Origin of the sequence: Mycobacterium sp. E3251 (assembly GCF_001666835.1) — a bacterium.
Lineage (GTDB): Bacteria > Actinomycetota > Actinomycetes > Mycobacteriales > Mycobacteriaceae > Mycobacterium.
The window spans coordinates 1-56712 of sequence record NZ_LZJF01000051.1 but is presented as its reverse complement, the minus strand read 5'-3'; the positions used below and the strand labels follow the sequence as shown (position 1 = coordinate 56712).

The following is a 56712-nucleotide window of genomic DNA, read 5'->3' as shown; positions in this document are numbered from 1 at the left end:
GGCAAAACGGCTGAACTCCATACGCCGCCTCGCTTCGAGACCCTCACCAGGCGCCGCGAGGCAAGGGCGTTCGCCGTTGTCTTGAACGTGAAGTCCGTCCATCGACCGTCCGGGCAACCTTCTTTAATCCAACGCAGGACTTCCATTTGACGTTGATTGAGCGGAGTCGCGATGGTCATGTCGGAGATTGTCGGCGAGCCAGTCGATACTCGCGAGCGGGGAAGTTACTCCGTCGATCAGCCGTTCTCGAGCCACAGAGCGTCCCGGTGTCCGCCGTGTCGGGGAGTGGTGCCCATGGGTGCGGCAGCATCGCGGTGTGCTGACCTGCGTCGGAGGTGGCCGGCGGCGGCTCGGAGATGGTCGTCAGCGCGCGCTTCCACTGGCGACCGGCGCGCGGCGCGGGTGGTCGGAGGTCGCCCTTATTCACTCGTCAATTGCTTTGCAACGTGCCGCTTCCGCTTGGCGTTTGCGCTCGGCTTCGGCTGGGCCCCAGAGCAGGGAATCGAATTTGTGGGGTTCGGAGGCCCGTCGGGCTGCCTCGGTTGTGGCGCGTGCTTGCTCTTCTTGCGTTGGGCGACGGTATTTCGCCTTGAGCGCGGCGAGTTCGTCCTGGTATCGAGCTTCGCGGTTTTCGTCGTCGAGGTCGTAGACGTTGGGTTGTTGCGGTGTCGACCTGTCGAGGTGAATCGGTGTGCCGAAGCCGGCCATTCCGGTGACCGTTATTCCTCGCGGGCGGCTCCGCGGGTCGATGGGTTTACCCGCATTGGCGCCCGCCAGCGCTTCAACGTCGAGGTCGGGATCGAGCGGCCGGTTCACGTACTGCGTTACCAGCGGCTGCGACTTGATCTGGGGTGTCGCCCATTCGGGGAATGGGCTGCCGGGTGGGATCATGTGGACGTTGCCGTCCTTGTCGTGCACGTGCACCGTTCTATTGGTGAGGTTTTTGGTGGCGGCCATGTTGTTGGAATCTCCCTTACTGCTGGATGCGGTTGACGCCGTGGCGCTTGTGAAGGGCGGCGTGGCCGCCAGCGCCGAAGTCGACGGGGCTATGCCGACCGGGATTGTGTGGGCCTTCCGCCCCCACGCCGTGCCGCTTCTTGAGCGCGGCACGAGCTTCGTTTCCCGGCAGGCTGACGGGGCCGCCCAGTGCGCTTCCCTGGCCGTAATCCGGTGCCTGTCCGTTTGGCGGCTGGCCAGCGCCGAAGAACGCGTCGAGATAACTTTTGACCTTGCCCTCGTCAACATCGCCGTTAGCTCCGGCGAACTTGCGCGGGTCGGCGATCGCCATGAACGACTGAAGCTGAGATTCTGAAAGCATCTGTGATGCAACCGTTTTCAGTTGCTCGCTAGATGTCGGTGGCCGTACTCGCGCCGATAGTGAACGCCAGTCGTCGTCCGATAGATCCGCGAGCTGCTGCTCGACAGCCGGGTCAAGCTGTTCGGCCATTCCTTCGCCTCTCCGAGTAGTCGTCTATCGAGCGTTCCGGGATGAGCCAGTCGCGCCCATGCTTTTGGGCTTCGATGTCACCGTTACGCGCCAGTCGTCGCACGTGGGCATCGGTGACAGCCAACTTAGATGCCGCTTCGGCGGTGTTGTATGACGCCTCGGATTGTGCTCTGCCATCCTGAATTTCAGGTCCGTTAGCGGACATCTCCCAGCACAAGTCCACCTTTCGGCAGAACGACTCGATCAGCCGATTCACGGGCCGGCCGGCCGCTTTCATCGGGTCGACGAACCTGTGCGCGAGGAAGTAAGCGGCCTCGAGGTCATCCCCGTGAAGGTCCATCATCGGCTACTTGCTCCACGACGGTTTTGCGCAACGGCGTCAGCGAGCGCGGTACCGAGGTCAAGCGCTTCATCAGCAGTGCACTCGAAGGTAACGAGCCCGTAGCTGATCAGGATTCGCCTATCTGCGGCAACCTGGACCCGCGCGCGAAAATCTCGGCGCGTCAGCCTCATCCGCCAGACTCCTCATGTTCTTGCTCATTGAGTGCAGCTGTCAGCTCGGCGGTGACAAGCTCGTCTAGGGCGCAGGCCGACGGCCATCCTGACTCGGAGGACGAGGTTGCGGGCGAGAGCGGCTCGCAGCTTGTTGACTGCCTCCGGCCCGTCGTTGCGGGCCTCGGCAACAACGGATGCGAATAGCGCTCCGTCGTGCTCGAGGATGGAAGCAACGAGGCGCCATGCGCGGGACTGGTCGATAACCCAGTGGAAGGGCAGCTCGATTGGCTCGGGGTTGACGGTCATGCGCTGTCCTTCTGGGGTTGGTGGTTGCGATAGTCAAATGGGTGACTTGGCTCGGTGAAGTCCCGGGCGTCAGTTTCGGCCGATTCGGCGATGGTCCCGCCCGTGACGGCGCGTGCGACACATGGCACCTTGCGCACGCGGTCGTCAGGTGTCATGCACCACTCGTTGACCTCGGCATGGCATGTCGAGCACGGCCTTGCGAGTGCATTGGTGTCGAGATACGCGCGCAATATGATGTGGTTTTGCTGTTTCATCAGGCGACTCCTGTGTTGAGCTTTTGGTGTGCGCATCTCTCGGCGTTGTCGTTGTCGTCCAGCAGCCAGTGCGTACCGCGGCAGTCGGGGCATGCCTGGATCCGGGCGTACTCGGCTTCGCGTTGCTCTCTCTCGCGCTGAACCGCGTCGTTGATCCGGGCTTCGTTGGCGAGGCGGGCATCGCGGCAGTCTGGACATCGCGGGACGTCGGCGTCGTCGATGATGTGGGCGTGCCGTGCGCAGCGCGGCCGTTTGACGTTCGTAGATGGCGGAAATGGTGTGGAGATGGGATCGCCCGCCTGCCGATCCGGTGGCGTACCCGACGTAAGTGACACCCCCTCGGGATTTCTAGAGGGAATGAAGGGATGTGTTGCATCAGCGCAACGTGCACTGGCGTCAATCGCAACGTGCTCTGTCTGGAGTGCAACGTGCTCTCCTCGGTGGGCTTCAGTGCACGTTGCATCAGCGCAACGTGCACCACCGGGCAGCACTTCGTAGCGGGACGCCTGAAAGTGATTACCACGGCTAAGCTTTTCGATGTAGCGCAACCGCGCGAGTTTGTTGATGGCGCGCCACATTGAGGTACGCTCCTGGCCGCTTAGCTTCGCCAGTTCGGACATGCTTATCGACGCGTTGCGGGCCTCGCCCCGGCAGGTATCGGCCAGGATGAACAGCACGGCGAACTCTGTGAAATTGATGCCGGGAAGCCGGCCGCCCAGTCGTGCCTGGCGTATCTCGTTGGTCATCTGCCAACTCATGAGCCTGCGACGGTCACCGTGGGCGTTACGCCACACCGCGCGGGTCATCCGTGCGCTGCACTGTGTTCGCGTTCTCCCAAGCGATGACGTCCGCCAGCCGGTACCGCACGTGACGGCCGAACTTTGCGTACTTGGGCCCTTTGCCCTGAGAAGCCCACTGCGCCAAGGTGGCTTGCGGCAGTTTCTGGCGGCTCGACAGTTCGGGCCGCGTGAGCCAGACATCGTCTTCCATCAGCTCTCCTTGCGTGTATCTACGCAATATTTGTTGTTGCTGCGTAGTTATCGGCAGTGTAGCGGATGTCGCAGATATTCCCACAACTTCGCGGTATGCTGCGTGTCATGCCACAGAACTGGGAGCCGAGAGACTGGAGCGAAGAACAGGCGCACCGGGTCAGCGAGGAGGTGCGTCGGCTTCGCGGCACCCGGTCAGCGCAATGGCTCGCCAATCGCACCGCAGAGCTCGGTTATCACGTCAGTCGTTCGGTGATCGCGGACTTGGAGAATGGGCGCCGGCGGTACGTCACTACGGCTGAGCTTGTTATCTTGGCGCGCGCTCTGGACACGGCGCCGATTATGTTGCTGTACCCACCGCCTTATGACGAATTTATCGACGCGCGCCCAGAAGAGTCCAGGCCGAAACTTGTTGCGATACAGGGATTCTCGGGCGAAGTTGGCGACGACTACTCCACCGAATATCTGGACAATGTCGAGCCGCTACGCCGGGCCCGGCAGATCGACGAGTTGGAATGGCGGCGGCGGCGGCTACTCGGCGATCTCGACAGCAGCCCGGCCCGTAGTGATACGCAGTACGCCATGCAATTGCAAAGTCAGCTCGACTGGGTTACGAAGCAACTCTCGCAACTGAAGGGTGAAGATGGCGGGTAGGCCGCCGTTGCGGATCGGCGCGCACGGAAGAATCGCCCGCATATACCTAGGCGGGGGAGTCTGGTTGGCACGCACACGATTTCGTGACTCCGACGGCGTGACACGCATCGTCGAGCGTCGCGGTCCGTCCGATGAGCATGACGCGCACGGCAAGCTTGCCGAAGACGTTCTCGTCGAAGCGCTGGCGCAACGTCGGGCCGCCGGCCGCAGCGAAATTACCCTTGACACCCGGATCGCCGCGCTTGTCGATCAGCACATTGACCGCCTGGAAGAGGACGGCAGATCCATCCGGACTATCGACACTTACAGGTACTGCGCCAAGCTGCTCTCCAAAATCGTCGCCGGTGTACGTGTCGGGGAAGCGACTCCTGCGCGCCTGGATGCAGCCATTCGGTCGATGCGGCGGGCCCACGGCGACGTCTTGGCTGTGCAGTCAAAGACGATCCTGAAGGGCGGTCTGCATTTAGCGGTGATGGCCAACGTGATCGCTGCCAACCCGGTGCGCGACGTATCGCCGATGCGGTCGAAGTCCAGGCCGAAAGGCGCCAGCGCGCTAACAGCGGACGAACTACGCGGCCTGCTCGGTCAACTGCGCGCGTCGGAGGCATGCCAGCGGAATGACCTCGTCGACCCGATCACGCTTTTCATTGCCACCGGACTTCGGATCTCAGAGTTGCTCGGCCTGGAGTGGGGCAACTTCGACGAGGCAGCAGCCACGCTGACCATCACGGGCAAGGTCATCAGGGCCAAGGGTAAGGGGTTGATTCGGCTGGACGAGACCAAAACGGCCGCTGGGTACCGCACCTTACCGCTGCCCAGCTTCGCGGTAACGGTACTGTCCGCGCGCCGCACGCTTCCGTACCTCGGCCAGCAAGTGGTGGTGTTCCCGTCGACGGCCGGCACATGGCGCGATCCGGACAACTTCCGGGCCCGATGGCGAGCGGTGCGCCAGGAGCTCGGCGTGCCCGATGCCACGTCGCACAGTTTCCGGAAGTCGCTGGCGACGTTGATCGACGATGCGGGTCTATCGGCTCGGATCGGCGCCGACCATCTCGGCCATACCCGCATCTCTATGACTCAAGACCGCTACATGGCGCGCGGCCGTGTCCACACCGCAGTCGCAGACATGCTTGAGCGGACCATAAACGATGAATAAACGATGGATTCAGTTGCCCACTCGAAGAAACCTTGCCGTGACGTGCCCCCGGCAGGATTCGAACCTGCGACACCGGCTTTAGGAGAGCCGTGCTCTATCCCCTGAGCTACGAGGGCGGGCCGTCTGCGGACACCTGACCGCACCCGGGTCGCGTCCATGAAGGCGTTCAGAAGGTGCATCCAGCGTCCTGCGCCGTGAGTGTAGCCGGTCCACTCATGGCGACAATTGCCCTTCCATGCCTTCGCCCACGGTAGCGGTTGCTCAACGCGGTTGGGTTCCAGCCGGCAATGTCGTCGCCGAGGGTCCCGGTTCGGTCAGTCCTCGTCCTCGATGACGTGCATCGCGGCTTCCTCGGCGGACGCCGCGCCCCCGTCGAGCCCGACGTCCGAGGCGAGCAGTTCATCCTCGTAGTCCCCGCCGAATCCCTCGTCCGGCGCTACCAGGCGGCCGGCTCGGGCGCGGCCCACCTCGCGCCGCTCAGGGAATTCGCACTCGCGCTCGGATGCATCAGAGCGTTGTTGCTCGGCGTCGTCGAGCGGGACGTTGATGCGCGCTGCCGGATCCGGCTCTTCCTCCGCGAGGAGTTGATCCATCGTCTCGCCCGGGCCGAATGCGCCTCGCCCATAAGGCCGCTCGGGTGGTGAATACCCCTCGTCGAGGATGTCGTCCACACCGCGATCTATCAGGGTGTCCTCTGGCTGAAGCTGGTTGTCGTCCTCGCCGCTGTATTCGCCGGCAGCGGGGCCGGTCTCGAAGTGAAAAGTCACGATTCGCCTACCGTGTGTCGTCTGTCCGATTGATACCTATTGTGTTGCACCATAATTGGATCGCTCAAGGCTGCTCAGCCGAGCCGCTCGATCTCGTCGGCCGCGTCGGTCAACGCCGCGGCGAGTTCGCGCGCGGCTATCCCGTCCAGCGCGTCCAGGTGGCGGGCATGCACGGCGATCCACCGGCGCGTCGAGCCGTCGACCTGCTGTCGGCCATAGATCTGAACGCGCGCCCGCCCGCCCCGCCGTGTGGTCCCCTCAAAGTCGCGAAACCAGTTCCTGTCGAGCTGCCAGTCGAAGGTGCGAACCGCACCGTCGGGGGGCGCGATGGTGTCGAATGGCATCCCCGCGGACACGTTCTTGGCGGCCCATTGCCGCGCCATGTCCAGCAGCGTCTGCGGTTCGTCGCGTTCGAGGCGTTCGAGCTGAGCGATCTGCGCAGCGGTGAGCTGGTCGGCCACGTCGCGCCAGGTTTGGGCGGTGTCGTCAGATGTGGTCATGCTCTGCAGTCTGCGCGGCTGACCCATTGCCGGCGAGAGTCGAAAGTCATGTCTTAAGTTCACTTTTGTCGGGTGGGTTCGGCCTGGCAGTGGGCCGCCCTGTGTCAGATTGCGATTCCATGGCTTTACCCAACTCGCGAGGCCCTCTGGTCGGCGCGGGCGCCGGCAATGTCCGGAATAACACTACGCGGCAACCGATTTCGTCAAACACAGCCCAGGACTGCCGAAGGCGCGGAGAATGACGACCGGGATCGTGACTCCGGAAGGGAGCATGCAATGGCCGCAGACCCACAATGCGCCCGCTGCAAACAAACCATCGGACCGGGATGGCTCTACCTGACCGCGAATCGCCGCGGCCAGGCCGCGCCGGCCGATGACGACGCGGTACTGATCCACCTACCCGACGAGTGCCCGCGGGCCGGGGAGCACGTGCCGCCTAGCTAGACATCAAAGCCGTTGCTACGGATTCGCGGTGAGAGCTGCCGGGCTCAGGTGGTCGATGAACCAATCGCGGGCCAGCATCGCGGCTCGCTCGAGCGTCCCAGGTTCTTCGAAGAGGTGGGTGGCGCCCGGCACGACGGCGAGTTCGCACTTGCCGGGGATCGCGGCTCGCGCTTGCCGATTCAGCTCCAGCACCATTTCGTCGTTGCCGCCCACGATCAGCAGCGTCGGCGCGTGCACCCTGGCCAGGAACGGACCCGCGAGATCGGGCCGTCCGCCCCGGGACACCACCGCCGCGACGTTCACGCGCGGGTCGGTGGCGGCGACCAGGGCAGCGCCCGCGCCGGTGCTGGCGCCGAAGTAGCCGACCGGCAACGCGGCGGTGTCTTCCTGGCGGCTCAGCCAGCCGGTGACATCGACCAGTCGGCGCGCCAACAGCTCAATGTCGAACACATTGGCGCGATTTCGTTCCTCTTCCGGGGTGAGCAGGTCGAACAGCAGCGTCGCCAGGCCCGCGTCGTTCAACACGTCGGCCACGTAGCGATTGCGGGGGCTGTGCCGGCTGCTCCCACTGCCGTGCGCGAACAGCACCACGCCGACCGGATGTTCGGGAATCGTCAGATGTCCGGCCACCGACGCCGAACCGGCGCTCACCCTCACTTCCTCGTCGCGTAGGGGCGGGTCGGCCGCGGCGGCGTCGCCGACCGGCCCGCGAGAACCGTCGCGGGCGCGACCGAGGAGCGCGACCACCTCGTCGTCGGACGTCTGGGTGAAGTTGCGGTAGCCCTGCCCAACGGCGAAGAAGAACTCGGGCGTATGCAAACAAACCACGTCGTCGGCGTACCCGGCGAATCGTTCGAAGACATCGCGTCCGCCGATCGGAACGGCCAGCACAACCCTGCTTGCCCCCTGGGCGCGGGCCACCTCGCAGGCGGCTCTGGCCGTCGCGCCGGTCGCGACGCCGTCATCGACGATCACCGCGGTGCGTCCCGCCAACGGGATCCGGTCATGCCCGCTGCGGAACCGTTCCGAGCGACGAGCCAACTCGGCCCGCTGCTTCGCCTCGACGGCGGCAATCTCGTCCGCGGACAACCGGGCCTCCCGCACCACGGCGTCGTTGATCACCCGCACCCCGCCCTCGCCGATCGCCCCGAAGGCCAATTCGGGCTGGAACGGGACCCCGAGCTTGCGCACCACCAGTACATCGAGCGGGGCATGGAGGGCCTTGGCGACCTCGAAGGCCACCGGCACACCGCCGCGTGGGAGGCCCAGCACCACAACACCGTGACCGCGCAACGATTCCAGGCTTCTGCCCAGCGCTCGTCCGGCGTCAACACGATCGTCGAACAGTCTCGAATCGCCGCGCAGCGAAGCCAGCCGTTGCCCCAGCGGCCGCCCCCAATCGCTTTGAGTCATCTCCCGAGTGTGGTCGCCGTCTGCGGGCGCGCCGAAGGGCCCTAAGGCCACTTACGGGGGGACCAACGCCTCCTGACTGCTCCGGGTCACCGCGCGGCGGCCGCAGCCGACCAGTCAGCGCAGTTCCGCGATGACCTTTGCAAAGTTGTCGACGTGGTTGTCCTGGACGGTGATGAACGTGACTCCGTACTTCTCCCGGTACTCCAGCAGCGTGTCGGCCATCTCGCGGGGTGAGCCCGTCAGCACGGAGTGCATGGCCAGGATCTCCTCGTCGGACAACCCGGCCGCGTAGCGACGGGTCATCGTCAGGTCGGGCAGGCTCTCGCCCTCGACCGGGACCGCCGTGACTGCGAGGTTCAATTCGAGCGCGTCGAATCGGTCGCCGGCGGCGTTGCGGACGAACTCGACGCGTTCGGTCAGCGGGTCGTCGGCCTCTTTCACCCTCGAACCGGTCAGCCCGATGATGTCGGCGTGCTGGGCGGCGATGGTCAGCACCCGGTCGCCGTTGCCGGCGATGAGGATCGGTGTCGTCGGGTGATGCTCCTTCAGATACTTGGTCATGTGGTCGAGGTAGTCCACCCGGGCGCCGGCACTGGGGTAGGGGAGCTCTGCGGCGTCGAACTCCTCCTTGACATACCCGGTGCCGAGCCCGATTTCGAGGCGGCCGTTACTGAGCTTGTCCAGGTCGCCCAGGTCCCGGCTGAGCAGGGCGGGCTTGTAGAAGGCGGCGTTGAGCACATACATGCTCAGCTTGAGTTTGTCGGTGACCATGGCGGCCGCGGTCAGTGCCGGAATCGGGGCAACCGCGCCGAGATGGTCTGGCACGCAAAGCACATCGAATCCGATGTCTTCTGCCTGCTTAACCTTGTCGACGAAAGCTGCGCGCGACTTGATGAATCGCATGCTCATTCCGAAGCGAAATTCCTTGGCCACCAACAACTCCGTTCAACAGATGAGGACAATTACCAACAACGTGCCGCTTCCGCCAATGCTTCGATCAGCGCCGTCGTCACCGGCGACAGGCCGTCGTCGCCGGGCAGCGGGCTGCGCGGGCTCAGACCGCGCACGCGGGGAGACAGTTCCAGCTGCGTCCCGCCGTCGCGCACCCGGTTGACCGGGTTGCCCGGATGCAGACCGCGCAACTCCGGCGGGATGTCCTCGAGGTCGGTGATCACCCGGTAGCCGGTCAACTGAATGTGCCGGGCCAGGTGTGCGGCCAGCGCGCGGTTGCGGCCGCCGGCCAGCAATTGTGTGCTGCGCCCGATGCGGCCGTAGCCGTGCAGCGACACCGCAACGTCGACGTGGTCGAGGAATTCCGCGAGCCGGGGCGACTCGGCCGGGTCGAACAGGGCCGAGGGCAGGTGGTGCGGGTAGCGGTCGGGATGACGCAGCACGTACACCGAGGCGTGTGCGGCGTCGGCGGCACGTTCGGCGATCACGTCGGTCATTTCTTCCAGCCCGCCGCCGTGGATGGCCAGAAAGCCGAAACGCGAACGTAATTGGCTGTCCTCGCTGACGCCGGGCTCGCTCAGCAGCGCTGAAAGCGATTGCGGCGCAGCGCCCGACGCCGGCATCCGGCGAGGCCAGTGCGAGGGGTCCCAGCGCCGCAAGAAGTCGATCCAGCGCTGCGGCAACCCGTGCTGCACGGCGCCGTCGATGATCTTGGGCAGGTAGCCCGGTCGGGGCGGGCCCGGTGTCACGCGATGGTCGATGTACACCCAGGCCGGCGACGGCCCGCCGTCGGTGTGCACGGTCAGCCGGTCTCGCCGGTAGCGCACCGGCACACCCTCGGCGCTGTCCAGCGTCGCGAGGTCGCCATCGGAGATCTGCCAGACCACGCCATGTACCTGAGTGCCGGCGCACGGTTCGACCGTGGCCACGCCGCGCTGGTTGATCAGCCAGTCGTGATCGGACAGCACCGCCGGCCGCGGATCGGCGGCGTCCGGACACCGCAGCGCCATCTGCCTGGCGCACAGGTTCGACCCGTATGCGAAGTAGGCGTGCCGGCGGGCCGGCATTTAGCCGGTCACCGTCAGCCAGATGAGCATCACGTTAAGCAGACTAATCATTACGCCGACCGCCCAGCCAACAACCGTCGTGACGGGATGATTGGTGTCGCTGCCCATCAGATCGCGGTCGCTGGTCAGCTTCACCAGCGGAAGAACCGCAAACGGTATCCCGAACGACAGCACCACCTGGGACAGCACCAGCGCCCGGGTGGGGTCGAACCCGACCGCGAGGATCACCAGCGCCGGACATATGGTCACCACCCGGCGCACCAGCATCGGGATCCTGCGGTGCAGCAGCCCCTGCATGATCATGGCGCCGGCGTAGGCGCCCACCGACGACGACGCCAGCCCGGACGCCAGCAACCCGATCGCGAACAGCACCGCGATGGCCGCGCCGAGGGTGTGGTGAATCGCGGAGTAGGCGCCCTCGATGGACGCGTTGATGTCGCGGTGCTGCAGGTTGATCGCGGCGACCAGCAGCATCGCCGCGTTCACCGTTCCCGCGACGGCCATCGCCAGGACGACATCCAGCCGGGTGACCCGCAGCAGCAGGCGTCGCTCGGCGCCCTCAGCGGGATGCCCGTGTCGATCGAGGACCAGCCCGGAATGCATGTACACGGCGTGCGGCATCACGGTGGCGCCCAGGATGGCGGCTGCCAGCAGCACGCTTTCGGTGCCCTGGAATCTCGGCAACAGCCCGCCCAGCACGGCGTCCGGCGGAGGCGTCTTCACGAAGAAGCTGGCCGCGAAGCCGATGGCGATGACGAGCAGCAGTCCGGTGATGACGCGCTCGAAGATGATCTGCCCGCGCCGGTCCTGGATCGCCAGCAACAGCAGGGAGACCACCCCGGTGATGACGCCGCCGGCCAGCAGCGGCAAATCGAACAGGATCCGCAAAGCGATTGCCCCGCCGACGATTTCGGCCATATCGGTAGCGATCGCCACCAGCTCGGCCTGGACCCAGTAGACCAGCCGGACCGGACGACTCATTCGCTTGCCGATGGCCGCGGGTAACGACCGGCCGGTGACCAGGCCGAGCTTGGCGGACAGGTACTGCACCAGCCCGGCCAGCGCATTGGCCACCACGATGACCCACAGCAGCAGGTAACCGAACTTCGCGCCGGAGCTGACGTTGGCCGCGACGTTTCCCGGATCGACATAGGCGATCGCGGCGACGAAGGCAGGGCCGAGCAGATACCAACTGCTTTTCAGCGAGTCCTGGCTGCTCCGCGTCAAGTGTCGGCCCCTCGATTCACACGTCCGAATAAGAAAGTGAGGTTAGCCGAAGACTCCAGGCGGACCCGGAGGCCACCCACCATTCGGGCAGGAGCGGTTCGAAGGCGCGCTTCATGCCGCGCCGCCCGATCAGCCCGGCAGGTAAAGGCCCTTGCCGGTGATCAGGGGCAGGTCCAGCGTCGTCACGATCCCCGGCGGGGCGGCCACCACCGCGGGGATCGCGTTGACCACCCGCATCGCGGTGGCCACCAGCCCGGCGTGGTTGTGGTCACCCTTGCGGCTGCTCAGGCAGACATCCATCGCGTAGGAGGGTTCGCCGGTGATCTCGATGCGGTAGGACCCGCCGTGCTGGGCGGGCTGCGGCCAGTCCGGGCACAGATCCTCGCGCAGCCGGGTGACGTGTTCGAGGACGACGACGGGGTCGCCGTTGACCAGGCCGAACACCTCGAACCGCAGCGCCGCGGCGCTGCCTTTGGGGATGTGCCCGGACGCGATGTCGAAGTCCTCCGGCGCCGGCACGCGCACGTACTCCTGCGCGACCGAGTCGAGCGAAATCCCCAGGCCGGCCGCCAGCTGGCGAACCACCGATCCCCAGGCGAGGCTGAGCACGCCGGGCTGCAGCAGCATGGGGATGTCGTCCAGCGGCTTCCCGAAGCCCATCACGTCGAACATGACCGCGGCGCTGTCATAGGTGGCGTAGTCGACGATCTCCATGCAGCGAATCTGCTGGATGTTCTGACAGGTGCCGGCCAGCGCCAGCGGCAGCAGGTCGTTGGCGAAGCCGGGATCGATCCCGTTGACGTACACGCTCGAATTCCCTTCGCGCGCAGCGTCTTCGATGGGTTTGATCAGCTCCTCGGGAATCACCTGCCACGGATACTGCAAGAAGACCGGGCCGCTCCCCACGATGTTGATGCCGGCGGCCAGGACGCGCCGATAGTCCTCCAGCGCCTCGGGCAACCGGTTGTCTGCGAGCGCGTTGTAGACGGCGCACTGCGGTCCGGTGGCGAGCACAGCGTCCAGGTCGGTGCTGGCCAACACGCCGGTCGAATCGGGAAGCCCGGCAAGCTCCGCCGCGTCCTTGCCGGCCTTGGCGTCCGAGGACACCCAGACGCCCCTGAGCTCGAACTCGGGGTTGGTGATGAGCGCTCGCAGCGCGTGGACGCCGACATTGCCGGTGCCCAGTTGAACGACGGGGATTCCCATGGCGGGCTCCTTAGCGGTCGGGGGTCACAAATCCGGGACGGGGATGTCGAGGTTGGGGTAGGTGAGGCCGCCATCGACCTCCAGCGTCTTGCCGGTCAGGAAGCTACCCGCGTCAGACGCCAAATAGACTGCGGCAGCGGCGATGTCGACGGGATCACCGAGTCGGCGCATGGGCGTGGCCTTCTCCATCGGCGCGCGCAACTCGTCGTTGGACGCGACGACGTCCAGCGCGGAGGTGAGGATCGATCCCGGTGCGATCGCATTGACCCGGATGCGTGGGCACAGGTCCAGGGCGGTCAGCCGGGTGTAGTGGGACAGTGCGGCCTTGGCGGTGCCGTAGGCGGCGAAGCCGCGTCCGGCCAGCCTGCCCATGGTGGAGGTGATGTTGATGACGCTGCCGCCCCCGGAGTGCTCGAGCATGAGGGGTACCGCCGCGACGGTCAGCGCGTGGGCGGTGGCGACGTTGAAGGTGAACGCGTCCTTGAGGTCCTTCGTCGAGGTGGTCAGCAGCGTATTGGGCATGGTGCCGCCGACGTTGTTGACGACGATGTCTAGTTTCCCGAAGGCCTCGACTGCCTGGCCCGCCAGCTGGGCGGTCACCTCGGGGTGGGCCAGGTCGGCGGCGACGATGTGCGCCCGACGGCCGGCCGCGCGGACCTGTTCGGCGACGCCTTCTAGTTGCGATTCCGTTCGCGAGGCGATCAGGACGTCCGCGCCGGCCTCGGCGAAAGCCAGCGCGATAGCCGCCCCGAGGCCGCGACCGGCACCGGTGATGACGGCGACTTTGTCGTCGAGACGAAATCTGTCAAGGATCATTGCGGCCTCTCTTCGCCCAAGTTGTCAGCCGAAACGGTAGCAAGCCTCGCCGTCTCGGATGCGGCATTTCTGGAACAGGTTCTACTTTTGCATATCCACGGGACGATGTAACGCCCCGCGCTCGCTTCCGGGCCGTCGCAACGGGTGGGCCTCGCCGCGTCTCGCGTCCACTGCGAGAACCTACGGCCGGCGCTAGCCTTAGTGCTGACCGTTTGGTCGGCGTGGCTATTGAATGGTGGCGATCATGTTTGACCTTTTCCGACGAGGATCGTATTGGGGCTGAATCGATTTGGCGCCGCGCTAAGTGCCATGACAGCCGTCGCCCTGGCGTTGTCGGGCTGCGGAAGCAATGACAACGGCGCGGGGCCGGGCACGCCGCCCGGCAAGGTGAGCTGCGGCGGGAAGAAGACGCTGAAGGCCAGCGGGTCGACCGCCCAGGCCAACGCGATGACCCGCTTCATCAAGGCATTCGAGCAGGCCTGCCCCGGCCAGACGCTGAACTACACGCCCAACGGCTCCGGAGCGGGGATCGGCGAATTCACAGGAAATCAAACGGATTTCGCCGGGTCGGACTCGGCGTTGGCCCCCATCGAATACTTCGCGGCGCGGCAGCGCTGCGGTTCACCGGCGCGGAATTTGCCTGTGGTGTTCGGGCCGATCGCGGTCACCTACAACGTCACGGGTGTGACTTCGCTGAATCTGGACGGCCCTACGGCCGCGAAAGTGTTCAAGGGCGCCATCACGTCCTGGAACGATCCGGCGATTCAGGCGTTGAACCCCGGCGTCGCGTTCCCCGCCGAGCCGATTCGGGTGATCTTCCGCAACGACCAGTCCGGCACGACAGACAATTTCCAGAAGTACCTGGACTCGGCAGCCAACGGCGCCTGGGACAAGGGCATCGGAAAGACGTTCAACGGCGGCGTCGGTGAGGGGGCCAGGGGCAACGACGGCACGTCGGCGGCGGTCAGGGCCACCGAGGGGTCCATCGCTTACAACGAGTGGTCGTTCGCCCAGGCGCAAAAACTCAACATGGCCAAGATCGTCACATCGGCCGGCCCGGATGCCGTGGCGATCAGCGCCGCCTCGGTCGGCAAGACGATCGCCGGTGCCGACTTCGTCGAGGAGGGCAACGACTTGGTCGTCGACACCTTCTCCTTCTACAAGCCGACCCAGCCCGGCTCGTATCCGATCGTGCTCGCCACATATGAGATCGTCTGCTCGAAGTATCCGGATCCCCAGGTCGCCGCTGCTGTGAAGGCTTTCCTGCAGAGCACCGTCGGTGCGGGACAGAACGGCTTAGCCGACAACGGCTACATTCCCGTTCCGGAGTCCTTCAAGTCGCGGTTGTCGGCGGCGATCGACGCCATTTCGTGAGCCTTCCCGCATTTGTGCGCGGCCGCCCGCAAGCCGTCCTGGCCAGCGACAATCGGCCGACAGCAATTTGCCCAACGTTAACCTTCTTGCTGTTAGCTTCGTTGCTGCGCGAGACGCTGGTCGCCGGACAGCGGCTAGAAGAACGTCGGCAATCATGTTTCATCCCTACCGTTAGGAAGTGACTTGAAACTCAACCGATTCGGTGTCGCGATGAGCGTCGTGACCGCTGGTGCGCTGGCGTTGTCGGGCTGCGGAAGCGATAACAACGCCGGTGGCGGAAGCGCCACGAGCGGTTCGTCGTCGGGCAAGGTCGCCTGCGGCGGAAAGAAGACCTTGAAGGCCAGCGGGTCGACCGCCCAGGCCAACGCGATGACGCGCTTCGTCAACGCCTTCGAGCAGGCCTGCCCGGGTCAGACGCTGAACTACACGGCCAATGGCTCCGGCGCGGGAATCAGTGAATTCAACGGCAACCAAACCGATTTCGGCGGATCGGACTCGCCACTTGCTGCCAAGGAGTACGCGGCGGCGCAGCAGCGTTGCGGCTCACCGGCATGGAATCTGCCGGTGGTGTTCGGCCCCATCGCCATCACCTACAACGTCAAGGGCCTGAGTTCGCTGAGCCTCGACGGCCCGACGGCGGCGAAGATCTTCAACGGCGCCATCACGACGTGGAACGACCCGGCCATCGCGGCGCTCAACTCCGGTGTCACTTTGCCCGCCGAGCCGATTCACGTGGTGTTCCGCAACGACGAATCCGGCACCACGGACAACTTCCAGAAGTACCTCGACGCCGCCTCCAACGGCGCGTGGGGCAAGGGCGCCGGAAAGACGTTCAAGGGCGGGGTCGGTGAGGGGGCCAAGGGCAACGACGGCACGTCGGCGGCGATCAAGGCCACCGAGGGATCCATCACCTACAACGAGTGGTCGTTCGCTCAGGCGCAGAAGCTGGACATGGCCAAGGTCGTCACGTCTGCCGGTCCCGACGCGGTCGCGATCAGCTCCGATTCGGTCGGCAAGACGATTTCCGGCGCCAAGATCAGCGGGCAGGGCAACGACCTGGTGCTCGACACGCTCTCCTTCTACAAGCCGACCCAACCCGGGTCGTACCCGATCGTGCTGGCGACGTATGAGATCGTTTGCTCGAAGTATCCCGATTCGCAGGTCGGCACAGCGGTGAAGGCGTTCCTGCAAAGTACGATCGGTGCGGGGCAGAGTGGCCTGGCCGACAATGGGTACATCCCCATTCCGGATTCGTTCAAGTCCAGACTGTCGGCTTCGATCAACGCCATCACGTGATTTGAGGTGGTCGTGACCCGAGGAGCGGTAGCCAGCCCGTCGACTCCGAAAAAGCCTGAGCTCAAGGCGCTGGGCGCGCCATCAGGTCGGCGGGGCGACCGGCTGTTCAAGCTGACGGCTGCCGCTGCCGGGTCGACGATCGTGGTCGCGATCCTGCTGATCGCGGTGTTCCTGCTGATACGTGCGGTTCCGTCGTTGCGCGTCAACCACGCGAACTTCTTCACCAGCGCCCAGTTCAGCACCACCGACCCGGGGAAGCTGGCGTTCGGCATCCGTGACCTCTTGATGGTCACGGTGCTCAGTTCGGTCACCGCGCTGGTGGTGGCGGTGCCGGTCGCGGTCGGGATCGCGGTATTCCTCACCCAATACGCGCCCAAGCGGCTGGCCCGCCCGTTCGGGGCGATCGTCGACCTGCTGGCCGCGGTGCCCTCGATCATCTTCGGGTTGTGGGGCATCTTCGTGCTGGCGCCCAGGATCGAGCCGGTCGCGGCGTTCCTCAATCGCCACCTGGGCTGGTTCTTCCTGTTCAAGCAGGGCAACGTCTCGCTGGCCGGCGGCGGCACCATCTTCACCGCGGGCATCGTGCTCTCGGCGATGATCCTGCCGATCATCACGTCGGTCTCCCGGGAAGTGTTCCGGCAGACTCCGCACATCCAGATGGAAGCCGCGCAAGCGCTGGGGGCCACCAAGTGGGAGGTGGTGCGGATGACCGTGCTGCCGTTCGGCCGCAGCGGCGTCATCGCGGCGTCCATGTTGGGGCTGGGCCGGGCGCTCGGCGAGACGGTGGCGGTCCTGATCATTTTGCGCTCCGCCGCACGCCCGGGAAATTGGTCGCTGTTCGACGGCGGCTACACGTTTGCCTCGAAGATCGCCTCCGCGGCAGCAGAATTCAGCGAACCGTTGCCTACCGGGGCCTACATCGCCGCGGGATTCGCGTTGTTCGTCTTGACGTTCGTTGTCAACGCGCTCGCGCGCGCCATCGCCGGCGGGAAGGTCAACGGATGACGGCCAGCGTGTTCGACCGGCCGGTCAAAACCCAGGCGTTCCGGCCCGTCAGCGTGCGGCGCCGGCTCACGAACAGCGCCGCGACCATTTTCTTCGTCGCCTCGTTCCTCATCGCGCTGGTGCCGCTTGTCTGGGTGCTGTCGGTGGTGGTGGCCCGGGGTTGGTACGCGGTCACCCGAACGGGTTGGTGGACCCACTCGCTGCACGGCATCCTGCCGGAGCAGTTCGCCGGCGGCATCTATCACGCGCTGTACGGAACCGTCGTACAGGCCGGCGTCGCCGCCCTGCTGTCCGTGCCGCTGGGCCTCATGACAGCCGTCTTCCTGGTGGAATACGGCTCCGGCCGGCTGGTGCGGCTGACGACGTTCATGGTCGACGTGCTCGCCGGGGTGCCCTCTATCGTTGCGGCCTTGTTCATCTTCAGCCTCTGGATCGCCACCCTGGGATTCCAGCAGAGCTCGTTCGCCGTGTCGCTGGCGCTGGTCTTGTTGATGCTGCCGGTGGTGGTGCGGTCCGCCGAGGAAATGCTGAGGTTGGTGCCCGACGATCTGCGCGAAGCCAGCTACGCGCTCGGGGTTCCCAAGTGGAAGACCATCATGCGGATCGTGTTCCCGATCGCGATGCCCGGCATCGTGTCCGGTGTCTTGCTGTCCGTCGCGCGGGTCGTCGGCGAAACCGCCCCGGTGCTGGTGCTCGTCGGCTACAGCCGGTCGATCAACGTCGACATCTTCCACGGCAACATGGCCTCGCTCCCGCTGCTGATCTACACCGAACTCACCAATCCCGAGCGGGCCGGTTTCCTGCGCATCTGGGGCGCGGCGCTCAGCCTGATCATCATCGTCGCGGTGATCAACCTGATCGCGGCGGCGACCCGGTTCCTGGCGACCCGCCGGCGCTGACCACGCGGCGGCTGCGCGTCAGGATTTCGACGCGGCCTTCTTGGCGGGAGCCTTCTTCGCCGGTGCCTTCTTCGCGGCCGTCTTTTTGGCGGCGGTCTTTTTGGCGGGTGCCTTCTTCGCGGGAGCCTTACCGTTTCCGGAGCGCGCCTTCACGCTAGCTTCCAGCTTGGCCAGCAGGTCGGAGACGTCCTCGGTCTCGTCGAGTTCCTTGGGTTGCTCCTCGGTGGTAAAGGCTTCGCCGCCTTCGAGTTTCGCGTCGATGAGCTCCTGGAGCTGCTCCTGGTAGGTGTCGTGGTAGCGGTCCGGATTGAAGTCTTCGGCCATCGACTCCACCACCTGACCGGCCATCTTGAGCTCCGCCGGCTTGATTTCGACTTCCTTGTCCAGCACCGGGAAGTCGGGGTCGCGGATTTCGTCGGGCCACAGCAGGGTGTGCACCATCATCACGTCGCGCTTGCCGAAGTCCTTGACCCGCAACGCCGCCAGCCGCGTCTTATTGCGCAGCGTAAAGTGCACGATCGCCATCCGATCGGTCTCGGCGAGCGTCTTTGCCAGCAACACATAGGATTTCGACGACTTGGAATCCGGCTCCAGGAAGTAGCTACGGTCGAACAGCATGGGGTCGACCTCTTCGGCGGGAACGAACTCCAATACCTCGATCTCGCGGCTGCGTTCTTCGGGCAGGGTGGAGATGTCGTCGTCGGTGATGATGACCATCTGCCCATCGTCGGATTCGAACGCCCGGGCGATGTCGCGGTATTCGACGACCTCGCCGTCCACCTCGCAAACGCGTTGGTATCGGATGCGGCCGTTGTCCTTGGCGTGCACCTGATGGAACTTGATGTCGTGGTCCTGGGTGGCGCTGTACACCTTGACCGGGACGTTGACCAGCCCGAACGCGATCGAGCCCTTCCAGATGGAGCGCATGTAAGTCAGTATGCCCATACTGTTCGCCGGCTAACAGGACGCGGGGCCGTTGCGCCGCAGCTCGTGACCGCATCGAGGCCTGCCGAGAAGCTACGGCCCGTTTGCCTTGGCCCGCAGGTCGGCGCGAGAGGGGAGGTCTGCCCCAGCGCGGCCCACGGTCACGGCGGACGAAAGGCCGGCCGCCTCGAGCGCTTCCGCGAGGAGGTTGATCGGGATGTTGCGCAGGGCGGCCCGGCGGTCCGCGCCCAATAAGTTCATGCCCCAGAGCGCGTCGAGCAGGCCCACCGCGAAGGCGTCACCGGCGCCGACGGTGTCCACCACCCGGACCGGCCTGGCGGCCGCGCGTGCCTCGCCGGCCGAGCACACGGCCAGCGAGCCGCGGGCGCCCATCGTCACCACGACGATCGCCGGCCCCGACGCCAGCCAGCTTCGGGCGGTCTGCTCCGGTTCGTGATCGGGGTCGATCCAGCGCAGGTCCTCGTCGCTGACCTTGACGACGTCGCTGAGCTCCACCAGGCGTGCGATGCGGGCACGCGCCGAGGCCGGGTCGTCGATCAGCGACGGCCGCACGTTGGGGTCGAAGGTGACCGTAGCCGATAGGCGGTAGGTCTCGATCAACGCCGCAACGGCCAGGCAGCCCGGCTCCCGCACGGCGGCGATGGACCCGGTATGGACGAACAGCGGTGGCGGAACTTCCGGTGTGCCGGAGAGCCGCCAGTCCAGATCGAACACGTAGTCCGCCGAACCGTCCTGGGCGAGAGTCGCGACCGCAGTCGGTGTCCGGGTAGCCGCAATGCTGCCCGGGACTAGCTGTGCGCCAGCAGTTTTCACGTATTCGACGATGCGCCGGCCATATGGGTCGTCGGCGATGTGGGTCAGGAAGTCGACCTCGCGGCCCAGCCGGGCGAGTCCGACGGCGACGTTGAGCGGACTGCCGCCGACGTGCTCGTGGCCGTCGACGATGTCGATCAGCGACTCGCCGATCACCAGCCCGCGCGTCATCGCACCAGGGCCTCCAGAGTCGCCCGAGCTCCCTTGGCGTGCAACGAATCCAGCGCCCAGCAATACGCCTCGACAAACCTCGGTTGGTGGGCCAGATCGCAGAACACGGCGGTCACCTCGACGAACGCGGTGGGATTCTGGTGTTGCGACCGGGCGATCGGGATGAGCGAATCCGCGAGCTGGTCCACCACCTCGTAAGGCTTACCCCATTCGTCGGTGCCCTCGGCGTAGCGCGCCCAGCTGGCCGCCGCCGCGGCCGCCAGTTGAACCGGCCCGCCGGTGGCCAGGTTGTCGCAGATGACGGGAAACAGCCATTTCGGGATCCGGTCCGACGAGTAGGCGCAGATGCGCGCGACGGTGTCGCGCACGGCCGGGTTGGCGAACCGTTCGACCAGCGTGCGGCCGAATTCGTGCAGGTCGATTCCCGGCACCGCGGGCAGGGTGGGGATGGCCTCGGTGTCGAAGTACGAGAGCAGGAATTCGGCGAACAGGGGATCGCGCGCCGCCTCGTGGACGAACTGGAAGCCGCACAGATGAGCGAAGTAGGCCAAGCACTGATGCCCCGCGTTGAGCAGCCGCAGCTTCATCAGCTCGTACGGGCGCACGTCGTCGACCATCAGCACCCCCGCTTGCTCCAGCGGCGGGCGGCCATCGGCGAAGTCGTCCTCGATCACCCAGGCGGTGAAGGGTTCGGCAACCACCGGCCACCGGTCATCGACGCCGAAGTCACGCCGCACCTCCGCGGCCATCTCCAAAGTCGTTGCCGGAGTAATGCGGTCAACCATCGAACTAGGGAACCGGGCGTGTTCGGCCACCCACTCGGCCAACGCGGGATCTCTGCGTTCGGCACTGGCGAGCACGGTGCGCCTGGCGACTTCGCCGTTGCTCTCGATGTTGTCGCAGGAGACCACCGTCGGCGCGGGGACTCCCCGATCGCGCCGCCGGGCGAGCGCCTCGGTGATCAGCGCGAACGCAGGCCCATCGGGGTCGCGGTACCCACCTTCGGTGATGGTCAGCGAGATGATCCGGGTCGACGCCGCGGCGAGCACCTCTAACGCTGATTCCGGATCGTCCGGAGCGTAGCGGTAGTCAACGATCGACCCGATGACTTGGGCATCCCGACTCCCGTTGGGATTCTCCAAGATCAACGTGTACAGCCCGTCCTGGCCGTTGAGAACGTCGCGCATGGTCCAGTCGGCGGGCATCACCCCTACGCCGCAGATGCCCCAGTCGTGCGCCAGGCCCTGCTGCATCAGCAGGTTGAGGTACGCAGCCTGATGCGCCCGGTGGAAATGACCGGCGCCGATGTGCGCGATGCCGACGGTCACGCTGCCGCGGTCATAGTTCGGCGCCTCGATCGGCAGTTCTGGAAGCGACGCATTGTTCAGGTTGATCGCGCTAGCCACCATTGGCCAACTCCTCACCGGGCCACGGCCCGGACTGTCACCGGGCTCGTGGCGCCTCTCGACGGTAGATGTCCTACGCGAGGTGGGAACCCCCGGCCGGCACGGCCGACAACAGCAGGACATCGGCAAGCGCACGCCACGAATCGGTGATCGCGACTGCGCCGGCATCAATCAATTCCTTTCGGCGGCAATCCCGTTCGTCGGGCAACACGAACATCAGGTTGCCTACGGTGGCGAAGCCGGCTGCGACCGCGGAGCTCACCCCGGCCACGGAATCTTCGATCGCCAACCCTTGCTCCGCTGCGACGCCCAATACCTCGCCGGAATGTAGGTACACCGCCGGGTCGGGTTTGCTTGTCGGCACCGGAAGTGAATCCTCCGCGCTGAAAGTCACGGCCTCCGGTATCAGCGAGTCGATGCCGGTGGCCGCGAAGCAGGCGCGCAGACGCTTGGTGGCGCTGGAGCTGACGGCCGCCAGCGCGTAGTGCGGTGCGAGGTCTCGCAGCGGTTGCAGCACATGCGGGTCGGGGGTCAGGGTGACCGCCAGATGAGCGGTGACCCGTTCGCGCTCTTCGCGCACCCACTGCTCGAGTTCGTCGGCGGACAACGCGTTGCCGCTCGCCATCTCACCGGCTGAGGCGACCACCGCCGCGGGGAGGCCGTCGGCCAACGCCGGGTCGAGCGGTAGTTGGCACTCGACCGCCAGGCCCAGCGCCATGGCGCGAAAGTTCTTCCCTACGGCCCGCTTACGCAACTCCTCGGAGTCGAGCGGAGCCGTCACCCCGAACCTGGCCAGGAAACGATTCATCACCTCGGTCGACGCCTCGAACGCCGGCCGCTCAGAAGCGAACAGGTTGTCATCGGCATCGCACAGCAAAGTCGTGATCGGTGCCGGGTCGAAGGTGCGCACGAAGGTCAGCCCGTCGGTCATCGTGCCACCAGCTCTCGCGCGTCGTTGCGCATCGCGTCGCGCAGCGTGGGCACCACGCCGCGCGTGTCGATCTGCGCAATCATCTCGCCGAGGCGGTCCGCAAAGCCGGGAACCGCTCGCAGCTCGGCGAACATCGCATGCCGCAGCAGCGGATCGGGGTTGTTGCCTGCCATGTTGGCCAACTTAGCCACCGGTATCGCCTGCGAGTCTTCGAGGCGCAGCTTGCGGCCCATGAGGTCGTGGCCGCGCATATACCGGGCCCATCCTGCAACGGCCAACATCAGCAGCGTGTGGGGTCTACCTTGCGCAATCGCCTCGTGCAGGGAGGGCAGCACGAACGAGGTGATTTTGCTGGTTCCCCGCCGGGCCAGCCGCGACAATTGGTCGCTCATGCGGGGGTTGCCGAGGCGATCGAGCAGGGTGGCGCGGTATTCCGGGGTGTTCATCCCGGGGACTGCGGGCAGCAGCGGCTGAATTTCGTCGCGCAGCAGCCTCTCGACGTAATCGAAGATGACGCGGTCGCGCATCGCTTCGTCGGTGCGCTGGTAACCGGCCAGCGTGGCCAGGCACGCGAGCGCGATATGGGTTCCGTTGAGCAGGCGCGTCTTGATCAGCTTGTGGTCGCTGACATCGGCAACGAATTCGGCACCGACCTCCTCGAGCGGCGGCCGCCCGTTGCTGAACGAATCCTCGATCACCCATTGGCGATACGGCTCGGTCACCACCGGACACCTGTCGGCCACGCCGAACGTCTGCTCGACGAATTCGCGCTCGGACGTCGAGGTTTGCGGGGTGATGCGATCGACCATGGTCGACGGGAACGCGACATGCCTTTCGATCCAGCGGGCAAGCCCCGGATCCTTGCACGCGGCGAACGACACCAGCGCGGTTCTCGCCGGCCGGGTGTCGCCGGGAATGTTGTCGCAGCAGAGCACGGTGAACGGCGCCAAGCCCGCGCGGCGGCGCCGATCGAGAGCTTCGGCGAGATATCCCCACGCGGTGGCGTAGCCGTCGGACGCGACCAGGTCGGCGCGCACGTCAGGGTGGTTCGCGTCGAACTCGTCGGTGACCGGGTCCAGGAAGTAGCCGTTGTCGGTGATGGTCAGGCTGACGATTCGGGTTTGGGGGTCGGCCAGAGCGGCGCGGACCGCCGCGCCGTCATTCGGTGCGTAGTGGACGGAGCCGATCGATCCGACCACGCGGGCGGTCTGGCCGTCATGGCCGCGTTGCACGACGGTGTAGAGGCCGTCCTGCGCCGACAGCAAGTCTTTGGCGCCGGGGGAGTGCAGGCTGACGCCGGTAACGCCCCACCGATGCGAAATGCCTGAGCGGGCAAGGTCGTCGAAGTAAACGGCCTGATGTGCGCGGTGGAAATTGCCCGCGCCGATGTGAACGACACCGCGTTGCAGTGCCGACCTTTCGTAGGTGGGTATCGCGATTCGCTGGGAGTGCAGTTGCAGGGTGGCATTGCTGAGGGGGACGCCGCCTTCTGGACGCCGGGACATTATGCGCATCGGTATCCCGTGCCCGACGTGCCCGCGGGTCTAACGCCTTCGTAATCGATGTCACAGAAATTTACGTTTGAGACATAATCCGTGGTGGGAAGCCATGATCGCTGCTCAGGCGCGTAAGTTGACTCTCATGGCACCGCGGGTGAAGCTCACCAACGCCGACAAGGTGCTCTACCCCGCCACCGGCACCACCAAGCGGGACGTCTTCGACTACTACACCCGGATCGCCGAGGTGATGATCCCGCACATCGCGGGGCGCCCGGCCACCCGCAAGCGCTGGCCCAATGGCGTCGAACAGGATTCGTTCTTCGAGAAGCAACTGGCCTCGTCGGCGCCGGACTGGCTGCCGCGCGCGAGCGTCACGCACCGGTCCGGAACCACGACGTATCCGATCATCGACAGCCCCGAAGGGCTGGCCTGGATCGCGCAACAGGCCGCGCTGGAAGTGCACGTGCCGCAGTGGCGGTTCGTCGCGGAGTGGACCCGAAGCAAAGCCGAAGAGCTGAAGCCCGGTCCGGCCACCCGATTGGTGTTCGACCTCGACCCCGGTGAGGGCGTGACCATGGCTCAGCTCGCCGAGGTGGCCCATGCCGTGCGCGATCTCATCGGCGGAATCGGGTTGACCCTGTTTCCGCTCACCAGCGGCAGCAAAGGCCTGCACCTCTACGCACAGCTGGCGGAGCCGGTGAGCAGCAAGGGGGCGACGGTGCTGGCGAAACGGGTTGCCCAGCAACTGGAAAAGTCGATGCCCAAGCTGGTCACGTCGACCATGACCCGGAGCCTGCGGGCGGGAAAGGTGTTCCTGGACTGGAGCCAGAACAACGGGGCGAAGACGACCATCGCGCCGTATTCGTTGCGCGGGCGCGAACATCCCACGGTCGCGGCGCCGCGCACGTGGGAAGAGCTCGCCACCCCGGCGTCGCTGCGTCAATTGCGCTACGACGAGGTGCTGGACCGGGTGGCGCGCGACGGGGATCTGCTGGCGACACTGGACAACGACGTTGCCGTCGCGGATCGGCTGACCAAGTACCGCAGCATGCGCGACGCGTCGAAAACGCCGGAACCCGTCCCCCGGACGAAACCGGCCACGGGCCAAGGCAATTCCTTCGTCATCCAGGAGCACCATGCCCGCCGGCTGCACTACGACTTCCGGCTGGAGCGCGACGGCGTGCTGGTGTCGTGGGCGGTGCCGAAGAACCTGCCCGAAACCACATCGGTGAACCACCTGGCGGTGCACACCGAGGATCATCCGCTGGAGTACGCGACCTTCGAGGGCAACATCCCCAAAGGGGAATACGGGGCGGGAAAGGTGATCATCTGGGACTCCGGGACCTACGAGGCGGAGAAGTTCCTCGAGAACGAGGTCATCGTCAATCTGCGCGGTAGCAAGGTTTCCGGCCGCTACGCGCTGATCCAAACCAGGGGCGACCAGTGGCTGGCGCACCGGATGAAAGACCAGAAGGTCTTCGACTTCGACGGGATCGCACCCATGCTCGCCACCCACGGCTCGGTGAATTCGTGCAAGGCGAGTCAGTGGGCGTTCGAAGGTAAATGGGACGGCTACCGGCTGCTGGTCGAAATCGACCACGGTGTCCTGCGGGTGCGGTCCCGGCGCGGTCGCGAGGTCACCAACGAATATCCGCAATTACGTTCGCTCGCGGCAGATCTCGCCGATCATCACGTGGTGCTGGACGGCGAGGCCGTCGTCTTGGACGCCGCCGGGGTGCCGAGCTTTCACGCGATGCAGAACCGCGGCCGCGGGAGCCGAGTGGAATTCTGGGCGTTCGATGTGCTGTATCTCGATGGCCGTTCGCTGCTGAGGGCTCGCTACCAGGACCGCCGAAAGTTGTTGGAAACACTCGCGAGTGGCAGTGACCTCATCGTGCCCGAGTTGTTGCCGGGCGATGGGAAACAGGCGCTGGAGCACTCGGGCAAGCACGGCTGGGAGGGTGTGGTCGCCAAGAAGCGCGACTCCACCTATCAGCCGGGCCGACGCTCGGCATCCTGGATCAAGGACAAGCACTGGAACACTCAGGAAGTCGTGATCGGCGGCTGGAAGGCCGGGGAGGGTGGCCGCAGCAGCGGCATCGGCTCACTGCTGATGGGCATTCCCACCGACGGTGGCCTGCACTTCGCCGGGCGGGTCGGCACCGGGTTCACCGAACGTGACCTGGCGAACTTGAAGAAGACCCTGGCGCCGCTGCACACCGACCAATCCCCCTTCACCCCACCGCTTCCCCGCAGCGAGGCCAGGGGCGTGACCTACGTCGAGCCGGTGCTGGTGGGCGAGGTGCGCTACAGCGAGTGGACCCCCGACGACCGGTTGCGTCAATCGAGCTGGCGCGGACTGCGTCCGGACAAGGAACCGAGTGAGGTGGTGCGCGAATGAAATGGGTGACCTACCTTGACGCCGACGGCGAACGCACCGGGGTGCTGTCCGGTGACGCCATCCACGCGATGCCCGCCGGCGTGACGCTGCTCGGTCTGATCGGCCGTGGCGCCGAAGGGTTGCGCGCCGCCGGCGAGGAGGCGCTGCGCGCGCCGGCGGCCACCGTGCCCCTGGGCGCGGCGCGGCTCTTGGCCCCGATCCCACGGCCGCCGTCCATCCGTGACTCGCTGTGCTTTCTGGACCACATGCGCAACTGCCAGGCCGCGCTGGGCGCCGGGCGAACGCTCGCCGACACCTGGTACCGCATACCGGCTTTCTACTTCGCCTGCCCGGCAACGGTTTTGGGACCCTACGACGACGCCCCCACCGCGCCCGGAAGTGCTTGGCAGGACTTCGAATTGGAGATCGCCGCGGTCATCGGGACCGGTGGACGGGATCTCTCGGTCGAGGAAGCCGAACGCGCCATCATCGGTTACACCATCTTCAACGACTGGTCGGCGCGTGACCTGCAGCAAATGGAAAGCCAACTCGGGATCGGGCAGGGCAAGGGCAAAGACAGCGGCGTCACGCTGGGCCCGTACCTGGTGACGCCCGACGAGCTCGAGCCGTATCGCCGGGACGGCAGGCTCGACCTGAGGGCGACCGCCCTGGTCAACGGTGCCGTGATCGGGTCGGGGTCGACCGCCCAAATGGATTGGACCTTCGGCGAAGTCATCTCCTACGCCTCGCGCGGCGTGACGCTCGTCCCCGGTGACGTCATCGGCTCCGGCACGGTGCCGACCTGCACGCTGGTCGAGCACCTGAACCCGACAGCGCTGGAGTCGTTCCCCGGCTGGCTGCACGACGGCGACGTCGTCACGCTTCAGGTCCAGGGGCTCGGCGAGACCCGGCAAACCGTGCGCGCCAGCGGCGCGCCGCATCCCCTGGCGGCCCGGCCCAATCCGGACGCGGCGCCAGCCCCGCGGCGGGTGAACCGGGCGCCCGCGAAGGTGCCCTACACCCGTGGCCTGCACGAGGTCGCCGACCGGGTGTGGGCGTGGACGCTGCCCGACGGCGGCTACGGGTGGAGCAACGCCGGACTGGTGGCCGGCGATGGGGCGTCCCTGCTCGTCGACACCCTGTTCGACCTGGCGCTGACCCGCGAAATGCTCACCGCGATGCGGGATATCACCTCGTCGGCACCCATCACCGACGCGCTGATCACCCACTCGAACGGTGACCACACCCACGGCAATCAACTGCTCGACGCCTCGGTGCGGATCATCGCCGCGCGGGGCACCGCCGACGAGATCGCGCACGGGATGGCGCCCGAGATGCTGGCGATGGCGCAGACCGCGAACCTCGGCCCGGTCGCCACCCCCTACACGCGAGACCGCTTCGGGCACTTCGACTTCAGCGGCATCACGGTGCGCAACGCGGATCAAACGTTCGACCGGGAGCTGACCATCGAGGTGGGCGGGCGGCGCATCGACCTGCTGAACCTGGGGCCCGCGCATACCGCCGCGGATTCGGTGGTTCACGTGCCCGACGCGGGGGTCCTCTTCGGTGGCGACCTGCTGTTCATCGGCTGCACCCCGATCGTGTGGGCCGGCCCGATCGCCAACTGGATCGCCGCGTGCGACGCGATGATCGCGCTCGACGCGCCGACAGTGGTACCCGGCCATGGCCCCGTCAGCGACCCGGACGGAATCCGCGCAGTCCGTGGGTATCTCGCGCACGTTTCCGAACAAGCTGAGGCCGCCTACCGCCGGGGGCTGTCGTGGTCCGACGCGGCGGACACCATCGACCTCGGTGAGTATGCGACTTGGCTGGATGCGGAGCGCGTGGTCGTCAACGTCTACCAGCGGTACCGCGAACTCGACCCCGACACCCCGCAGCTGGAGGTCATGGCCCTGCTGGTGATGCAGGCCGAGTGGCTGGCCAAGCGGGGCTAAAGCCGCACGGCCCGGACGAATTTGATCGTGGTGGCCGGTACCTGCTCTTCAGCCTGGCCCAACTCCGGCAGCCCGGCAGCGGAGAACAGGTCGGTGAGCCGGGATTCGGTGGTGTCCCAACCGTTCTCATGCAGATGGGCGGCGACGTCGGTGTGCTCGCCCGGGTACGCCAACTTGCCCAGGTCCATGTCGAGCCCCCACCGTCGCCAGCCTTCGTTCATGTGCCGGGCTTGTTGCTGGGCCTCAGGCGACGTCCCGGTCACCGTTCCGTAGTCGGCGGCGAACCTGCTGCCCTCGGCGGACAGCGGGATGATGGAGTCCAGCAGCCGGACCTCGGCCTCGGGCGGGAGCCATCCGATGAGCACGCCCTCGGCGAGCCAGGCCGTCGGATGGGCCGGATCGAAACCCGCCTCCTGTAGCGCCGCTGGCCAGTCGTCGCGCAGATCGATCCCCACCTCGCGAAGCTTGACGGTGGGCGCCGCCCCGATCTCGGACATCGTCGCCGCCTTGAACGCGATCACCTCGGGCTGATCGATCTCGTACACCGTCGTCCCGATCGGCCAGCGCAGCCGGTAGGCGCGGGAATCCAGTCCCGAAGCCACGATCACCACCTGCAGCAGCCCTGCTTGGCCGGCCGCCGCGAAATAGTCATCGAAGTACCGGGCGCGGGCGGCGAACGTGTCGACCATCCGAGGAAACCCGACGCTCTGCTCGAGCTCCCCGGAATCCAGTTCGCCGCTGGCCAGCTTGGTGAACACATCCAATCCGACGGCACGCACCAGCGGCTCGGCGAAGTCATCGGTGACGACCGGCTGCGGACGCTTGCTCGCGGCGGCCCTGGCGGCGGCGACCATGGTGGCCGTCGCTCCCACGCTGTTGGCGAGGTCCCAGCTGTCACCTTCGGTTCGTGCCATGGTTTCTCCTTCGATGTGGCGGCCAAACTACGGTATGCCCCGTCGGTGAATATCGCGTCGCTTACGGTTCCCGTATGCCCGCAGTGGAATTGGAAACCCTCGAAGGCGGCATCGCCCGCATCACCCTGAACCGGCCCGAGCGCCTCAACGCCATCGACGGATCCCTGATCGACGGCGTGGACCGAGCCTTGGACGTCCTTGGCGGCGGCGACTTCCGGGCCGCGATCCTGACCGGCGCCGGACGCGGATTCTGCGCCGGGGCCGACCTGAGCGGCACCGGAGAGCCGTGGACCAAGCCCAGGCCGTCGACCCCGCCGTTCAAGGTCAACTACGACTCCCAGGTTCGCTTGGCCGAGCTGTTCATCCGTATCTATGAGCTGCCCATCCCGGTGATCGCCGCCGTCAACGGCGTGGCCGTCGGGGGAGGGCTGGCGTTCACGCTGGTGTCCGACATCCGTGTTGCTTCCGATGCGGCCAGGTTCTCCTCGGCGTTCATCAAGGCGGGCTTCTCGTCGATGGATATGGGCACCAGTTATCTGCTGCCGAAGATCGTCGGCGCGGGAGTGGCGCGCGAACTCATGCTGACCGGCCGCATCATCGACGCGGCCGAGGCCTACCGCATCAGGCTGGTACACGAGGTCGTGGCCCCCGACGAGCTGATGGCGGCCGCGCTGAAGGTCGCCCGGTCGATCGCCGAGAACAACGCCTACGGCGTATGGCAGACCAAGATCGGGCTCAACGCGGCACTGGACGCGCCAAGCCTGCGGCATGCCATCGAGATCGAGAACCGCACCCAGATCCTGACCGGTTTCACCAACAACCCGTCCGAGGCGGCCAAGGCGCACCGGGAGAAGCGGGCTCCGAAGTGGGATCCGCTGTGACCGCTGGCTAGACCTTCGCGATGACGTTCTCGGCGAACATCTCGAGGTTGCGGATCTTGTTCTCCAGCGGCTCGGTGTCCTTTCCCTTGATGTAGGGGATGCGGAACCCGACGATAGCGTCGGTGACGCCCTTGTCTTCGAGCCGTTTGATCCCGTCGACGGTGTACGCGTCGGCCGAGATGACGTGGATCTGGAACGGCCCGGTCTTGCCGGCTTCTTCGCGATACCGCTTGAGCTTGGCGATGAGCGCGTCGAGTTCTTCGGGGTCACCGCCGCCGTGCATCCAGCCGTCCAGCCGGGCCGCGCGGCGCAGCGCGGCGTCGGCATGCCCGCCGATCAGCACCGGGATCGGCTGGGTGGGGGCGGGTGTCATCTTGGTCTTCGGGATGTCGTAGAACTCGCCGTGGAATTCGAAGTAGTCACCGCTGGTAAGCCCCTGGATGATTTCGATGCATTCGTCCATGCGCTTGCCGCGCCTGGCGAACGGGACGCCCAGCAGTTCGTAGTCCTCCGGCCACGGGCTCGTGCCGACACCGAAGCCCACCCGGTTGTTGGTCAGTGCGGCCAGCGAACCGATCTGCTTGGCCACCAGCGCCGGCGGCCGGATGGGCAGCTTGAGGACGAAGAAGTTGAAGTGCAGCTTCGTCGTCACCGCCCCCAATGCCGCTGTCAGGACGAAGGTTTCGATGAACTCCTTGCCATCCAGGAACTCGCGATCGCCGTCGGGCGTGTACGGGTACTTCGAGTCCGACTCGAAGGGATAGGCGATGCTGTCGGCGATGGTCATGGCGTGGTACCCGGCCGCCTCGGCCGCCTGGGCCAGCGGGATGTAATACCTGTAGTCGGTCATCGCCTCCGCGTAGGTGAACCGCACGTCATCTGCCTTCCTGGAAACGGGTCGTCACACGAGATTAGAACGTGTTCTAGTTCTACCCGTGCCCGGGTTCCCAGCACAATAAGGCGTCAGAGCTGGTTCTCTGGCCCGATGACCGCCCACACCGTCTTGCCGGCCGCGGTGGGCGTGCTGCCCCATGTGCGGGACAACGCGTCGACGATCGCCAAGCCGGACACGTCAATGCCGTTCGCCGGCGACGGCAGCCGCACGGCCGGCGCGTGGCTGCTGTCGGACACCGCGATGGTGGCCGTCGCGCCATGGCTCTCGATGCGCATCACGGGGAAGCTCGCGGTGTGTTCTAGCACGTTCTCGACGAACACGTTGACCACCACCAACGCGACCGGGATGAGTGTGGACTGCGACCAGGCGGTGAGCCATTCGCGGACCAAGCGACGCGATTCGCGCAGGCTGGTCAGGTCGGCGGGCAGCTGGGCGTCGGCGCGGCGCACGGCACGCCGGCTCTGCTGACCGAGCGCCTTCATCGCCGCCTTCTCGGTCGAGTAGACCGGCATGAAGTAGGCGACGCCGCTGCGGGTGATCGCCTCGCGTGTCCCGCGGTGCGCGCATACCAGCACGATCGGCACGTTGGGGTTGCCGCGAACCTGCCAGTGCGCGCCGATGAAGGTCGACCACGCCAATTCGGCGAGCACCTTGAGCGCGGAGATGTTGACGATGACGGCCGCGGGCTCGGCCAGCGTGGCCTGCAGGATGTGGTCGCGCAACGCCGAGGAGTTGGTCGTGTCGAGCACACCGTCGACGGTCAAAATCGCCACCGATTCATCCGTGCGCGTCGCGACGGCCAGCGAGCTGGAGGACTCGGCTACCGAGCTCACCACCGGAAACCCTTCGCGTTCGCCGGCCGAGGGTGGCGGGGCGCACGGGCTACCGGCGGGATCCGGAACGCAGGCGACGTCGCAGTCCGGCTGTTCAGCTGGGTCCTGTCGTCCGGTTCCATCGCTGCTCCTCGAATTGCGGCCGGGCCAACTGCTTGAGTATCCGCCCTCAGCGGCAAAAGTCTAATTCGGGTTGACCGGCGCGGACGCCGCCAGAAAGCGCGGTCCGCTGGGTCGGCGGCCCGGGCGCACGCCACGGGCGGCCCGGTATGGGTGAGGCGCGTGCTAGTCCCCACCCGCTCGAGGCCCCCGCCTCTACCGCGCCGAACACGATGTTCGAATTCGCTGCGCAGCACGCGCATCCCGACGGATTACCACCTTCCGGCGGCGCCCAAACGCAAAAATTCGACCCGAAATCAGGCGATGAGTAGGGGAAAGCCGCGGGTCAGGTGGGCACGTACGGCGGTGCGCCCACCCCGGCGACCGAGTGCGTCCCCCACGGCGTTTGTTCGACGATCCGCGCGGCGGCGCTGCGCCGGCCCACGGTCAACGTCGCGGTCCGCGCTTGCCTGAGCGCCTGCTCTGGCAGCGGCCGCGACGGCGAACCGAACAGCGTTCCCTGCCAGTGGTAGCGGCCGTCGATCGGGTCGAGGTGACCGGTGAGCCGGACCCGCACCGGATGGCTGGCGCCGCCGATTTCCAGCGTCGCCGCGCCGTCATAGGTGTCGCCGCGATCGGGCGCGCTGGCCGACAGGTCGAAGGCGGACGCCACCGGCGGAGCCTGGTCGGGTGTGAGCTGGGCTCGCTCGTTGAACACACCCAGGCTGCTGGCGCGCACCTCGATGCGGGTGCTGCCCGTGCGCTCCATCAGCCGCAGGCAGTCGGCGACGTACCGGCCCTGCGCTTCCACGTCGGGCCCGGTGATGAAGAAGTAGTTGGGGAAGCCGCGAACCGCCACGCCGTAGAAGGGCTCCATGCCGTCGCGCCAGGCCTGCCGGATGGTCAGCCCGCCGGCACCGATCAGCGTGCGATCGGCCGGCTCCTCGCGGACCGAGAAGCCGGTGCCGTAGACGATGGCATCGACGCGGTGCTCGATGCCATCCCCGGTGCGGATGCCATAAGTGGTCACCGCCTCGATCGCCGACCCGGCCAGCGTGACCCGAGGACGCGCGTCGGTTGGCCGGATGCGGTGACGCAGCCAGCGTGTGGCCCGCGTCGGCCACGACGGGAGCTCGGTGACCACGCGGCGGGGCGAGTGGGCGAAGACGGTGACCGACGCCGCCGCCTCGACCAGCCGGCGGAGGTGGCGACCGGCGGCGGTGTCGGTGCCGACCACCGCGATGCGCTTGCCGGACGGATCGAAGTCGGGGTCCCAGGCGGCCGCGTGAAACGACACGCCCAGAAACTGATCGCGGCCCGCGATGTCCGGCAACCAGGGCGCAAAGGGTGCCCCGTCGGCGGCGATGACGGCACGCGCCCGCACATCCTCGCCCGCGGCCGTCGTCAGCAGCCAGCTATCCGTGACGTCGTCGAACCTTGCCTGAACCGCCGACGCCGGCCCATCCAGAACCACGCAGTCGGTGACGCCGGCCGCCGGCAATGCCGCGCTCGCGCCGGCGTGCGCACCCAAGATGGCTACGGGACGGCGGGGCTCACCGGGGCCGCGCGGCCGCGTCACAGAAACCTGCTGCGCTTCCAGCCGCGGCGGGCGATGGGACCCAGCAGACCCACCTCGGACAGGAACGCCGCCAGCGGGGCGAAACCGGCCACCTGCATCTCACGCCGATGCGGGCTGGTCCGGGCGACTCGTCGCGCCCGCTTCGGGTCCAGGCCCGTGCGCGCATAGGGGACCGGGTTGCTGAACAGGTAGTTGAAGAAGTAGCCGCCCAGCCCGTTGATGTTGGCCATGAACCAGCGGTTCATCAGGGGCATTTCGGCCACGCGTTTGCGGGCGCCGTCGCGGGCGAACTGGATGTGGCGCGCTTCCTCGGTGACGTGGATACGCATGAGCCGCTGGATGATCGGCTGCAATTCCGGGTCGTCCATCATTTGGCGCTGCAACGAGTCGAAGATCTCCTCGCCGATCAGCGCGGCCACCCAGAGCATCGAGCCGCGCTGAAAAGCCAGCGGAAGCGAGTTGATGATCATCCGGTGAAAAAGCCTGGGCCGCACCGGCTTTGCGCCGATTCGCTCGATGGCCTTGCCGAACATGACCATATGGCGAGTCTCGTCGCCCAGCTCGGTCAGCTTGTAATGGGTCGACCGGCTCGTGGGGTCCTCGTGCAGGATCGTGCGCAGCAACGATTGATTGAGCATGTTCTCGAACCAGATGCCTGCCGACAGCGTGTTGACCAGCTCCTGACGGGACAGCTCGATCTGTTGCTCGCGGGTCATCTCGTCCCACATCGGGGTGCCGTACAGCGACACCAGCCGCGGCGGCAGGTAGAACTTGTCCGGATCCAGCGGGGCATCCCAGTCGATGTCGACGATCGGTTCGTAGGACTTCTTGACCGAGCCCCTGAGCAGCCGGTCGGAGAACTCTTCACGACTCGGCCCGCTCGACTTGACCGCAGTGGTGGTCATCGCTGGCGTCCCTTCATTGGGTGCTTCAGACGGTACCCATGGTACTGGGTACTTTTGGTCCCGACTAGGCCCTGGAGGTTTCGATTCGGCAATCTGATGCAAGCAACGAGGAGGGTTTCTTGGGCCCGCACATCCACGTCATCGGCATCGGCGCCGGCGACCCCGCCTACGTGACCGTTCAGGCGATCGAGGCGCTCAACGACACCCAGGTGTTCTTCGCGATGGACAAAGGCGAGGCGAAAAGCGACCTGGTGGCGCTGCGGCGCGAGATCTGCGCCCGGTTCATCCGCGAGCCCGGCTACCGCTTCGTCGAGCTGCCCGACCCCAAACGGTCGGCCGACGCGGACTACCGCGAGGCCGTCTCGGACTGGCACGCGGCGCGGGCGCGGGTCTGGGCGGGCGCCATCGCCGCCGAGCTGGGCCGCGACGGCGTCGGCGCCTTCCTGGCCTGGGGTGACCCGTCGCTGTATGACAGCACGCTGCGCATCCTGGAAGCCATCAAGGACGAGCTCGAGTTCACCTTCGACGTCATCCCGGGCATCACCGCGGTCCAGGCGTTGACCGCTCGACACCGCATGCCGCTCAACGAGGTCGGGGAACCGGTCCTGATCACCACCGGTCGACAGCTGCGCGCGCACGGCCTGCACGGATCGGCGGTCGTGATGCTCGACGCCGAGTGCTCCTTTCGGACGTGCCCGCCCGACACCCGCATCTGGTGGGGCGCCTACCTGGGCACCGACGACGAGCTGTTGGTGGCGGGCACCGTCGGCGAGGTCGCCAGCCACATCGCAGAACTGCGGGCCGAGGCGCGGGCCCGGCACGGCTGGATCATGGACACCTATTTACTCAGACCGGCAGACTGAAGGGCGTGCCCGAACTGCCCGAGGTGGAAGCCCTGGCCGACCATCTGCGCCGCCATGCCGTCGGCTTGACCATCGGCCGCGTCGACGTCGGCGCGCTCTCCGTCCTGAAGACCTTCGACCCGCCGCTCAGCGCGTTGCACGGGCAACCCGTGACGGAGGCCCACCGGTGGGGCAAGTACCTCGGGTTGCAGGCGGGGGAGCTGTACTTGATCACCCACCTGTCGCGCGCGGGGTGGTTGCGGTGGTCGGACAAGCTGGCCGCGGCGCCGCTCCGGCCCGGCAAGGGTCCGATCGCGCTGCGCGTGCACCTGGGCACGCCCGGCGAGGCGCCGGGGTTTGACCTGACCGAGGCAGGCACCCAGAAGCGGCTGGCCGTGTGGCTCGTCGACGATCCGCAGGCGGTGCCGGGCATCGCCGCTCTCGGCCCGGACGCGCTGGAGCTCACCGTCGACGATCTTGCCGGCCTGTTGGCCGGCAATACGGGTCGGATCAAGACGGTCATCACCGATCAGAAGGTGATCGCGGGCATCGGCAACGCGTACAGCGACGAAATCCTGCACGTCGCGAAGATCTCCCCGTTCGCGACCGCGGGCAAGCTGACCGATGAGCAGCTCGCCACGCTGCACGACGCGATGGTGTCCGTCCTGCGCGATGCGGTGAGCCGGTCCGTGGGCCAGGGGGCGGCCACGCTCAAAGGCGAGAAGCGCTCCGGACTGCGGGTGCATGCCCGTACCGGCCTGCCCTGCCCGGTGTGTGGGGACACCGTGCGTGAAGTTTCCTTCGCGGACAAGTCTTTTCAATACTGTCCGACATGCCAGACCGGCGGCAAGGTGCTGGCCGACCGGCGGATGTCACGGCTGCTCAAGTAGGCGAGGACCCGCGACTTGACACCTGTCGATATGCTGCCCGGATGACTCGTCAGAAGATCCTCATCACGGGTGCCAGTTCCGGCTTGGGCGCGGGCATGGCGCGAGCGTTCGCCGCCAAGGGCCGCGACCTGGCGTTGTGCGCCCGGCGCACCGACCGGCTGGACGAGCTGAAAGCCGAACTGTCGCAACAGTATCCGGACATCAAGATCGCCGTGGCGGCGCTGGACGTCAACGACCACGAGCAGGTGCCGAAGGTGTTCGGCGAACTCAGCGACGAACTCGGCGGCATCGACCGCGTCATCGTCAACGCCGGGATCGGCAAGGGCGCGAAGCTGGGCTCGGGCAAGCTGTGGGCCAACAAGGCCACCCTCGAGACCAACCTGGTGTCCGCGCTGGTGCAGATCGAGACCGCGCTGGAGATGTTCAACAACGCCGGTTCGGGCCACCTCGTGCTCATCTCCTCCGTCCTCGGCAACAAGGGAGTGCCGGGCGTCAAGGCCGCGTACGCCGCGAGCAAGGCCGGGCTGAGTTCGCTGGGCGAATCGCTGCGCGCCGAATATGCCAAGGGGCCCATCAAGGTTTCCGTGATCGAGCCCGGCTACATCGAGTCGGAGATGACGGCCAAGTCGAACAGCACAATGTTGATGGTGGACAACGAGACTGGCGTCAACGCGCTCGTCGCCGCCATGGAGCGTGAGCCCGGCCGGGCGGCCGTGCCCTGGTGGCCGTGGGCGCCGCTGGTGCAGGTGATGCGGGTGCTGCCGCCCCCGCTCACCAAGTGGTTCGCCTGATTCAATGCGGCACCGGCGTGTAATGCGCCGCGTCGCTGGTGAATTCGGGCTTGCCGTAGGTCGCCAGCCGTAGCTTGAGGAGCCCGATCACGTAGGCGTCGGTGATGTCCCGAAGCACGGGTATGCGGCTGGCGTGGCTCACGGCGGTGAACCGCCCGATGATGAAGGGTGCGGTGAGGGCGACGCGCACGAGGTCCGTCGGCCCCATCGAGACGCCCATGGCCTCGGCGATCTCACGGTTTCCATTGCAGAAGGTGCGAACGAAAGTGAGCTTGCTGAAACTCTTTTCGACCGCTTCGGCGCAACGGTCGAACAGCGTGGTGTCGGGGCGCAAGTAGGCCGCCATCGTGCCGCGGACGAGGTCTTGGCAGATGCTGTCGAATCCGTCGCGCAGCAGTGCCGAGCGTGCGTGCATGACGTGGATGATGTCGGCCGGTTTCGAAGGCAGCAGTTCTTCCGGCAGCCCGAGCAAAAAGCAGCGGTACCTGGCGAATTCGACGACGGCGCGCTCTTCGGCGGTGAATTCCGTCCGGCCCTGTTGACGCGCCTTGCGGGCCAGCAGGTACTGGCCGATCATGCCGGCCGGCATCTGGTCGACCTGTGGCACGGGCATGCCGTACACGGCGGCGTCCCACTTGTCGGATTTCTTGAGGGCGTTGTAGCGGACCATCGAGTGCATCAGCCGGACCATGGCGGCCGCCTCGAAACCGGGGCCGAAACGGTCCAGCGCGCCGGGCAGGGTGGTGACCGCGAAGAAACTGGCGGTCTCATTTACCCGCCGGGCGGCCCGCTTGCCCGAGAGTGCGCCGGTCAGCGCCATCGGCAGCGCGGCGTAGGTGTTGGTGAAGGTCGCGATGAAGGCCCCCCGGGTGATGAAGGGGGCCAGCAGCGCTGCGGGGATCCGCTCTTGGCGGGCGCCCTCGCGGACCAGATCGAAGTCGATCCACTCCGGGGTGGCCTCCATGGCGGCGATGAACGAAACCAGCTCGGGGGGCGCGTCGGGCACCGCCTCGATTCCCTCGCGGCAGGCCGTCTTGAGCATGTCGATCAGCTGAACGACGCTGTGCGAAGCCATCAGTGCCGCATAGGGATCGGCGACGACGTCGCCGAGCAGGGTCGCCGTGCTCATCAACTCGACCACGCGGTCGTCTTCCAGGATCGGGGCGCGATCGGCGATCCAGGCGGGCAGGGCCGAGTCGACGTCGGGCTCCGTGGCCAGACGATCCGGCCGCCGGTCGAAGTCGAAGTCTCCATACAGGGCGGGCTGCAGTTCGCGCTGGCTGCGGACTCGCTCGGCGAGTTCGGGGTAGTACGTGACCATCGCTGCCTCCCATTAACTAACAGTTCGTGAGTTAATACTCACAAGTTGTTAGTTATGCTGTCAAGCATGAGCGCGGGCAACCCGAAGCGGCGCATGACCGCCGAAGGTCGGCGCGAGCAGATTCTCGACGTCACGCACTCGATCGTCGACGCCGAGGGGTTCCACGCGGCCACACCCAACCGCATCGCCGAGGCGGCCGGCATCAATCGGTCGTTGATCTATCAGCTGTTCGGCGACCCGGCGGGACTGTTCGTCGCGCTGATCGACCGTGAGGCGGCCCGGGCCGGCGCCCAGTTCGCCGAGGCGGTCTCCGGGTTGGATGCCGTCGCCGACGACCAGTCGCTGGTGGTTGCTTTCGACGGCGTGCTGGCCGCGGTCGACGCGCACCCGGCGACGTGGCGGCTGTTCCTGTTCCCGCCGCAGGGCGCGCCACCGGAGTTGTATGCGCGGCTGGCTCAATCGCAGGCCGTCGTGCTGGAGTTCTTCGTCACCGAGCTGCTGCGCGTCAATCCGCACGTGCACGATCCCGAATACACCGCGCGGATCCTGCACGCCGCCGGACGCGAACTGCTGCAGCTGCACCTCAGTGAGCCACAGACCGCGACCGTGGAACGCTTGCGCACCTTTGTGCGCCGGCTCGGCTCGGACGTCATGAGCCGCACGGGGTGATCAGCTGGTGCGCCCGCGGTCTGTCCGGTAGCGGCGCACCAGCGCGTCGGTCGAGCTGTCGGACTGCGGCGCCGGCGAGCCGTCGGACGTGATCACCGGGAGCAGCGCCTTCGCCTGCGTCTTGCCAAGCTCCACGCCCCACTGGTCGAACGAGTCGATGCCCCAGATGACGCCCTCGGTGAAGACCTGATGCTCGTAGAGCGCGATCAACTGGCCCAGCACCGACGGCGTGAGCCGGTCGGCCAGGATCGAGGTCGACGGGCGGTTGCCGGGCATCACCTTGTGCGGCACGATGTCGGCCGGCGTGCCTTCGGCGGCGATCTCCTCGGCGGTCTTACCGAACGCCAGCACTTGGGTCTGGGCGAAGAAGTTGCTCATCAGCAAGTCGTGCATGCTGCCGGTGCCCTCGACGGTGGGCAGGTCGTCCAGAGGCTGGCTGAAGCCGATGAAGTCGGCCGGTACCAGCCGGGTGCCCTGATGCAGCAATTGGTAGAAGGCATGCTGGCCGTTGGTTCCCGGCTCGCCCCAGAAGATTTCGCCGGTGTCGGTGGTGACCGGGGTGCCGTCGGCGCGCGTCGACTTGCCGTTCGATTCCATCGTCAGCTGTTGCAGGTAGGCGGCGAAGCGCGCCAAGTCGTTGGAGTACGGCAGCACCGCGCGCGACTGGGCGCCCATGAAGTTGGAGTACCACAGCCCGATCAGCCCGAGCAGCGCCGGCGCGTTGGACTCCAGCGGGGCGGTCTTGAAATGCCGGTCCACGATGTGGAATCCGGACAGGAAATCGGCGAAGGCCTCCTTGCCGATCGCGGCCATCACCGAGAGGCCGATCGCGGAATCGACGGAGTAGCGTCCCCCGACCCAGTCCCAGAAGCCGAACATGTTGTCGGTGTTGATGCCGAAGTCGTCGACCAGGCGCTTGTTGGTGGAGACCGCCACGAAATGCTTGGACACCGCGGCGTCGCCGAGCGCGTCGGTGAGCCAACGGCGGGCGGCGGTCGCGTTGGTCAGGGTTTCCAGCGTGGAGAACGTTTTGGAAGCGACGATGAAAAGCGTTGTGGCGGGGTCCAAGTCGGCCAGGGTGGCGATGAGGTCGGCCGGGTCGACGTTGGAGACGAACCGGGCCGAGATCCCGGCGTCGGCGTAGTGGCGCAGCGCCTGATAGACCATCACCGGGCCAAGATCCGATCCGCCGATGCCGATGTTGACCACCGTGCTGATTCTTTGCCCGGTCGCCCCGGTCCATTCACCGCTGCGTAACCGGTCAGTGAAGTCGCCCATCCGGTCCAGCACGGCGTGCACATCCTCGACGACGTTGTGGCCGTCGACGATCAGTTCGGCGTCCCGGGGCAGTCGCAGCGCGGTGTGCAATACGGCCCGGTCCTCGGAGACGTTGATGTGCGCGCCGGCGAACATCTGGTCGCGGCGCTCCTCGAGGTTAGCCGTCCGGGCCAGATCGACCAGCAGCCGCAGCGTCTCTCGGGTGATGCGGTGTTTGCTGTAGTCGATGTAGAGGTCGCCGACCGAGACGGTGAGCTCGCGGCCGCGGTCGGGATCCTCGTCGAAGAACTGGCGCAGATGGGTCGCGCCGATTTGGTCGTGATGCCTGCGCAGGGCGTCCCACGCTGGGGTGGCGGTGATGTCGGGGAGGCTTTGCACGGAGGTCATACTTCGACCCTAATCGGACGCGCAGCGACCCAGCCAGGCGTGACGGTCGCAAGCGCGGCGCAGCCGGGCGCTGCGGGCCGTCACCATCGGGCCCTGACGGTCGCAAGCGCGGCGAAGCCGGGCGCTGCGGGCCGTGACTGGCGTCCTCAGTGACCGAGCCGGCCCCTGCCCAACCTCAGCAACAGGATCGCCAGGTCCTTGCCGTCGGGACCGAGCTCGCTGTAGCGCTCGATCACCTTCATCTCGCGGCTGTGCACGAGGCGCGTGCCGCCGGATGCCATCCGGACCTTGCCGATCGCCTGAGACACCTCGGTGCGCCGCTTCACCGCGGCCAGGATCTCGGCGTCCAGCCGGTCGATCTCACGGCGCAAATCGTCGATACTCAACTCTTCGGCGGCGGCCGTCTGTGGGGTTTCCACCGTCTCAACCTTCATCTCTGCTGACTCCGCATTCTCGGGATGGGGGGGTTGTGGTCTCATCCGGTTTCGGGCCTCACAAAAGAGACGAGCCCCGGTCTTGAGGAAGCGGACCACGGGGCTCTGACGAAAGCAGCTAGACCACGGGGACCGCTAACCGGTACCCGTAGAAAAATCGGCGGCAGTTGGGGGTGCGAGGCCGCCGACGGCACTGCGCGTTGAGCACCAAACGAGTGTGCCACTAAAATCGGTTCTCGCGCAAAAAGGCGTTCGTGAGCTGGCTATTACTCAGTCGACGTCCGCATGGGGGACTGCCCGGTGTTCGGTGGCGGCGACGTTCGGGCCGGGTTTGCTTACCGGTACGGAATCCATTAACACGGCGTGAAATTGGGTGTTATGGAAGATTGTGCGAGATTGACGACGACGGAAACTCGGGCGCTGATTATGCGTGACTTTTATACTCGAGTCTAATTAGTCCCCATTTGAAATCGGGCCGCGTTTTGTTTGCGAAACACGCGTTTCGCCGCCCCGTTTTTGCCCGGCGGAGGACGGCCGGGGCACTAGCCTGGTGTCACGCCTTGGCGCGTTGCGTCGGTGGGCGGCGGTAAGTTTGGACCAACATGAGTGTGTACGCAGCCGATGCCAACCTGGCCTCCGAAGCAGATCAGTTGCTCGAAGGCCTCAACCCGCAACAGCGCCAGGCGGTGGTGCACGAGGGCTCGCCGCTGCTGATCGTGGCGGGGGCCGGCTCCGGCAAGACCGCGGTGTTGACGCGCCGCATCGCCTATCTGATCGCGGCGCGCGGCGTGGGCGTCGGCCAGATCCTGGCCATCACCTTCACCAATAAGGCCGCGGCCGAGATGCGCGAACGGGTGGTGCGGCTGGTCGGCAACCGGGCCCGCGCCATGTGGGTGTCCACCTTCCACTCGACGTGTGTGCGGATCCTGCGCAACCAGGCGTCGCTGATCGAAGGCCTCAATTCCAACTTCTCGATCTACGACGCCGACGATTCCCGCCGCCTGCTGCAGATGATCGGGCGCGACATGGGGCTCGACATCAAGCGCTACTCGCCGCGGCTGCTGGCCAACGCCATCTCCAACCTGAAGAACGAGCTGATCGACCCCGCGGAGGCGGTGGCGAAACTGACGGACGACTCCGACGACCTGACGCGCACGGTGGCGTCCGTGTACGGCGAATACCAGCGGCGGCTGCGCGCGGCCAACGCCCTGGACTTCGACGACCTGATCGGCGAGACCGTCGCGGTGCTGCGGGCCTTCCCGCAGATCGCCCAGCACTACCGGAGGCGGTTCCGGCATGTCCTGGTCGACGAGTATCAGGACACCAACCATGCGCAATACGTGCTGGTGCGGGAATTGGTCGGTCATGACGCCACGGGGTCGCCCGACGATGTGCCGCCGGCCGAATTGTGCGTGGTGGGTGACGCCGATCAGTCGATCTATGCGTTCCGCGGCGCCACCATCCGCAACATCGAGGACTTCGAGCGTGACTACCCGGACGCGATAACCATTCTGCTGGAACAGAATTACCGCTCCACGCAGAACATCTTGTCGGCGGCCAACTCGGTGATCGCGCGCAACTCCGGGCGCAGGGACAAACGGCTGTGGACCGACGCCGGCGCCGGCGAATTGATCGTCGGCTACGTCGCGGACAACGAGCATGACGAGGCCCGGTTTGTGGCCGAGGAGATCGACGCGCTCGCCGACCGTGGTGAGATCACCTATAACGACGTGGCCGTGTTCTATCGCACCAACAACTCGTCGCGGTCGTTCGAAGAGGTGTTCATCCGCGCGGGCATCCCCTACAAAGTCGTTGGGGGAGTGCGGTTTTACGAGCGCAAAGAGATTCGTGACATCGTCGCGTATCTGCGGGTGCTGGACAACCCCGGCGACGCGGTCAGCATGCGGCGCATCCTCAACACCCCGCGCCGGGGCATCGGGGACCGGGCCGAGGCGTGCGTCGCGGTGTACGCGGAGAACACCGGCGCGAGTTTCGCCGACGCGCTGGTGGCCGCGGCCGAAGGCAAAGTGCCGATGCTCAATTCGCGCGCGGAGAAGGCGATCGCCGGTTTCGTCGAGCTGCTCGACGAGCTCAGGGGCCGGCTCGACGAGGATCTCGGCGACCTGGTCGAGTCGGTGCTCGAACGTACCGGATACCGGCGTGAGCTGGAATCCTCCACCGATCCGCAGGATCTGGCTCGTTTGGACAACCTCAACGAACTCGTCAGTGTGGCACACGAATTCAGCACCGACCGGGCAAACGCCGCCGCGCTGGGCGAGTCGCTGCAGGCCCCGGAGGACGAAGACGTGCCGGACACCGGCGTGCTCGCGGAATTCCTGGAGCGCGTCTCGCTGGTTTCCGACAGCGACGAGATCCCCGAGAACGACGCCGGCATGGTCACTTTGATGACGCTGCACACCGCGAAGGGGCTGGAGTTCCCGGTGGTGTTCGTCACCGGTTGGGAGGACGGCATGTTCCCGCACATGCGGGCGCTGGACGACCCGATGGAACTGTCCGAAGAGCGGCGCCTGGCCTACGTCGGCATCACCCGCGCCCGGCAGCGGCTGTATCTCAGCAGGGCCATCGTCCGGTCCTCCTGGGGGCAGCCGATGCTCAACCCGGAATCGCGCTTCCTGCGGGAGGTTCCGCAGGAACTCATCGAGTGGCGGCGCACCGCGCCGACCCCGTCGTTCAGCGCGCCGGTGAGCGGCGCCGGCCGGTTCGGTGCGCCGCGCGCGGCCCCGACCCGCTCGGGCGCGGGAAAGCGCCCGTTGCTGGTGCTCGAGCCCGGCGACCGGGTGACTCACGACAAGTACGGGCTCGGCCGCGTCGAAGAGGTCTCCGGCGTCGGCGAGTCGGCCATGTCTCTCATCGACTTCGGCAGCGCCGGACGGGTAAAGCTGATGCACAACCACGCCCCGATCAGCAAGCTCTGACCGCGTGGCGGCTGCGGACCATTAGGCGACTCGGGATTTTGATATCGCTGGTGATATCGGATGTGAAAGCCGCCTACTGGTTGTCCGCCGGGCCGGCACCCGCTTCGGCGCGAGTCAGGCGTCCAGCCAGCGTTTGGTCCGCGGGTGCATCGCCAGCACCACGCTGGCGATCGGCAGCAGCGGCAGCAGGTGCACTATCCACGCGACGCGCGCACCGGCGATGAACACACCAAGGTAGGTCAGCACCGCGACCACGGCCCCGACCACGATGAGGTAGCGCCCAAAAGGCCGGCGCTGCAGCAACATGACCACGCCGGAAACGGTGGTTATGGCGAACACCAGGGTCAGAAACGCGACGGCGATGCAAAACAAGCGGTCGGTCCGCCACCAGCCTGCGATCAGGTCGGTCGCCACCACCGACGTGGCCCACCCACTGATGATGCTGACAGCGCAGGCCGCGACGGCCGTCCGACCGCTCGACTCACCCAACGTGGCCGGGCGTCCCGCGCGAGCGGCGCCCGGGTAGGGCGGTGGCTGCGGAGGGATGAGGCTGGTCGGGGATTCCGGCGCGATGGGGACCGGTCCAGTGGGTGCGCGGCGGATGATCCGCGTCTTGGAGTCCGACGGCGACGTGGACTCGTGCGGCTGCGGACCGGGAGGTGGTTGATTCGGCGCGGTCACCTCAACCAGCGTAGTTACCGACCATAAGACCCCGCTTAGCCAGCCACGGAACGGGGTCGATCCGTTCGGTGCCGCCCTGGAGCACCTCGAAATGGAGGTGCGGGCCGGTGGAATTACCGCGGTTGCCCATGGTGGCGATCTGGTCGCCGGCCATCACGCGCTGGCCGACGCTGACCAGCGTCGTGTTGACGTGGCCGTAGAGCGTGACCGTGCCGTCGGCGTGGCGGAGCTTGACCAACGCCCCATAGCCGGCGGCCGGCCCGGAGTCGATGACGACACCGTCGGACACCGCGTAGATCGGTGTGCCGATCGAGTTGGCCAGGTCGATGCCGGCATGCAGCACCCCCCAGCGGTAACCGAAGTTCGAGGTGAAGATGCCCTTCGTCGGCATCACGTAGAGCGGCTGCTGCAGTCGCGCCTCGCGCTGGGCGCGATCGTTGGCGTAGGCGACGCCCTTGGCGAACTCCTGGTTGTGCAGGGCCGCGGTCGCCGCCGGCTCGAGCGCGACCACCTGGGGGCCGCGAACGGTGTTGGCGCCACCCGATCCGCCGGTGAGCGCCGACGCGTTCGCGGTCAGCACGGCCTCGGTCTTGGGGGTGTCGGCATGGCTGGTGGCGGTGTGGGCCGCCGCGGCGGCCGCGCCGGCGGCCATCGCCGAGATCAGCAGGCGGCCCCGGGCGGCGCTGGTCGGTTCCTTGCGATGCTGCCCGCCGCGTCGTGCGACACCGACGACGTCGTGCGCGCGACCGACGCGGAGCTCGGCCGCGGACCTGACGACCACCCGCGGTAGCACCTCGGTGACCGGGGCGTCCAGCCACAGCGGGGCCGGGTCGTCGGCGTCGTTCAGGTCGTCGAGTTCGGGGGCCAGCAAGACCTGGGCTTCGTTGTCGAAGGTCGAGTCGTTGCTGTAGTCAAGGTCGCCGAGGTCTTTGGCGTCGTCGCGCCAATCCAGATCGTCGAAGTCGAAGCCGTCGAGCGGGAGGATCTCGGTGACTTCGTTGCGGTGGGGCTCAATCCCTCGGCCGCCGGCCGCGCGACCAACCCGCACCACACCTGCTGTTTCAGCAGTAGAAGGAGCCAAACGATGCTGGGGCAAGCTGAAATGTCCTCGTATCGTGACCATACCGTTATCTGGACCCTAGGACGGTATCCGCTGACGTGCGGAGCTGGCAACCTCGTCGCGCAATCCAAGTGAAATTGTGATTTGGGTCACGAACCGGGTACGCCGGGATCCCGTGAGCTGTGCCACATCGCCGGACGCGCCGGTTAAGGCCGGTAGGAGGGTCGATACAGTTCGTCCGTGCGAGTTGCCGAACGCGGCACCGCCCATCAAGAGGCCTAGTAGTTGAGTCGAGCGAAGACAGAGAGTCCATGGACCTTTTCGAGTATCAAGCAAAAGAATTGTTCGCCAAGCACAACGTACCGACTACGCCGGGGCGGGTGACCGACACCGCCGAGGGCGCTCGGGAGATCGCCACCGAAATCGGCCGCCCGGTGATGGTCAAGGCGCAGGTGAAGGTCGGTGGCCGCGGCAAGGCCGGTGGCGTCAAATACGCGGCGACGCCCGAGGACGCCTACGAACACGCCAAGAACATCCTCGGCCTCGACATCAAGGGTCACGTCGTCAAGAAGCTGCTGGTCGCCGAGGCCAGCGACATCGCCGAGGAGTACTACATCTCCTTCCTGCTAGATCGGGCCAACCGGACCTACCTGGCCATGTGCTCGGTCGAGGGCGGCATGGAAATCGAGGAGGTCGCCGCCACCAAGCCCGAGCGGCTGGCCAAGGTTCCGGTGGACGCCGTCGACGGGGTCGACCTGGACACCGCGCGTTCCATCGCCGAGCAGGGCCACTTGCCGGCCGAGGTGCTCGACGCGGCCGCGGTGACCATCAACAAGCTGTGGGAGCTCTTCGTCGCCGAGGACGCCACGCTGGTCGAGGTCAACCCGCTGGTGCGCGACCCGAAAGACCAAATTCTGGCGCTGGACGGCAAGATCACGCTCGACGCGAATGCCGACTTCCGCCACCCCGAGCACGCGGAATTCGAAGACCGCGCCTCCACCGACCCGCTGGAGCTGAAGGCCAAGGAGCACGACCTCAACTACGTGAAGCTGGACGGCGAGGTCGGCATCATCGGTAACGGCGCCGGGCTGGTGATGTCCACGCTCGACGTCGTCGCGTACGCGGGCGAGAAGCACAACGGCGTCAAGCCGGCCAACTTCCTGGACATCGGCGGTGGCGCGTCGGCCGAGGTGATGGCCGCGGGGCTGGACGTCATCCTGAACGACAAGCAGGTCAAGAGCGTCTTCGTGAACGTGTTCGGGGGCATCACCTCGTGCGACGCAGTCGCCAACGGAATCGTGACGGCCCTGAACATGCTCGGTGACGAGGCGAACAAGCCGCTCGTCGTGCGGCTCGACGGCAACAACGTCGACGAGGGCCGCCGCATCTTGGCCCAAGCCAACCACCCGCTGGTGATCCAGGCCGAGACCATGGACGCCGGCGCCGACAAAGCCGCCGAGCTGGCGAACAAGTAAGGGAGCCAAGCAATGTCGATCTTCCTGAATAAGGACTCCAAAGTCATCGTCCAGGGCATCACCGGCGGCGAGGGCACCAAGCACACCGCACTCATGCTCAAGGCCGGCACCCAGGTGGTGGGCGGGGTGAACGCCCGCAAGGCGGGCACCACCGTCTCGCACGTCGACCCCGTCGGCAAGGACGTCGAGCTCCCGGTGTTCGGCACGGTCGCGGAAGCGATCAAGGAGACCGGCGCCAACGTGTCCGTCGTCTTCGTGCCGCCGAAATTCGCCAAGGACGCGATCATCGAGGCCATCGACGCCGAGATCCCGCTGCTGGTCGTCATCACCGAGGGAATTCCGGTGCAGGACACCGCATACGCGTGGGCCTACAACCTGGACAAGGGTCACAAGACGCGCATCATCGGGCCGAACTGTCCGGGGATCATCACCCCGGGCGAGGCGCTGGCCGGCATCACCCCCGCGAACATCAGCGGCCCCGGGCCCGTCGGGCTGGTGTCCAAGTCCGGCACGCTGACCTACCAAATGATGTACGAGCTGCGCGATTTCGGGTTCTCCACCTCGATCGGCATCGGCGGGGACCCGGTCATCGGCACCACCCACATCGACGCCATCGAGGCCTTCGAGAAGGACCCCGACACCAAGGTCATCGTGATGATCGGTGAGATCGGTGGCGACGCGGAGGAGCGCGCGGCCGACTACATCAAGGCCAACGTCTCCAAGCCGGTCGTCGGCTACGTCGCGGGGTTCACTGCGCCCGAAGGCAAGACGATGGGCCACGCGGGCGCCATCGTGTCCGGCTCGTCGGGCACCGCGGCCGCGAAGAAGGAGGCCTTGGAGGCGGCCGGCGTCAAGGTGGGCAAGACGCCGTCGGAGACCGCGGCGCTGGCCAGGGAGATCCTGCAGAGCCTGTAGTCCGCGATCGCGGCGCAAGCTGCGAGGCCCCCCGATTAGGTCGGGGACGGACCTGCGGTAGATAGTTGGTCTATGAATCTCGACCCGAACACCCCCGTCGTCGTCGGTGTGGGGCAGGCCGCCGAACGCGTCGACGACCCGAACTATCGCGCGATGTCGCCGGTCGAGCTGGCCGCCGCGGCGGCCCGGGCCGCCGTCGACGACTGCGGTGGCGAGGATGTCGCCGCGGCCATCGACACCGTGGCCGGCGTCCGGCAGTTCGAGATTTCGGGCTTTATCAACGCCCCGCTCGGGCGGTCCAACAACTACCCCCGGTCCGTGGCCAACCGCATCGGCGCTTCGCCCGCCCGCGCGATCCTCGAAATCGTTGGGGGACAGGGGCCGCAGCACCTGATCAGCGAGCTGGCGGGGGAGATCGCGGCGGGCCGCTCGCAGGTCGTGATGGTGTTCGGGTCGGACGCCACCTCGACGTTGCGCTACTTCGCGAAAGCGGAAGCCAAGCCGGACTTCACCGAGACGGTCGACGGTGATCTGGAGGACCGCGGGCAGGGCATCGAGAAGCTGGTCTCGCGCTACACCGTCAGCCACGGGCTGACCAGCGCGCCGATCCAGTACGCGTTGCTGGAGAACGCCCGGCGCGCCGGGACGGGGCTCGGATCGGTCGAATACCGGCGGCGGATGGGCGAGCTGTTCGCGCCGTTCACGAAGATCGCGGCCAGCAATCCGTTCGCCGCCGCACCGGTGGAGCGCACGGTCGATGAGCTGATCACCGTGACCGAGCGCAACCGGATGATCGCGGAGCCCTACCCACGGCTGATGGTCGCCCGCGACCAGGTGAACCAGGGCGCTGCCGCGCTACTGATGTCGGTCGAGGCGGCGCGCCGCCTCGGAGTGCCCGAGGAGAAGTGGGTCTATCTGCACGGCCACGCCGATCTGGAGGAACAGGCGCTGCTCGAGCGCCCCGATCTTGGGCATGCGCCGTCGCACGTCCTGACCGTGCGCGAGGCGCTGGCCATGGCCGGCATCGGCATCGACGATGTGGCCACCTTCGATCTGTACAGCTGCTTTCCGGTGCCGGTATTCAACATCTGCGACGGCATGGGCGTCGCGCCCGACGATCCGCGCGGCCTGACCCTGACCGGCGGGCTGCCGTTCTTCGGCGGCGCCGGCAACAATTACTCGATGCATGCGGTCGCCGAGACCGTCGCGCAAATGCGAAGCGCGCCAGGTGAATTCGGTCTCGTGGGCGCCAACGGCGGCATCCTGAGCAAGTACTCGGTCGGTGTGTACTCCACCGCTCCGGCGGAGTGGAAGCCCGATCGCAGCGCCCAGGCGCAGGCTCAGGTCGCCGGCTGGCCGACAGTGCCGGTGACCGAGCACGCCGACGGCGTCGGCACCGTCGAGACCTACACGGTGCGGCGCGACGACGGCCGTCCGACCGGGATCATCGTCGGCCGGCTCGACGACGGCAGCCGGTTCCTGTCCACCACCGAGGACGACGACTTGATCGCGCTGCTGATCGACGGCGACCCGCTCGGGCACTCGGTGCGGGTGCGCTCCTTCGACTACGGCAACCGCTGCACGCCGGCGTGACGGCCCGGTTCTTCCGCGACACATAAACCACGCACGCGACACGCCGCAGGTGGCCGCCGTGGTTTATGTCTCGCGGATCGCGAAGCTAAACGAGGGCGGCCAGCTTGCCGGCCAGCCGCTCGACGTAGGCGGCGATCTCGTCCTCGGATCGATCCGGGAGGCCGAACAGCACCTCGGTCACCCCGAGTTCGGCCCACTTGGCGAGCTTCTCGGGAATCGGCTTGAAGTCCAGCGCGACGATCTGCGGGGCGCCGTCGCGGCCGGCGGCCGCCCAGGTGTCCTGCAGCAACTTGACCGGCTCGTCGATGTCGAAGTCGCGCGGGGTGGTGATCCAGCCGTCGGCGCTGCGGGCGATCCACTTGAAGTTCTTCTCGTTACCGGCCGCCCCGACCAGCACGGGAATGTGCGGCTGCACGGGTTTGGGCCACGCCCAGCTGGGCCCGAACTTGACGAACTCGCCGTCGTAGGCCGCTTCCTCCTTGGTCCACAGCTCCCGCATGGCTTCGATGTATTCGCGCAGCATGGTGCGGCGCCGCCCGGGCGGCACGCCGTGATCGGCGAGCTCGTCGGTGTTCCACCCGAACCCGACGCCGAGGCTGACGCGTCCGGCGGACAGATGGTCGAGGGTGGCAATGCTTTTCGCCAGCGTGATCGGGTCGTGTTCGACGGGCAGCGCCACCGCGGTGGACAGCCGCACCCGTGACGTGACGGCGCACGCCGCGCCCAGGCTTACCCATGGGTCTAACGTCCGCATGTAGCGGTCGTCGGGCAGCGACGCGTCGCCCGTCGTCGGGTGCGCCGCCTCGCGCTTGATCGGGATGTGAGTGTGTTCTGGCACGTAGAAGGTCGTGAAGCCGTGTTCGTCGGCAAGCTTCGCGGCCGACGCCGGAGAGATGCCACGGTCGCTGGTAAAAAGCACAAGCCCGTAATCCATGGAGAGAATTAGAACGTGTTCTACCTGCGCTGAGCAAGCCGCCGCCGTGGCGGCACGGATCGGCGTCCAAGCCGGTGGCCACGGCACCGGCGTTCCGAAGTGCGCTAGCGTGGTTGATCGATCGCGTCGCAACGCAACCGCCGGGCACGGCGTTTATGGAACGGCGCGCCCGCAAGCACAGCGTCGCGACGCAACTGTGGCGCCCGCAGAGGCACTTCAAGGCACTGGAAGCAACAGGAGGAGCCATGACCTACTCGCCCGGTAGCCCCGGATATCAGCCCGCATCACCCGGGGGCTCCTACTCAGGTGGCACGCCGTCGTTCACCAAGGACGACGACGGCGCGACCAAGCTCCCGCTCTACCTGAACATCGCGGTGGTCGTGCTCGGCCTGGCGGTGTATCTGCTGAACTTCGGGCCGACGTTCACCATCGGCTCCGACCTCGGCCCGGGCGTCGGCGGACGCGCCGGCGACGCGGGTACGGCGGTGATCGTCGCGGTGCTGGCCGCGCTGCTCGCGGGGCTGAGCCTGCTGCCCAAGGGCAAGAGCTACACCGGAGTCGTCGCGGTCATCGCGGTCCTCGGTGCGCTGCTGGCCATCACCGAGACGATCAACCTCCCGGCCGGCGTCGCGATCGGCTGGGCGATGTGGCCCCTGGTCGCGTGCAGCGTGCTCCAGGCGATCGCCGCCGTCGTGGTCGTCCTGCTGGAGGCGGGCGTCATCACGGCGCCGGCGCCGCGGCCCAAGTACGACCCCTACGCCCAGTACGGCCATTACGGCCAGTACGGGCAGTACGGCCAGCAGCCCTACTACGGCCAGCCCGGCCAGCAGCAGCCGCAGCACCCCGGATACGGGTCGCAGTACGGCGGCTACCCCGCCAGCCAGGCCCCGACCCAAAGCGCGGTTCCCACCGGCGGTTTCGGTGCCCAGCCGCAATCCGGGCCCCAGGCGGCCGCGCAGCAAGGACCGTCCACGCCGCCCACCGGTTTCCCCAGCTTCAGCCCGCCGCCCGCGGCCGGCTCGGGCTCCGAGGGCTCGGCGCCCAACTACTCCAACCAGGGCGGGGGCCAGCCGCCCTACGGCCAGGAGCAGCAGCCGCCCTCGTCGCCGTCTGGTCCAGCACCCTCCTAACCGTGCGCCCTCGCGCCTAGTCGGGACGTACGCCGAAGAGTGAAAAGGGTGTCGGAAGGCGCGGACAACCGGCCAGCGGGCGCTCGCCAGGCGCGCGACCTCGTCCGCGTCGCGTTCGGCCCGGCGGTGGTGGCCTTGGTCATCATCGCCGCGGTCACGCTGCTGCAGTTGTTGATCGCCAACAGCGACATGACCGGCGCGCTGGGCGCGATCGCCAGCATGTGGCTGGGCGTGCACCAGGTGCCGATCTCGATCGGCGGCCGCGAACTGGGCGTGATGCCGCTGCTGCCGGTGCTGCTCATGATCTGGGCGACCGCGCGCAGCACGGCGCGGGCGACCTCTCCGTATTCCTCCTGGTTGGTCGTCCGCTGGGTGGTCGCGTCGGCGCTGGGCGGTCCCTTGCTGATCGCGGCGATCGCCCTGGCCGTCATCCACGACGCCTCGTCGGTGATCACCGAGCTGCAGACGCCCAGCGCCCTGCGCGCGTTCACCAGCGTCCTCGTCGTGCACACCGTCGGCGCCGCGATCGGTGTGGGGTCCCGGGTGGGGCGAAGGGCGTTGGCGGCGTCGTCGCTGCCGTTTTGGCTGGCCGATGCCCTGCGCGCCGCGTCGGCCGGTGTGCTGGCGTTGCTCGGGCTTTCGGGCTTGGTCACGGCGGCGTCGCTGGTGGTGCATTGGGCGACGATGCAAGACCTCTACGGGATCACCGATTCGATATTCGGGCAGTTCAGCCTCACGGTGCTGTCGATGTTGTACGCGCCCAACGTCATCGTCGGCACCTCGGCGATGGCGGTCGGGTCCAGCGCCCACCTCGGCTTCGCGACGTTCAGTTCGTTCACCGTCTTCGGCGGCGACATTCCGGCCCTGCCGATCCTGGCCGCGGCCCCCCACCCGCCGCTCGGCCCGGTGTGGGTTGCCCTGCTCATCATCGGCGCGTCCTCGGGGGTGGCGGTCGGGCAGCAGTGCGCTCGCCGTGCGCTCCCGCTGATTCCCGCGACGGCCAAGCTTCTGGTCGCCTCCGTCGCGGGGGCGTTGGCGATGTCCCTGCTCGCATACGGCGGCAGCGGCCGACTGGGAAACTTCGGTGATGTGGGCGTCGACCAGGGCGCCTTGCTCATCGGGGTGTTCTTCTGGTTCTCGGTCGTCGGCGGAATCACCCTGGTGATGAGCGGCGGCGTCCGGGCCCGGCCCCGGCGACCCAAGCCCGCGCCCGCCGCGGCCGAAGAACCGGCGGACTTTGCCGGGGCCTTCGACGAGGCGGACGACGAACCGCCGCCGGATTCCGCCGATCCCGACGAGTTCGCCGCGCCCGACGCGCTGGTCGGCGACGACGCCGAGGCGGTGGGCGACGACCCCACCCCGCCCCCCGACGACGCGCAGCCGACCTCGACCGACCGCGAGCCCGGCGAGTAGCTCCCACTAGGCTCTCTGCTTGTGGCCGAACCGCTCCATGTGCCCCCAAGTGCGCCGGCGCGAGTGGTGGTACTGGCATCGGGCACCGGGTCGCTGCTGAGTTCGCTGCTCGACGCCGCCGTCGGCGACTACCCCGCCCGCGTGGTCGCGGTCGGTGCCGATCGCGAGTGTCTAGCCACCGAGATCGCCGCGAGGGCATCGCTGCCGACGTTCACCGCCCGGCTGGGCGATCACCCCGACCGCGCCGCCTGGGATGCGGCCGTCACCGAAGCCACCGCCGCCCACTCGCCCGATCTGGTGGTGTCGGCGGGCTTCATGAAAATACTTGGCCCCCAGTTCCTCTCGCGCTTCTACGGCCGGATCATCAATACCCACCCCGCTTTGTTGCCGGCGTTTCCGGGCGCGCACGGCGTGGCCGACGCGTTGGCCTACGGCGTCAAGGTCACAGGTTGTACGGTGCACCTGGTGGATGCCGGAACGGACACCGGGCCGATCCTGGCGCAGCAATCCGTGCCGGTGCTCGACGGCGACAGCGAAGAGTCCCTGCATGAACGCATCAAGGTCACCGAACGGAAGCTCCTGGTGGACGTGGTGGCCGAGATCGCGACCGGTGGCCTGACCCTGGTCGGAAGAACAGCGACGATCGGACGAAAGGCGACCAAGCGATGACCACCGACGAATGGCCGGAGACGGCGAAAAGGCCGATCCGGCGCGCGTTGATCAGCGTCTACGACAAGACCGGCCTCGTCGAACTCGCCCGCGGGCTGGCCGACGCGGGCGTCGAGATCGTCTCGACCGGGTCGACGGCGAAGACGATTGCCGAAAAAGGGATCCCGGTCACGCGGGTCGAGGAGCTGACCGGCTTTCCCGAGGTGCTCGACGGGCGGGTCAAGACGTTGCATCCGCGGGTGCATGCCGGCCTTCTGGCCGATCTCCGCAAACCCGAGCACGCCGCCGCGCTCGAGGAACTCGGCGTCGCCGCCTTCGAACTCGTCGTCGTCAACCTCTACCCGTTCAGCGAGACCGTCGACTCCGGCGCCAGCATCGACGAATGCGTCGAGCAGATCGACATCGGCGGGCCGTCGATGGTCCGCGCGGCAGCGAAAAACCATCCCAGCGTGGCGGTGATCACCGACCCGCGCGGCTATGACGGCGTGCTCGCCGCGGTGCGCCACGGCGGCTTTACCCTCGCCGAGCGCAAAAAGCTGGCGGCGCTGGCGTTTCAGCACACCGCCGAATACGACATCGCCGTCGCGGGCTGGATGGAGTCGACGTTGGCGCCCGAGCACCCGCCGACGGCGTTCCCCAAGTGGCTGGGGCGCAGCTGGAGCCGCTCGACGATGCTGCGTTATGGCGAGAACCCGCACCAGCAGGCGGCGCTCTACAGCGACCCCGCCGCCTGGCCGGGGTTGGCGCAAGCCGAGCAGCTGCACGGAAAAGAGATGTCGTACAACAACTTCACCGACGCGGACGCGGCCTGGCGGGCCGCCTTCGACCACGAACAGACCTGCGTCGCAATCATCAAGCACGCCAACCCCTGTGGGATCGCCATCTCGTCGGAATCGGTGGCCGACGCGCACCGCAAGGCCCACGAATGCGATCCGCTGAGCGCCTTCGGCGGCGTCATCGCGGCCAACACCGAAGTCAGCGTCGAGATGGCCGAGTATGTGAGCACCATCTTCACCGAGGTCATCATCGCGCCGGCCTACGCGCCGGAGGCTTTGGAAGCCTTGACGCGCAAGAAGAACATCCGGGTGCTGGTGGCCTCCGAGCCGCTGACCGGCGGCATCGAGCTGCGGCCGATCAGCGGTGGGCTGCTGGTGCAGCAACGTGACGAGCTCGACGCGCACGGTGACAACCCGGCGAACTGGACTCTGGCGACGGGATCACCGGCCGATCCGGCCACGCTGACCGATCTGGTCTTCGCGTGGCGGGCGTGCCGGGCGGTCAAGTCGAACGCCATCGTGATCGCCGGCGGCGGCGCGACCATCGGCGTCGGGATGGGGCAGGTGAACCGGGTGGACGCGGCCCGGCTGGCCGTCGAACGAGGCGGCGATCGGGTTCGCGGCGCGGTCGCGGCCTCGGACGCGTTCTTTCCGTTCCCCGACGGACTCGAGACGCTGACCGCCGCCGGGGTGAAAGCGATCGTGCACCCGGGCGGGTCGGTGCGTGACGACGAGGTGACCGCGGCGGCGGCCAGCGCCGGCGTCACCTTGTACCTCACCGGGGCCCGCCACTTCGCTCACTGAACGCTCAGCGCGTGGGGCCAGTGGGCAACGCGTAGCGTGGAGTGGTGCCATCACCCAGCAATCTGCCCCGGACCGTCGGCGAGCTGCGTGCCGCCGGCCATCGTGAACGGGGAGTCAAACAGGAAATTCGGGAAAACCTGCTGACGCGGCTCGCCGACGGCGCGGAAGGTGAAGCTGTCTGGCCGGGGATCCTGGGTTTCGAGGACACCGTCCTGCCCCAACTGGAGCGGGCGCTCATCGCCGGGCATGACTTCGTGCTCCTCGGCGAACGTGGCCAGGGCAAGACCCGGCTGCTGCGCGCGCTGACCGGGCTGCTCGACGAGTGGACGCCGGTGATCGCCGGCGCGGAACTGGGCGAGCATCCCTACTCGCCGATCACGCCGGAGTCGATCCGCAAGGCCGCCACTCTGGGCGACGACCTGCCGATCGAATGGAAGCACCGCAGCGAGCGCTACACCGAGAAGCTGGCGACGCCCGACACCAGCGTCGCGGACCTGGTCGGCGACATCGACCCGATCAAGGTTGCCGAGGGTCGCAGCCTCGGGGACCCGGAAACCATTGCCTACGGCCTGATCCCCCGCGCACACCGCGGGATCGTCGCGGTCAACGAGCTTCCCGACCTCGCCGAGCGCATCCAGGTGTCGATGCTCAACGTGATGGAGGAGCGCGACATTCAGGTCCGCGGCTACACGCTGCGCCTGCCGTTGGACGTGTTGGTGGTCGCCAGCGCCAACCCCGAGGACTACACCAACCGCGGCCGCATCATCACCCCGCTCAAAGACCGGTTCGGTGCGGAGATCCGCACCCACTACCCGCTGGAGCTCGAGGCGGAGGTTGGCGTCATCGTGCAGGAGGCGCACCTGTCCGCGCAGGTGCCCGACTACCTGATGCAGGTGATCGCCCGGTTCGCCCGGTACCTGCGGGAGTCCAACTCCGTCGACCAACGCTCCGGGGTGTCGGCGCGGTTCGCGATCGCCGCGGCCGAAACCGTGGCGGCGGCCGCCCGGCACCGCGGCGCGGTGTCGGCCGTCGCGCGGCGCAGCAGGTGTTCGAGCACGGCCTGTTCGCGGCCTTCCTCACCGGACTCGAATTCCAGCTTGCCGCGCAGGACGTCGATCACGGTGCCGAGGTCGACCACGCGGGCCACCGGATCGGTCTCGCCAAGCACCGCGCCGCGGTGCCGGGCGGCCGCCGCCACGGTTTCGGCCGCGGCGATCGCGAACCGCGCCGACACCCCGGAGC

Annotated in this window: 55 protein-coding genes, 1 tRNA gene and 1 pseudogene (1 of these 57 only partly in view); 24 read left to right on the top strand and 33 right to left on the bottom strand. The window is 67.0% G+C overall.

The window, feature by feature from the left end:
* The 8 genes from A5697_RS06650 to A5697_RS06620 form a co-directional block, all read right to left on the bottom strand.
* On the bottom strand, positions 1–179 hold the 5' end (the start) of the coding sequence (locus A5697_RS06650) for a hypothetical protein (RefSeq protein WP_068009000.1). Its footprint begins 1276 nt before the window's first position; only the first 179 of its 1455 coding nucleotides appear in the window; its start codon is at positions 177–179; its stop codon lies off the left edge, out of view.
* Positions 180–423: 244 nt separating this feature from the next.
* Positions 424–957 (bottom strand): hypothetical protein, encoded by a 534-nt coding sequence (locus tag A5697_RS06645; RefSeq protein WP_068008997.1) that lies wholly within the window; start codon positions 955–957, stop codon positions 424–426.
* A 16-nt stretch (positions 958–973) separates the two neighbouring features.
* Positions 974–1447 carry a hypothetical protein gene (locus A5697_RS27620; protein WP_156673183.1) on the bottom strand — a complete coding sequence of 158 codons (474 nt, stop codon included), beginning with the start codon at positions 1445–1447 and terminating at the stop codon, positions 974–976.
* Positions 1431–1787 (bottom strand): helix-turn-helix domain-containing protein, encoded by a 357-nt coding sequence (locus A5697_RS06635; RefSeq protein ID WP_197500937.1) that lies wholly within the window; start codon positions 1785–1787, stop codon positions 1431–1433. The genes A5697_RS27620 and A5697_RS06635 overlap by 17 nt, the downstream gene beginning before the upstream one ends.
* 197 nt (positions 1788–1984) lie before the next feature.
* Positions 1985–2248, bottom strand: coding sequence for a hypothetical protein (locus A5697_RS06630; RefSeq protein WP_068008990.1), 264 nt, complete (start codon positions 2246–2248; stop codon positions 1985–1987).
* Positions 2245–2502 carry a hypothetical protein gene (locus tag A5697_RS06625; RefSeq protein WP_068008987.1) on the bottom strand — a complete coding sequence of 86 codons (258 nt, stop codon included), beginning with the start codon at positions 2500–2502 and terminating at the stop codon, positions 2245–2247. Before A5697_RS06625 ends, A5697_RS06630 begins: the two co-directional genes overlap by 4 nt.
* Entirely contained in the window at positions 2502–3248 is a 747-nt protein-coding gene (locus tag A5697_RS27615; protein WP_156673182.1) for a helix-turn-helix domain-containing protein, read from the bottom strand. The genes A5697_RS06625 and A5697_RS27615 overlap by 1 nt, the downstream gene beginning before the upstream one ends.
* 37 nt (positions 3249–3285) lie before the next feature.
* Positions 3286–3492 carry an AlpA family transcriptional regulator gene (locus tag A5697_RS06620; RefSeq protein WP_156673181.1) on the bottom strand — a complete coding sequence of 69 codons (207 nt, stop codon included), beginning with the start codon at positions 3490–3492 and terminating at the stop codon, positions 3286–3288.
* 107 nt (positions 3493–3599) lie between these two features.
* Here A5697_RS06620 and A5697_RS06615 point away from each other — a divergent pair, with 107 nt between their 5' ends.
* Entirely contained in the window at positions 3600–4145 is a 546-nt protein-coding gene (locus A5697_RS06615; RefSeq protein ID WP_156673180.1) for a helix-turn-helix transcriptional regulator, read from the top strand.
* Entirely contained in the window at positions 4135–5301 is a 1167-nt protein-coding gene (xerC, locus tag A5697_RS06610) for a tyrosine recombinase XerC (RefSeq protein WP_068009031.1), read from the top strand. The genes A5697_RS06615 and xerC overlap by 11 nt, the downstream gene beginning before the upstream one ends.
* 43 nt (positions 5302–5344) lie before the next feature.
* Here the strand turns inward: xerC and A5697_RS06605 are convergent.
* The 3 genes from A5697_RS06605 to A5697_RS06595 all read right to left on the bottom strand — a co-directional run bounded on the left by A5697_RS06605 (position 5345) and on the right by A5697_RS06595 (position 6568).
* Positions 5345–5417, bottom strand: a tRNA-Arg gene (locus A5697_RS06605).
* Positions 5418–5615: 198 nt separating this feature from the next.
* Positions 5616–6068 carry a DUF5709 domain-containing protein gene (locus A5697_RS06600; protein ID WP_156673179.1) on the bottom strand — a complete coding sequence of 151 codons (453 nt, stop codon included), beginning with the start codon at positions 6066–6068 and terminating at the stop codon, positions 5616–5618.
* A 74-nt stretch (positions 6069–6142) separates the two neighbouring features.
* Entirely contained in the window at positions 6143–6568 is a 426-nt protein-coding gene (locus A5697_RS06595; protein WP_156673178.1) for a hypothetical protein, read from the bottom strand.
* Between the two features lie 276 nt (positions 6569–6844).
* On the opposite strand from A5697_RS06595, the gene A5697_RS27610 reads away from it, so the two are divergent.
* Positions 6845–7012 carry a hypothetical protein gene (locus tag A5697_RS27610; protein WP_156673177.1) on the top strand — a complete coding sequence of 56 codons (168 nt, stop codon included), beginning with the start codon at positions 6845–6847 and terminating at the stop codon, positions 7010–7012.
* 15 nt (positions 7013–7027) lie between these two features.
* Here A5697_RS27610 and A5697_RS06590 read toward each other — a convergent pair whose 3' ends face one another.
* The 6 genes from A5697_RS06590 to A5697_RS06565 form a co-directional block, all read right to left on the bottom strand.
* A complete protein-coding gene (locus A5697_RS06590; RefSeq protein WP_082953267.1) occupies positions 7028–8425 on the bottom strand; it encodes a phosphoribosyltransferase family protein in 1398 nt (465 codons plus the stop codon).
* 114 nt (positions 8426–8539) lie between these two features.
* On the bottom strand, positions 8540–9364 hold the full coding sequence (locus tag A5697_RS06585) for an LLM class F420-dependent oxidoreductase (RefSeq protein WP_082953266.1): 825 nt from the start codon (positions 9362–9364) through the stop codon (positions 8540–8542).
* A gap of 23 nt (positions 9365–9387) precedes the next feature.
* The gene (locus A5697_RS06580) at positions 9388–10443 is read right to left on the bottom strand and encodes a poly-gamma-glutamate hydrolase family protein (RefSeq protein WP_068008980.1); all 1056 of its coding nucleotides are present in this window, start codon (positions 10441–10443) and stop codon (positions 9388–9390) included.
* Entirely contained in the window at positions 10444–11700 is a 1257-nt protein-coding gene (locus A5697_RS06575) for an Nramp family divalent metal transporter (RefSeq protein WP_369806088.1), read from the bottom strand.
* A 99-nt stretch (positions 11701–11799) separates the two neighbouring features.
* Positions 11800–12876, bottom strand: coding sequence for a diacylglycerol kinase (locus A5697_RS06570; protein WP_067945485.1), 1077 nt, complete (start codon positions 12874–12876; stop codon positions 11800–11802).
* 24 nt (positions 12877–12900) lie between these two features.
* Positions 12901–13692, bottom strand: a complete 792-nt coding sequence (locus A5697_RS06565) for an SDR family oxidoreductase (RefSeq protein ID WP_067945483.1) — start codon at positions 13690–13692, stop codon at positions 12901–12903.
* Positions 13693–13965: 273 nt separating this feature from the next.
* Here A5697_RS06565 and pstS (A5697_RS06560) point away from each other — a divergent pair, with 273 nt between their 5' ends.
* The 4 genes from pstS (A5697_RS06560) to pstA all read left to right on the top strand — a co-directional run bounded on the left by pstS (A5697_RS06560) (position 13966) and on the right by pstA (position 18266).
* Entirely contained in the window at positions 13966–15066 is a 1101-nt protein-coding gene (gene pstS, locus A5697_RS06560; protein WP_068008977.1) for a phosphate ABC transporter substrate-binding protein PstS, read from the top strand.
* Positions 15067–15249: 183 nt separating this feature from the next.
* On the top strand, positions 15250–16362 hold the full coding sequence (gene pstS, locus A5697_RS06555; protein WP_067945479.1) for a phosphate ABC transporter substrate-binding protein PstS: 1113 nt from the start codon (positions 15250–15252) through the stop codon (positions 16360–16362).
* A 6-nt stretch (positions 16363–16368) separates the two neighbouring features.
* Entirely contained in the window at positions 16369–17367 is a 999-nt protein-coding gene (gene pstC / locus A5697_RS06550; protein WP_067945477.1) for a phosphate ABC transporter permease subunit PstC, read from the top strand.
* On the top strand, positions 17364–18266 hold the full coding sequence (gene pstA, locus A5697_RS06545; RefSeq protein WP_067945475.1) for a phosphate ABC transporter permease PstA: 903 nt from the start codon (positions 17364–17366) through the stop codon (positions 18264–18266). Before pstC ends, pstA begins: the two co-directional genes overlap by 4 nt.
* A gap of 18 nt (positions 18267–18284) precedes the next feature.
* On the opposite strand, the gene A5697_RS06540 is transcribed toward pstA, so the two are convergent.
* The 5 genes from A5697_RS06540 to A5697_RS06520 all read right to left on the bottom strand — a co-directional run bounded on the left by A5697_RS06540 (position 18285) and on the right by A5697_RS06520 (position 24037).
* Positions 18285–19193, bottom strand: a complete 909-nt coding sequence (locus A5697_RS06540) for a Ku protein (protein WP_067945473.1) — start codon at positions 19191–19193, stop codon at positions 18285–18287.
* A gap of 90 nt (positions 19194–19283) precedes the next feature.
* Positions 19284–20195, bottom strand: coding sequence for a carbohydrate kinase (locus A5697_RS06535; RefSeq protein WP_068008974.1), 912 nt, complete (start codon positions 20193–20195; stop codon positions 19284–19286).
* Complete coding sequence (locus tag A5697_RS06530) at positions 20192–21604, bottom strand: mannitol dehydrogenase family protein (RefSeq protein ID WP_068008973.1); 1413 nt, start codon at positions 21602–21604, stop codon at positions 20192–20194. Before A5697_RS06530 ends, A5697_RS06535 begins: the two co-directional genes overlap by 4 nt.
* A gap of 70 nt (positions 21605–21674) precedes the next feature.
* Positions 21675–22532 (bottom strand): HAD family phosphatase, encoded by an 858-nt coding sequence (locus A5697_RS06525; protein WP_068008971.1) that lies wholly within the window; start codon positions 22530–22532, stop codon positions 21675–21677.
* Positions 22529–24037 carry a mannitol dehydrogenase family protein gene (locus tag A5697_RS06520; protein ID WP_197500936.1) on the bottom strand — a complete coding sequence of 503 codons (1509 nt, stop codon included), beginning with the start codon at positions 24035–24037 and terminating at the stop codon, positions 22529–22531. Before A5697_RS06520 ends, A5697_RS06525 begins: the two co-directional genes overlap by 4 nt.
* A 136-nt stretch (positions 24038–24173) precedes the next feature.
* On the opposite strand from A5697_RS06520, the gene A5697_RS06515 reads away from it, so the two are divergent.
* Positions 24174–26432, top strand: coding sequence for an ATP-dependent DNA ligase (locus tag A5697_RS06515; protein WP_231971988.1), 2259 nt, complete (start codon positions 24174–24176; stop codon positions 26430–26432).
* A complete protein-coding gene (locus tag A5697_RS06510; protein ID WP_068008964.1) occupies positions 26429–28366 on the top strand; it encodes a fumarylacetoacetate hydrolase family protein in 1938 nt (645 codons plus the stop codon). Before A5697_RS06515 ends, A5697_RS06510 begins: the two co-directional genes overlap by 4 nt.
* On the opposite strand, the gene A5697_RS06505 is transcribed toward A5697_RS06510, so the two are convergent.
* A complete protein-coding gene (locus tag A5697_RS06505) occupies positions 28363–29280 on the bottom strand; it encodes an SAM-dependent methyltransferase (protein ID WP_068008961.1) in 918 nt (305 codons plus the stop codon). The genes A5697_RS06510 and A5697_RS06505 overlap by 4 nt on opposite strands.
* A gap of 74 nt (positions 29281–29354) precedes the next feature.
* Here A5697_RS06505 and A5697_RS06500 point away from each other — a divergent pair, with 74 nt between their 5' ends.
* Positions 29355–30161: an enoyl-CoA hydratase/isomerase family protein gene (locus A5697_RS06500; RefSeq protein ID WP_067945457.1), complete on the top strand. Its 807-nt coding sequence runs from the start codon at positions 29355–29357 to the stop codon at positions 30159–30161.
* A gap of 7 nt (positions 30162–30168) precedes the next feature.
* On the opposite strand, the gene A5697_RS06495 is transcribed toward A5697_RS06500, so the two are convergent.
* From A5697_RS06495 to A5697_RS06480, 4 genes are all read right to left on the bottom strand, one after another.
* Positions 30169–31035, bottom strand: coding sequence for an LLM class flavin-dependent oxidoreductase (locus A5697_RS06495; RefSeq protein ID WP_067945455.1), 867 nt, complete (start codon positions 31033–31035; stop codon positions 30169–30171).
* 89 nt (positions 31036–31124) lie between these two features.
* Complete coding sequence (locus A5697_RS06490) at positions 31125–31889, bottom strand: STAS domain-containing protein (RefSeq protein ID WP_068008958.1); 765 nt, start codon at positions 31887–31889, stop codon at positions 31125–31127.
* 445 nt (positions 31890–32334) lie between these two features.
* A complete protein-coding gene (locus A5697_RS06485; protein ID WP_231971991.1) occupies positions 32335–33321 on the bottom strand; it encodes a DUF4873 domain-containing protein in 987 nt (328 codons plus the stop codon).
* 242 nt (positions 33322–33563) lie between these two features.
* Positions 33564–34472 (bottom strand): diiron oxygenase, encoded by a 909-nt coding sequence (locus A5697_RS06480; protein WP_068008952.1) that lies wholly within the window; start codon positions 34470–34472, stop codon positions 33564–33566.
* Positions 34473–34591: 119 nt separating this feature from the next.
* Here A5697_RS06480 and cobF point away from each other — a divergent pair, with 119 nt between their 5' ends.
* The 4 genes and pseudogenes from cobF (at position 34592) to A5697_RS06465 (ending at position 36995) form a co-directional block, all read left to right on the top strand.
* Entirely contained in the window at positions 34592–35335 is a 744-nt protein-coding gene (gene cobF / locus A5697_RS06475; protein WP_068008949.1) for a precorrin-6A synthase (deacetylating), read from the top strand.
* A gap of 5 nt (positions 35336–35340) precedes the next feature.
* Positions 35341–35583, top strand: a pseudogene (locus A5697_RS28280) (DNA-formamidopyrimidine glycosylase family protein); the annotation flags it as partial.
* A 153-nt stretch (positions 35584–35736) separates the two neighbouring features.
* Entirely contained in the window at positions 35737–36204 is a 468-nt protein-coding gene (locus tag A5697_RS28275; RefSeq protein ID WP_231971990.1) for a zinc finger domain-containing protein, read from the top strand.
* 41 nt (positions 36205–36245) lie between these two features.
* Positions 36246–36995, top strand: coding sequence for an SDR family oxidoreductase (locus A5697_RS06465; protein ID WP_067945445.1), 750 nt, complete (start codon positions 36246–36248; stop codon positions 36993–36995).
* Between the two features lies 1 nt (position 36996).
* Here the strand turns inward: A5697_RS06465 and A5697_RS06460 are convergent, their stop codons facing one another.
* The gene (locus A5697_RS06460; protein ID WP_068008944.1) at positions 36997–38316 is read right to left on the bottom strand and encodes an oxygenase MpaB family protein; all 1320 of its coding nucleotides are present in this window, start codon (positions 38314–38316) and stop codon (positions 36997–36999) included.
* Positions 38317–38409: 93 nt separating this feature from the next.
* Here A5697_RS06460 and A5697_RS06455 point away from each other — a divergent pair, with 93 nt between their 5' ends.
* On the top strand, positions 38410–38985 hold the full coding sequence (locus A5697_RS06455; protein WP_068009026.1) for a TetR/AcrR family transcriptional regulator: 576 nt from the start codon (positions 38410–38412) through the stop codon (positions 38983–38985).
* Here A5697_RS06455 and pgi read toward each other — a convergent pair whose 3' ends face one another.
* Together pgi and A5697_RS06445 are read right to left on the bottom strand one after the other, a co-directional pair.
* Positions 38986–40650 (bottom strand): glucose-6-phosphate isomerase, encoded by a 1665-nt coding sequence (gene pgi / locus A5697_RS06450; protein ID WP_068008940.1) that lies wholly within the window; start codon positions 40648–40650, stop codon positions 38986–38988. It lies immediately after the preceding gene.
* A gap of 146 nt (positions 40651–40796) precedes the next feature.
* The gene (locus A5697_RS06445; protein ID WP_082953264.1) at positions 40797–41129 is read right to left on the bottom strand and encodes a chorismate mutase; all 333 of its coding nucleotides are present in this window, start codon (positions 41127–41129) and stop codon (positions 40797–40799) included.
* Positions 41130–41686: 557 nt separating this feature from the next.
* Between A5697_RS06445 and pcrA the strand changes: the two genes are divergently transcribed.
* Positions 41687–44020, top strand: coding sequence for a DNA helicase PcrA (pcrA, locus tag A5697_RS06440; protein WP_068008937.1), 2334 nt, complete (start codon positions 41687–41689; stop codon positions 44018–44020).
* A gap of 114 nt (positions 44021–44134) precedes the next feature.
* Here pcrA and A5697_RS06435 read toward each other — a convergent pair whose 3' ends face one another.
* The gene (locus A5697_RS06435) at positions 44135–44701 is read right to left on the bottom strand and encodes a hypothetical protein (protein ID WP_068008934.1); all 567 of its coding nucleotides are present in this window, start codon (positions 44699–44701) and stop codon (positions 44135–44137) included.
* Position 44702: 1 nt separating this feature from the next.
* On the bottom strand, positions 44703–45749 hold the full coding sequence (locus A5697_RS06430; protein WP_067945493.1) for a M23 family metallopeptidase: 1047 nt from the start codon (positions 45747–45749) through the stop codon (positions 44703–44705).
* Between the two features lie 323 nt (positions 45750–46072).
* Here A5697_RS06430 and sucC point away from each other — a divergent pair, with 323 nt between their 5' ends.
* From sucC to A5697_RS06415, 3 genes are all read left to right on the top strand, one after another.
* Entirely contained in the window at positions 46073–47236 is a 1164-nt protein-coding gene (sucC, locus tag A5697_RS06425; RefSeq protein WP_068008932.1) for an ADP-forming succinate--CoA ligase subunit beta, read from the top strand.
* A gap of 12 nt (positions 47237–47248) precedes the next feature.
* A complete protein-coding gene (gene sucD / locus A5697_RS06420) occupies positions 47249–48151 on the top strand; it encodes a succinate--CoA ligase subunit alpha (protein WP_067200182.1) in 903 nt (300 codons plus the stop codon).
* Between the two features lie 72 nt (positions 48152–48223).
* Positions 48224–49744 (top strand): acetyl-CoA acetyltransferase, encoded by a 1521-nt coding sequence (locus A5697_RS06415; RefSeq protein WP_068008929.1) that lies wholly within the window; start codon positions 48224–48226, stop codon positions 49742–49744.
* A gap of 85 nt (positions 49745–49829) precedes the next feature.
* Here A5697_RS06415 and A5697_RS06410 read toward each other — a convergent pair whose 3' ends face one another.
* Complete coding sequence (locus tag A5697_RS06410; protein ID WP_067945429.1) at positions 49830–50678, bottom strand: LLM class F420-dependent oxidoreductase; 849 nt, start codon at positions 50676–50678, stop codon at positions 49830–49832.
* 245 nt (positions 50679–50923) lie between these two features.
* On the opposite strand from A5697_RS06410, the gene A5697_RS06405 reads away from it, so the two are divergent.
* The 5 genes from A5697_RS06405 to A5697_RS06385 form a co-directional block, all read left to right on the top strand.
* Positions 50924–51808: a DUF5336 domain-containing protein gene (locus tag A5697_RS06405; protein WP_068009023.1), complete on the top strand. Its 885-nt coding sequence runs from the start codon at positions 50924–50926 to the stop codon at positions 51806–51808.
* 39 nt (positions 51809–51847) lie between these two features.
* Positions 51848–53221 (top strand): DUF6350 family protein, encoded by a 1374-nt coding sequence (locus tag A5697_RS06400; protein WP_082953263.1) that lies wholly within the window; start codon positions 51848–51850, stop codon positions 53219–53221.
* Between the two features lie 21 nt (positions 53222–53242).
* Positions 53243–53890, top strand: coding sequence for a phosphoribosylglycinamide formyltransferase (gene purN, locus A5697_RS06395; RefSeq protein ID WP_068008923.1), 648 nt, complete (start codon positions 53243–53245; stop codon positions 53888–53890).
* Positions 53887–55470, top strand: coding sequence for a bifunctional phosphoribosylaminoimidazolecarboxamide formyltransferase/IMP cyclohydrolase (purH, locus tag A5697_RS06390; RefSeq protein WP_067945423.1), 1584 nt, complete (start codon positions 53887–53889; stop codon positions 55468–55470). Before purN ends, purH begins: the two co-directional genes overlap by 4 nt.
* Before the next feature lie 41 nt (positions 55471–55511).
* Positions 55512–56712: sigma 54-interacting transcriptional regulator (locus A5697_RS06385; protein WP_231971987.1), on the top strand; the 1201-nt coding region annotated here is incomplete at its 3' end.

Bases quoted from the DNA above. Each gene is read 5' to 3' on its own strand.
- A5697_RS06645 (WP_068008997.1), bottom strand. From the start codon at position 957: ATGGCCGCCACCAAAAACCTCACCAATAGAACGGTGCACGTGCACGAC.
- A5697_RS27620 (WP_156673183.1), bottom strand. From the start codon at position 1,447: ATGGCCGAACAGCTTGACCCGGCTGTCGAGCAGCAGCTCGCGGATCTA.
- A5697_RS06635 (WP_197500937.1), bottom strand. From the start codon at position 1,787: ATGGACCTTCACGGGGATGACCTCGAGGCCGCTTACTTCCTCGCGCAC.
- A5697_RS06630 (WP_068008990.1), bottom strand. From the start codon at position 2,248: ATGACCGTCAACCCCGAGCCAATCGAGCTGCCCTTCCACTGGGTTATC.
- A5697_RS06625 (WP_068008987.1), bottom strand. From the start codon at position 2,502: ATGAAACAGCAAAACCACATCATATTGCGCGCGTATCTCGACACCAAT.
- A5697_RS27615 (WP_156673182.1), bottom strand. From the start codon at position 3,248: ATGACCAACGAGATACGCCAGGCACGACTGGGCGGCCGGCTTCCCGGC.
- A5697_RS06620 (WP_156673181.1), bottom strand. From the start codon at position 3,492: ATGGAAGACGATGTCTGGCTCACGCGGCCCGAACTGTCGAGCCGCCAG.
- A5697_RS06615 (WP_156673180.1), top strand. From the start codon at position 3,600: ATGCCACAGAACTGGGAGCCGAGAGACTGGAGCGAAGAACAGGCGCAC.
- xerC (WP_068009031.1), top strand. From the start codon at position 4,135: ATGGCGGGTAGGCCGCCGTTGCGGATCGGCGCGCACGGAAGAATCGCC.
- A5697_RS06595 (WP_156673178.1), bottom strand. From the start codon at position 6,568: ATGACCACATCTGACGACACCGCCCAAACCTGGCGCGACGTGGCCGAC.
- A5697_RS27610 (WP_156673177.1), top strand. From the start codon at position 6,845: ATGGCCGCAGACCCACAATGCGCCCGCTGCAAACAAACCATCGGACCG.
- A5697_RS06590 (WP_082953267.1), bottom strand. From the start codon at position 8,425: ATGACTCAAAGCGATTGGGGGCGGCCGCTGGGGCAACGGCTGGCTTCG.
- A5697_RS06580 (WP_068008980.1), bottom strand. From the start codon at position 10,443: ATGCCGGCCCGCCGGCACGCCTACTTCGCATACGGGTCGAACCTGTGC.
- A5697_RS06570 (WP_067945485.1), bottom strand. From the start codon at position 12,876: ATGGGAATCCCCGTCGTTCAACTGGGCACCGGCAATGTCGGCGTCCAC.
- A5697_RS06565 (WP_067945483.1), bottom strand. From the start codon at position 13,692: ATGATCCTTGACAGATTTCGTCTCGACGACAAAGTCGCCGTCATCACC.
- pstA (WP_067945475.1), top strand. From the start codon at position 17,364: ATGACGGCCAGCGTGTTCGACCGGCCGGTCAAAACCCAGGCGTTCCGG.
- A5697_RS06540 (WP_067945473.1), bottom strand. From the start codon at position 19,193: ATGCGCTCCATCTGGAAGGGCTCGATCGCGTTCGGGCTGGTCAACGTC.
- A5697_RS06535 (WP_068008974.1), bottom strand. From the start codon at position 20,195: ATGACGCGCGGGCTGGTGATCGGCGAGTCGCTGATCGACATCGTCGAC.
- A5697_RS06530 (WP_068008973.1), bottom strand. From the start codon at position 21,604: ATGGTGGCTAGCGCGATCAACCTGAACAATGCGTCGCTTCCAGAACTG.
- A5697_RS06525 (WP_068008971.1), bottom strand. From the start codon at position 22,532: ATGACCGACGGGCTGACCTTCGTGCGCACCTTCGACCCGGCACCGATC.
- A5697_RS06520 (WP_197500936.1), bottom strand. From the start codon at position 24,037: ATGTCCCGGCGTCCAGAAGGCGGCGTCCCCCTCAGCAATGCCACCCTG.
- A5697_RS06515 (WP_231971988.1), top strand. From the start codon at position 24,174: ATGGCACCGCGGGTGAAGCTCACCAACGCCGACAAGGTGCTCTACCCC.
- A5697_RS06510 (WP_068008964.1), top strand. From the start codon at position 26,429: ATGAAATGGGTGACCTACCTTGACGCCGACGGCGAACGCACCGGGGTG.
- A5697_RS06505 (WP_068008961.1), bottom strand. From the start codon at position 29,280: ATGGCACGAACCGAAGGTGACAGCTGGGACCTCGCCAACAGCGTGGGA.
- A5697_RS06500 (WP_067945457.1), top strand. From the start codon at position 29,355: ATGCCCGCAGTGGAATTGGAAACCCTCGAAGGCGGCATCGCCCGCATC.
- A5697_RS06480 (WP_068008952.1), bottom strand. From the start codon at position 34,472: ATGACCACCACTGCGGTCAAGTCGAGCGGGCCGAGTCGTGAAGAGTTC.
- A5697_RS06465 (WP_067945445.1), top strand. From the start codon at position 36,246: ATGACTCGTCAGAAGATCCTCATCACGGGTGCCAGTTCCGGCTTGGGC.
- A5697_RS06460 (WP_068008944.1), bottom strand. From the start codon at position 38,316: ATGGTCACGTACTACCCCGAACTCGCCGAGCGAGTCCGCAGCCAGCGC.
- A5697_RS06455 (WP_068009026.1), top strand. From the start codon at position 38,410: ATGACCGCCGAAGGTCGGCGCGAGCAGATTCTCGACGTCACGCACTCG.
- pgi (WP_068008940.1), bottom strand. From the start codon at position 40,650: ATGACCTCCGTGCAAAGCCTCCCCGACATCACCGCCACCCCAGCGTGG.
- A5697_RS06445 (WP_082953264.1), bottom strand. From the start codon at position 41,129: ATGAGACCACAACCCCCCCATCCCGAGAATGCGGAGTCAGCAGAGATG.
- pcrA (WP_068008937.1), top strand. From the start codon at position 41,687: ATGAGTGTGTACGCAGCCGATGCCAACCTGGCCTCCGAAGCAGATCAG.
- sucC (WP_068008932.1), top strand. From the start codon at position 46,073: ATGGACCTTTTCGAGTATCAAGCAAAAGAATTGTTCGCCAAGCACAAC.
- sucD (WP_067200182.1), top strand. From the start codon at position 47,249: ATGTCGATCTTCCTGAATAAGGACTCCAAAGTCATCGTCCAGGGCATC.
- A5697_RS06415 (WP_068008929.1), top strand. From the start codon at position 48,224: ATGAATCTCGACCCGAACACCCCCGTCGTCGTCGGTGTGGGGCAGGCC.
- A5697_RS06410 (WP_067945429.1), bottom strand. From the start codon at position 50,678: ATGGATTACGGGCTTGTGCTTTTTACCAGCGACCGTGGCATCTCTCCG.
- A5697_RS06405 (WP_068009023.1), top strand. From the start codon at position 50,924: ATGACCTACTCGCCCGGTAGCCCCGGATATCAGCCCGCATCACCCGGG.
- purH (WP_067945423.1), top strand. From the start codon at position 53,887: ATGACCACCGACGAATGGCCGGAGACGGCGAAAAGGCCGATCCGGCGC.